Annotated in this window: 49 protein-coding genes, 4 tRNA genes and 4 pseudogenes (1 of these 57 running past the window's edge); 35 read left to right on the top strand and 22 right to left on the bottom strand. The window is 54.6% G+C overall.

Annotated features, from left to right (window positions below):
- The 6 genes from OOJ60_RS14005 to OOJ60_RS13980 all read left to right on the top strand — a co-directional run.
- The coding region (locus tag OOJ60_RS14005; RefSeq protein ID WP_233470899.1) for a type VI secretion system Vgr family protein at window positions 1–863 on the top strand (863 nt) is incomplete at its 5' end.
- Window positions 860–1,288: a DcrB-related protein gene (locus OOJ60_RS14000; protein WP_205612742.1), complete on the top strand. Its 429-nt coding sequence runs from the start codon at window positions 860–862 to the stop codon at window positions 1,286–1,288. The genes OOJ60_RS14005 and OOJ60_RS14000, both read left to right, overlap by 4 nt.
- A gap of 23 nt (window positions 1,289–1,311) precedes the next feature.
- Window positions 1,312–5,757 (top strand): RHS repeat-associated core domain-containing protein, encoded by a 4,446-nt coding sequence (locus OOJ60_RS13995; RefSeq protein ID WP_205612741.1) that lies wholly within the window; start codon window positions 1,312–1,314, stop codon window positions 5,755–5,757.
- A gap of 3 nt (window positions 5,758–5,760) precedes the next feature.
- Window positions 5,761–6,120, top strand: a complete 360-nt coding sequence (locus tag OOJ60_RS13990) for an Imm8 family immunity protein (protein ID WP_187800882.1) — start codon at window positions 5,761–5,763, stop codon at window positions 6,118–6,120.
- A 210-nt stretch (window positions 6,121–6,330) separates the two neighbouring features.
- The gene (locus OOJ60_RS13985; RefSeq protein ID WP_205612740.1) at window positions 6,331–6,723 is read left to right on the top strand and encodes an AHH domain-containing protein; all 393 of its coding nucleotides are present in this window, start codon (window positions 6,331–6,333) and stop codon (window positions 6,721–6,723) included.
- On the top strand, window positions 6,720–7,352 hold the full coding sequence (locus OOJ60_RS13980) for a hypothetical protein (RefSeq protein ID WP_205612739.1): 633 nt from the start codon (window positions 6,720–6,722) through the stop codon (window positions 7,350–7,352). Before OOJ60_RS13985 ends, OOJ60_RS13980 begins: the two co-directional genes overlap by 4 nt.
- Before the next feature lie 66 nt (window positions 7,353–7,418).
- Here the strand turns inward: OOJ60_RS13980 and OOJ60_RS13975 are convergent.
- Window positions 7,419–7,729 (bottom strand): annotated as a pseudogene (locus OOJ60_RS13975) (SymE family type I addiction module toxin).
- Window positions 7,730–7,901: 172 nt separating this feature from the next.
- On the opposite strand from OOJ60_RS13975, the pseudogene OOJ60_RS13970 reads away from it, so the two are divergent.
- Window positions 7,902–8,393 (top strand): annotated as a pseudogene (locus tag OOJ60_RS13970) (DDE-type integrase/transposase/recombinase); the annotation flags it as partial.
- On the opposite strand, the pseudogene OOJ60_RS13965 reads toward OOJ60_RS13970, so the two are convergent.
- From OOJ60_RS13965 to aspA, 8 genes and pseudogenes are all read right to left on the bottom strand, one after another.
- A pseudogene (locus tag OOJ60_RS13965) lies at window positions 8,302–8,701 on the bottom strand (tyrosine-type recombinase/integrase); the annotation flags it as partial. The pseudogenes OOJ60_RS13970 and OOJ60_RS13965 overlap by 92 nt on opposite strands.
- 156 nt (window positions 8,702–8,857) lie before the next feature.
- Window positions 8,858–8,933 (bottom strand) — tRNA-Phe (locus tag OOJ60_RS13960).
- 115 nt (window positions 8,934–9,048) lie between these two features.
- Window positions 9,049–10,086, bottom strand: a pseudogene (locus tag OOJ60_RS13955) (DUF1176 domain-containing protein); the annotation flags it as partial.
- A gap of 208 nt (window positions 10,087–10,294) precedes the next feature.
- Window positions 10,295–10,870, bottom strand: a complete 576-nt coding sequence (locus OOJ60_RS13950) for a transcriptional regulator (protein ID WP_042289679.1) — start codon at window positions 10,868–10,870, stop codon at window positions 10,295–10,297.
- Between the two features lie 36 nt (window positions 10,871–10,906).
- On the bottom strand, window positions 10,907–12,619 hold the full coding sequence (locus OOJ60_RS13945) for a protein-disulfide reductase DsbD (RefSeq protein ID WP_205612737.1): 1,713 nt from the start codon (window positions 12,617–12,619) through the stop codon (window positions 10,907–10,909).
- Complete coding sequence (gene cutA, locus OOJ60_RS13940; protein ID WP_200035724.1) at window positions 12,595–12,942, bottom strand: divalent cation tolerance protein CutA; 348 nt, start codon at window positions 12,940–12,942, stop codon at window positions 12,595–12,597. Before cutA ends, OOJ60_RS13945 begins: the two co-directional genes overlap by 25 nt.
- Before the next feature lie 118 nt (window positions 12,943–13,060).
- Complete coding sequence (gene dcuA / locus OOJ60_RS13935; protein ID WP_042289670.1) at window positions 13,061–14,362, bottom strand: anaerobic C4-dicarboxylate transporter DcuA; 1,302 nt, start codon at window positions 14,360–14,362, stop codon at window positions 13,061–13,063.
- A 114-nt stretch (window positions 14,363–14,476) separates the two neighbouring features.
- A complete protein-coding gene (aspA, locus tag OOJ60_RS13930; protein WP_042289667.1) occupies window positions 14,477–15,913 on the bottom strand; it encodes an aspartate ammonia-lyase in 1,437 nt (478 codons plus the stop codon).
- Between the two features lie 339 nt (window positions 15,914–16,252).
- Here aspA and OOJ60_RS13925 point away from each other — a divergent pair, with 339 nt between their 5' ends.
- Window positions 16,253–16,729: an FxsA family protein gene (locus tag OOJ60_RS13925; RefSeq protein WP_042289660.1), complete on the top strand. Its 477-nt coding sequence runs from the start codon at window positions 16,253–16,255 to the stop codon at window positions 16,727–16,729.
- A gap of 54 nt (window positions 16,730–16,783) precedes the next feature.
- Here the strand turns inward: OOJ60_RS13925 and yjeH are convergent, their stop codons facing one another.
- The gene (gene yjeH / locus OOJ60_RS13920; protein WP_042289657.1) at window positions 16,784–18,034 is read right to left on the bottom strand and encodes an L-methionine/branched-chain amino acid transporter; all 1,251 of its coding nucleotides are present in this window, start codon (window positions 18,032–18,034) and stop codon (window positions 16,784–16,786) included.
- Between the two features lie 272 nt (window positions 18,035–18,306).
- On the opposite strand from yjeH, the gene OOJ60_RS13915 reads away from it, so the two are divergent.
- The 3 genes from OOJ60_RS13915 to OOJ60_RS13905 all read left to right on the top strand — a co-directional run bounded on the left by OOJ60_RS13915 (window position 18,307) and on the right by OOJ60_RS13905 (window position 20,899).
- Window positions 18,307–18,600 (top strand): co-chaperone GroES, encoded by a 294-nt coding sequence (locus OOJ60_RS13915; protein ID WP_000027827.1) that lies wholly within the window; start codon window positions 18,307–18,309, stop codon window positions 18,598–18,600.
- 39 nt (window positions 18,601–18,639) lie between these two features.
- Window positions 18,640–20,286, top strand: a complete 1,647-nt coding sequence (groL, locus tag OOJ60_RS13910) for a chaperonin GroEL (protein ID WP_042289655.1) — start codon at window positions 18,640–18,642, stop codon at window positions 20,284–20,286.
- 259 nt (window positions 20,287–20,545) lie between these two features.
- Entirely contained in the window at window positions 20,546–20,899 is a 354-nt protein-coding gene (locus tag OOJ60_RS13905; protein ID WP_042289653.1) for a DUF4156 domain-containing protein, read from the top strand.
- A gap of 80 nt (window positions 20,900–20,979) precedes the next feature.
- On the opposite strand, the gene yjeJ is transcribed toward OOJ60_RS13905, so the two are convergent.
- Window positions 20,980–21,843 (bottom strand): YjeJ family protein, encoded by an 864-nt coding sequence (yjeJ, locus tag OOJ60_RS13900; RefSeq protein WP_181822143.1) that lies wholly within the window; start codon window positions 21,841–21,843, stop codon window positions 20,980–20,982.
- Window positions 21,844–22,004: 161 nt separating this feature from the next.
- Window positions 22,005–23,033, bottom strand: coding sequence for an EF-P beta-lysylation protein EpmB (gene epmB, locus OOJ60_RS13895; protein WP_042289648.1), 1,029 nt, complete (start codon window positions 23,031–23,033; stop codon window positions 22,005–22,007).
- 41 nt (window positions 23,034–23,074) lie between these two features.
- Between epmB and efp the strand changes: the two genes are divergently transcribed.
- The 3 genes from efp to ecnB all read left to right on the top strand — a co-directional run bounded on the left by efp (window position 23,075) and on the right by ecnB (window position 24,111).
- The gene (efp, locus tag OOJ60_RS13890; protein ID WP_042289645.1) at window positions 23,075–23,641 is read left to right on the top strand and encodes an elongation factor P; all 567 of its coding nucleotides are present in this window, start codon (window positions 23,075–23,077) and stop codon (window positions 23,639–23,641) included.
- Between the two features lie 81 nt (window positions 23,642–23,722).
- Complete coding sequence (locus tag OOJ60_RS13885; RefSeq protein WP_060570444.1) at window positions 23,723–23,857, top strand: entericidin A/B family lipoprotein; 135 nt, start codon at window positions 23,723–23,725, stop codon at window positions 23,855–23,857.
- A gap of 107 nt (window positions 23,858–23,964) precedes the next feature.
- Window positions 23,965–24,111: a lipoprotein toxin entericidin B gene (gene ecnB, locus OOJ60_RS13880; RefSeq protein WP_042289642.1), complete on the top strand. Its 147-nt coding sequence runs from the start codon at window positions 23,965–23,967 to the stop codon at window positions 24,109–24,111.
- Between the two features lie 33 nt (window positions 24,112–24,144).
- Here ecnB and OOJ60_RS13875 read toward each other — a convergent pair whose 3' ends face one another.
- Window positions 24,145–24,732 carry a LuxR C-terminal-related transcriptional regulator gene (locus OOJ60_RS13875; protein WP_042289640.1) on the bottom strand — a complete coding sequence of 196 codons (588 nt, stop codon included), beginning with the start codon at window positions 24,730–24,732 and terminating at the stop codon, window positions 24,145–24,147.
- 255 nt (window positions 24,733–24,987) lie between these two features.
- Here OOJ60_RS13875 and sugE point away from each other — a divergent pair, with 255 nt between their 5' ends.
- Window positions 24,988–25,305, top strand: a complete 318-nt coding sequence (gene sugE / locus OOJ60_RS13870) for a quaternary ammonium compound efflux SMR transporter SugE (RefSeq protein WP_042289637.1) — start codon at window positions 24,988–24,990, stop codon at window positions 25,303–25,305.
- Here sugE and OOJ60_RS13865 read toward each other — a convergent pair.
- The 5 genes from OOJ60_RS13865 to frdA all read right to left on the bottom strand — a co-directional run bounded on the left by OOJ60_RS13865 (window position 25,302) and on the right by frdA (window position 29,237).
- Window positions 25,302–25,835, bottom strand: coding sequence for a lipocalin family protein (locus OOJ60_RS13865; RefSeq protein WP_205612736.1), 534 nt, complete (start codon window positions 25,833–25,835; stop codon window positions 25,302–25,304). The two genes, sugE and OOJ60_RS13865, sit on opposite strands and share 4 nt — an antisense overlap.
- 107 nt (window positions 25,836–25,942) lie before the next feature.
- The gene (gene frdD, locus OOJ60_RS13860; RefSeq protein WP_042289633.1) at window positions 25,943–26,302 is read right to left on the bottom strand and encodes a fumarate reductase subunit FrdD; all 360 of its coding nucleotides are present in this window, start codon (window positions 26,300–26,302) and stop codon (window positions 25,943–25,945) included.
- Between the two features lie 10 nt (window positions 26,303–26,312).
- Window positions 26,313–26,708, bottom strand: coding sequence for a fumarate reductase subunit FrdC (gene frdC / locus OOJ60_RS13855; RefSeq protein WP_042289631.1), 396 nt, complete (start codon window positions 26,706–26,708; stop codon window positions 26,313–26,315).
- Window positions 26,709–26,718: 10 nt separating this feature from the next.
- Window positions 26,719–27,453, bottom strand: a complete 735-nt coding sequence (frdB, locus tag OOJ60_RS13850) for a fumarate reductase iron-sulfur protein (protein ID WP_042289627.1) — start codon at window positions 27,451–27,453, stop codon at window positions 26,719–26,721.
- On the bottom strand, window positions 27,453–29,237 hold the full coding sequence (gene frdA, locus OOJ60_RS13845; RefSeq protein ID WP_205612735.1) for a fumarate reductase (quinol) flavoprotein subunit: 1,785 nt from the start codon (window positions 29,235–29,237) through the stop codon (window positions 27,453–27,455). The genes frdB and frdA overlap by 1 nt, the downstream gene beginning before the upstream one ends.
- A gap of 324 nt (window positions 29,238–29,561) precedes the next feature.
- On the opposite strand from frdA, the gene epmA reads away from it, so the two are divergent.
- The gene (gene epmA / locus OOJ60_RS13840; protein WP_042289625.1) at window positions 29,562–30,539 is read left to right on the top strand and encodes an elongation factor P--(R)-beta-lysine ligase; all 978 of its coding nucleotides are present in this window, start codon (window positions 29,562–29,564) and stop codon (window positions 30,537–30,539) included.
- Window positions 30,540–30,751: 212 nt separating this feature from the next.
- On the top strand, window positions 30,752–32,254 hold the full coding sequence (gene yjeM, locus OOJ60_RS13835; protein ID WP_199956982.1) for a glutamate/gamma-aminobutyrate family transporter YjeM: 1,503 nt from the start codon (window positions 30,752–30,754) through the stop codon (window positions 32,252–32,254).
- A gap of 54 nt (window positions 32,255–32,308) precedes the next feature.
- Here the strand turns inward: yjeM and mscM are convergent, their stop codons facing one another.
- From mscM to rsgA, 3 genes are all read right to left on the bottom strand, one after another.
- Window positions 32,309–35,635: a miniconductance mechanosensitive channel MscM gene (mscM, locus tag OOJ60_RS13830; protein WP_199956983.1), complete on the bottom strand. Its 3,327-nt coding sequence runs from the start codon at window positions 35,633–35,635 to the stop codon at window positions 32,309–32,311.
- Window positions 35,636–35,702: 67 nt separating this feature from the next.
- Window positions 35,703–36,674: an archaetidylserine decarboxylase gene (gene asd / locus OOJ60_RS13825; protein WP_205612734.1), complete on the bottom strand. Its 972-nt coding sequence runs from the start codon at window positions 36,672–36,674 to the stop codon at window positions 35,703–35,705.
- A gap of 91 nt (window positions 36,675–36,765) precedes the next feature.
- On the bottom strand, window positions 36,766–37,818 hold the full coding sequence (rsgA, locus tag OOJ60_RS13820) for a small ribosomal subunit biogenesis GTPase RsgA (RefSeq protein WP_205612733.1): 1,053 nt from the start codon (window positions 37,816–37,818) through the stop codon (window positions 36,766–36,768).
- Between the two features lie 107 nt (window positions 37,819–37,925).
- Between rsgA and orn the strand changes: the two genes are divergently transcribed.
- The 4 genes from orn (at window position 37,926) to OOJ60_RS13800 (ending at window position 39,042) form a co-directional block, all read left to right on the top strand.
- Window positions 37,926–38,471, top strand: a complete 546-nt coding sequence (gene orn, locus OOJ60_RS13815) for an oligoribonuclease (RefSeq protein WP_042289614.1) — start codon at window positions 37,926–37,928, stop codon at window positions 38,469–38,471.
- A gap of 273 nt (window positions 38,472–38,744) precedes the next feature.
- A tRNA-Gly gene (locus OOJ60_RS13810) sits at window positions 38,745–38,820 on the top strand.
- 35 nt (window positions 38,821–38,855) lie between these two features.
- Window positions 38,856–38,931 (top strand) — tRNA-Gly (locus OOJ60_RS13805).
- Between the two features lie 35 nt (window positions 38,932–38,966).
- Window positions 38,967–39,042: transfer RNA gene (locus OOJ60_RS13800), tRNA-Gly, on the top strand.
- A gap of 267 nt (window positions 39,043–39,309) precedes the next feature.
- On the opposite strand, the gene queG is transcribed toward OOJ60_RS13800, so the two are convergent.
- The gene (gene queG / locus OOJ60_RS13795; RefSeq protein WP_181822136.1) at window positions 39,310–40,449 is read right to left on the bottom strand and encodes a tRNA epoxyqueuosine(34) reductase QueG; all 1,140 of its coding nucleotides are present in this window, start codon (window positions 40,447–40,449) and stop codon (window positions 39,310–39,312) included.
- Here queG and nnr point away from each other — a divergent pair.
- The 14 genes from nnr to rlmB all read left to right on the top strand — a co-directional run.
- Window positions 40,448–41,995, top strand: a complete 1,548-nt coding sequence (gene nnr, locus OOJ60_RS13790; RefSeq protein WP_205612732.1) for a bifunctional ADP-dependent NAD(P)H-hydrate dehydratase/NAD(P)H-hydrate epimerase — start codon at window positions 40,448–40,450, stop codon at window positions 41,993–41,995. The two genes, queG and nnr, sit on opposite strands and share 2 nt — an antisense overlap.
- Window positions 41,967–42,428 (top strand): tRNA (adenosine(37)-N6)-threonylcarbamoyltransferase complex ATPase subunit type 1 TsaE, encoded by a 462-nt coding sequence (tsaE, locus tag OOJ60_RS13785; protein ID WP_042289607.1) that lies wholly within the window; start codon window positions 41,967–41,969, stop codon window positions 42,426–42,428. The genes nnr and tsaE overlap by 29 nt, the downstream gene beginning before the upstream one ends.
- Before the next feature lie 16 nt (window positions 42,429–42,444).
- Window positions 42,445–43,761, top strand: coding sequence for an N-acetylmuramoyl-L-alanine amidase AmiB (amiB, locus tag OOJ60_RS13780; protein ID WP_042289605.1), 1,317 nt, complete (start codon window positions 42,445–42,447; stop codon window positions 43,759–43,761).
- 9 nt (window positions 43,762–43,770) lie between these two features.
- Window positions 43,771–45,639: a DNA mismatch repair endonuclease MutL gene (mutL, locus tag OOJ60_RS13775; protein WP_205612731.1), complete on the top strand. Its 1,869-nt coding sequence runs from the start codon at window positions 43,771–43,773 to the stop codon at window positions 45,637–45,639.
- Window positions 45,632–46,582 (top strand): tRNA (adenosine(37)-N6)-dimethylallyltransferase MiaA, encoded by a 951-nt coding sequence (gene miaA, locus OOJ60_RS13770; protein WP_060570943.1) that lies wholly within the window; start codon window positions 45,632–45,634, stop codon window positions 46,580–46,582. The genes mutL and miaA overlap by 8 nt, the downstream gene beginning before the upstream one ends.
- An 81-nt stretch (window positions 46,583–46,663) precedes the next feature.
- On the top strand, window positions 46,664–46,972 hold the full coding sequence (gene hfq / locus OOJ60_RS13765; RefSeq protein WP_042289598.1) for an RNA chaperone Hfq: 309 nt from the start codon (window positions 46,664–46,666) through the stop codon (window positions 46,970–46,972).
- A gap of 74 nt (window positions 46,973–47,046) precedes the next feature.
- Window positions 47,047–48,327 (top strand): ribosome rescue GTPase HflX, encoded by a 1,281-nt coding sequence (hflX, locus tag OOJ60_RS13760; protein WP_042289596.1) that lies wholly within the window; start codon window positions 47,047–47,049, stop codon window positions 48,325–48,327.
- A gap of 136 nt (window positions 48,328–48,463) precedes the next feature.
- Window positions 48,464–49,720: an FtsH protease activity modulator HflK gene (gene hflK / locus OOJ60_RS13755; RefSeq protein WP_042289593.1), complete on the top strand. Its 1,257-nt coding sequence runs from the start codon at window positions 48,464–48,466 to the stop codon at window positions 49,718–49,720.
- 2 nt (window positions 49,721–49,722) lie between these two features.
- Entirely contained in the window at window positions 49,723–50,727 is a 1,005-nt protein-coding gene (hflC, locus tag OOJ60_RS13750) for a protease modulator HflC (RefSeq protein WP_042289590.1), read from the top strand.
- A 71-nt stretch (window positions 50,728–50,798) separates the two neighbouring features.
- Complete coding sequence (locus OOJ60_RS13745) at window positions 50,799–50,996, top strand: DUF2065 domain-containing protein (RefSeq protein WP_042289588.1); 198 nt, start codon at window positions 50,799–50,801, stop codon at window positions 50,994–50,996.
- Between the two features lie 103 nt (window positions 50,997–51,099).
- A complete protein-coding gene (gene purA / locus OOJ60_RS13740) occupies window positions 51,100–52,398 on the top strand; it encodes an adenylosuccinate synthase (protein WP_181822132.1) in 1,299 nt (432 codons plus the stop codon).
- 202 nt (window positions 52,399–52,600) lie between these two features.
- Window positions 52,601–53,026 carry a nitric oxide-sensing transcriptional repressor NsrR gene (nsrR, locus tag OOJ60_RS13735; RefSeq protein ID WP_042289582.1) on the top strand — a complete coding sequence of 142 codons (426 nt, stop codon included), beginning with the start codon at window positions 52,601–52,603 and terminating at the stop codon, window positions 53,024–53,026.
- A gap of 38 nt (window positions 53,027–53,064) precedes the next feature.
- Window positions 53,065–55,512 (top strand): ribonuclease R, encoded by a 2,448-nt coding sequence (gene rnr / locus OOJ60_RS13730; RefSeq protein ID WP_205612730.1) that lies wholly within the window; start codon window positions 53,065–53,067, stop codon window positions 55,510–55,512.
- Between the two features lie 64 nt (window positions 55,513–55,576).
- On the top strand, window positions 55,577–55,618 hold the beginning of the coding sequence (gene rlmB, locus OOJ60_RS13725; protein WP_042289578.1) for a 23S rRNA (guanosine(2251)-2'-O)-methyltransferase RlmB. 690 nt of this gene lie beyond the right edge of the window; only the first 42 of its 732 coding nucleotides appear in the window; it begins with the start codon at window positions 55,577–55,579; its stop codon lies off the right edge, out of view.

The raw sequence follows: 55,618 nt of genomic DNA, 5'->3' as shown, positions 1-55,618 counted from the left end.
GTCCGGAGGGGGAGGAAATCTTCTGCGACGAACATGGCCGGGTGCGGGTGAAGTTTAACTGGGACCGGTATAACCCGGCGAACCAGGACAGCTCGTGCTGGATACGGGTGGCGCAGGCGTGGGCGGGGCCGGGATTCGGCAACCTGGCGATACCGCGGGTGGGGCAGGAGGTGATAGTGGACTTCCTGAACGGGGACCCGGACCAGCCGATAATCATGGGACGAACGTACCATGCGGATAACCCGCCGCCGGGGGGGCTGCCGGGGACGAAGACGCAGATGACGATACGGTCGAAGACGTACAAGGGCAGCGGCTATAACGAGCTGATGTTCGAGGACAGGACCGGTCAGGAGCTGCTGTCGATGCACGCGCAGAAGGACATGAAGACGACGGTACTCAATGATCAGAGTACGGCGATCATTCGTAACCAGAGTCTGGTAGTGGGCAATAACCGGTTGAAAGTCGTGACCGCCAACGAGGATGTCAAAATTGATGGACACCAGTTGCTCAATATTCGGCAGTTTCAGGAAGTGAATGTCAAAACCGATGTGACCTGTTTTAACGGCGGCGACAGGATAATGCAAAGCGCGGGAAACGTGGTCATCGGCTCAGGTTCCATGATCCGGCTGGAATGTGGGGAGAGCGCACTGGAGTTGCATGCCGGGGGGGTGATTAACCTTAAGGGCAAGGCGTTTAACATCGTGGCTGAGGGTAACAGTCTCATTACGACAGGCACAGCTATGCTGGGCCTGAATCCGGAAGAGCCAGCCCCGGCTATTGGCGTTGTCGGTAAAAACCATAAAAAAGACTTAACCAGCATTATACAGGGATTATTCCCCGAAGAGACGGGGGGCGGAAAATGAACACCCTTTACCGCATGAATGAAGGCCATCTGGCGCTGACCGGAGAAGACTGGCTTGACTGCACGATGCAGGTTATTCGCAATACCCGTACTCACACTTCACTGGTGATCACCCGCGCATTTATCCCCGAAGACAGAACGTTTGATGATGAACTGACATTTCAGTGGGCGCAGGTGGCGGCGCAGATCAATAACTTTCAACAGACGCCGCCTGTCGTATTAACGCTGCCTTTATTACCTGACTGTCCCGCCAGGGAAACGGCGGCTACATATCTTCGTGAACCTCACTTTTGCTGTCAGCGTCAGCTCGCCGTACTGATGCCGGAGCGGCGGCTATTGATGCTGACCTGCACCGTGTTGAATGCCTTTAGCGAAGAGGACGAACGGTTCTGGCAGCAGGTTAAAAATACGCTGGACAGGGACTGACATCAGACAGAGGACGTTATGCCATGAGCAATCCGAACGCCGCACGGCTGGGCGACGATATCATTCATACCAGTGTTCTGGCCGATATACTGGAGGGAGCTTTTGAAGCGGCTATTTGCGTTGCTGTTGGGGTCGTCGTGGTTGCCGCTGCTGCCCCTCTTGCCGCCGCGGCGGCAACTGCTGCCGGCGTGTCAGCTGCGACGGTTGCGGCAGCTTCAGCCGCCGCAGCGACCTGTACAGCCGCGGGCATTATCGGAGGGCTGACAGTTTCGTTGTCGGGGGCCGCTGAGGTTGTCGGCGATATCGCCAGGGGCGCGGCAAACTTTATCTCCCCCCCTTCGCCGCAGGGGAAAATTGCGACGGGCTCTTTAAATGTGCAGACCAATGGTCTGCCTGCCGCCAGAGCTGCAGGGCGTCTGATGACCGCCGCCGAAAACGCTACGCGGGAAAAAATGGAGGCGGAAGAGAAGAAACGGCGGGAAGAAGAGGAAGCCCGGATGTCCACCGGGATGAAAGTGCTGAACGGGGTGGTTGCACTGTTCAGCTATGGTAGCGAATTACTGGGAGAGATGGTTAACCCTGTCGTGGCCGGGCCGTCAGGCGGGGTGGTGGAAGCTGAGCATGATGGGGTGCTATGCGAAAAACACCCACCGAACCCGATACAGTTTATGGCCGAAGGGTCCTCTCAGGTCAGTATCAATGGTCTGCCCGCCGTACGTGCCGGAGATCGGACAACCTGCGGCGGCACCGTTTCCTCGCTGGTCTCTCCCAATGTCATCATCGGGGGTAAACCGGTTGTGGTTCGCCCCATTCATAGCGGCAAATCGCCCGGCGTGGAAACAGCGCTGCTCGCGCTTTCCATCCTGACGTGCCGGCCCACTAAGATACAGAAACAGCTTCCCTGCATGATCATGGGGATGGCGGCGGCAATGTTTGCCAGTAAGATTGGCGAATCTGTGCGGGCACTGTGGAATCCGGTACATGCCGCGACGGGCGCGAAGGTTCTGAGCGGGGAAGAGGACTGTGATTTTGAACTCCCGGCCCGTTTCCCTCTCATCTGGCAGCGCATCTACAACAGCCGTAACCCGCATGAAGGGCTCTTTGGTCGCGGCTGGCGCACCGCATTTGAAACCCGCGTGGTCAGGGAGGAGGAATACACCTGCTTCCATGATGAAGGGGGACGCGAACTCCGTTTTGTCTGTCCCCCGCCAGGTGAGGCAGGATTCAGTCCCGATGAAGGACTGTTATTTGCGCAGAGCGAACAGGGCATGGTGGTGATTGGTGATCTGGATGGCTCCACCTGGCGGCTCTATCTCCCGCACCCGTTAGCGCCCTCGCAGCTGCGTCTGCACCTGCTGTCGGATAATTATGGCAATGGCCTGCAGCTCCATTATGACGAACAGGATCGCCTGCAGGCGATTACCGATACACAGGAAAGTCTGCGGGTGGTGCTGCATTATCAGGATTTACACTCCCCGCAGCGTCCGACCCGGATCACCGAGCACATGCCCACCCCGGACACCCCCGGTGGCGAGCCGGTTCACCGGCTACTGATGTCCTACGACTACACCCCGCAGGGGGAACTGTGCCGTGTGACCGATGCGGATGATGTCTGCCTGCGTGAATTTGATTACACCCCGGACGCCCTGATGGCAGGGCACCGGATGCCCGGCGGGGCCCGTCACCGCTATCAATGGAAAAAGTTTAGCGACGGCTGGCGGGTGGTGGCCTGGGAGTCCAGCGAAGGCGACAGCGCCACGATTGGTTATGACCTGACACAGGGCGTGACCACCGTCACCCATGGTGGTGGCGAAACGCACCGGCATGAATGGGATCATCGCTATCTGGTGGAGAAGTACACTGATGAATCCGGGCAGGTATGGGGCTATGAGTGGAACGAGGACGAACAGCTTTCGCGTACCGTCGACCCGTCGGGTGCCAGCAGAGCATATCACTATGATAATGCGGGAAATATGATTCTGGAGACCGACCCGCTGGGCCGGGCCGTCTGTACGCGCTGGCTTGAAGACCGGGCGCTGCCCGTTCAGGTCAGCGGGCCGGACGGAAGCGTACACCAGTATTTTTATGATGCGAACTTTGGGCTGCGCGCAGAAATCAATGCACTCGGGCTGTGCTGCTATTACCGTCGTGACGAATGGGGCCAGGTCGTCGAATTCACAGATGAAAAGGGTGGCGTACAGCGCTTTCGCTGTAATGAGCGCGGGCAGCTTATCAGTGTTCAGGACTGTTCCGGGAAAACAACGCAGTACCGGTACGATGCGGCTTACCGGCTGGCCGAAGAGGTGGATGCGGCCGGGGAGAGTACCCGCTATGTTTACAGCCCGGCAGGCAGGCTGAAAAGGGTTTCCGGTGCGGAGGGGTGGACGGCCAGCCTGTCCTGGACGGCACAGGGGCTGCCGGAAAGTTACCGGGTGGGACACAGTAATCCGGTGCGCTGGCAGTATGACGCCTGCGGTCGGGTGAGTGTGGTGACTGACCCGCTGGGCCATACCGTGCGGCGTGAATATGATGCGCGCAGCCGCCTGATACGCCTGTATAACGAAAGTGGTGAGCTGTACCGGTTTGTCCACGGCATAAATGGGCGTCTGACGGAAGAACGGGGACTGGATGGTGTTACCACCCGTTACGAATACGATGTCTGTGACCGGGTGGTCAGTAAAACCTGGGCGGCCGGCACGCCGGATGCGCTGACGCACCGCTGGCAGTATAACGCAGCCGGGGAAGTGACCGATAAGCAAACCCCGGACGGGCACACGGTCTATCGATACACGACGGGAGGGATTCTGCAGGCGGCGCTGTTTTATCCGCCGGGAGCAGAGAGCCCTGCGCAGCGCGTGCTGCTGGAGTATGACCGGCTCGGCCGGCTGACGGCGGAGGAGAACGACTCAGGGCGGGTGAGCTACGGCCTGGATGAACTGGGTAACCGGACATCCGTTCAGCTACCGGATGGTCGCAGCCTGAAGACGCTGTATTACGGCAGCGGTCATGCGCTGAGTATCAGCCTGGATGAGCGGCTGATTACGGAATTTACCCGTGACAACCTGCACCGGGAAATCAGCCGAACGCAGGGCGGCCTGACGATGCGCACGCGTTATGACCGACTGGGGCGGCAGGCGCGCCGGGAAATCTACCGCAAAGAGAATGGGATGCGCCCGGCGGAGGCGTGGCACTGGCAGTACGACAGCCGCCACAACCTGCTGAGTGAAACGCAAATCAGCGACTACCGCTATCAGGGTTACCATTACGATGACGGTGACCGCGTCAGTCACCACGACACCAGTTTTCGTGGGGTGACGCATCATATGTACGATGCGGCAGGTAACCTGCTGACAGCGTCGCAGGCTGGGCTGTCGCTGAAGCATAACCGGCAGACGCAGTGCGGTAATGGTGCGTGCAGGTATGATGTTTACGGCCGGATGGTGCAGAAAACGGGCCCGGGTGGCCTGTGGCGCTACGGTTATGACAGTGAACACCGGATGAAGGAAGCGGTGCTGGACACGCCGGACGCAGCCGGGGCTGGAAATACGCGACACAGGGTGACTTTTACCTATGACCCGTTTGGGCGGCGAACAGAAAAGCGCAGCGTGGTGACGGTATCCGCACCGGATGACGACGGTGTCACCGTGACGCAGGAGGTGACGACATTTGTGTGGGAAGGGTTCCGGCTGCTGGGGGAGACGCGCAACGGACAGGCGCTGGTGTACGTGTATGAAGGGGCGGGGAGTTACACGCCGCTGGCGAGGATTTACGACACAGGTGACAAACAGCGGGTGGACTACTACCGCTGCAGCCATAACGGTATGCCGCAGGCGCTGACGGATGAGGACGGGAAACTGCACTGGCGTCAGGATGTGGAGACATGGGGAGAAACACGGTCGGAATACGCGGATGAAGAGGGCAACAGGTGGAGGAAGAAATGGGATGGCGCGCCGGAAGAGAACCTGCGGTTCGCGGGTCAGTATCTGGACAGGGAAACGGGGCTTCACTACAATACGTTCAGGTATTATGCGCCGGATATGGGGCGGTTTATTACGCCGGACCCGATAGGGCTGAAAGGCGGGTTAAACCTGTATGCGTATGCGCCGAATCCACTCAGTTGGATCGATCCGCTTGGGCTATTGGCTGGGTGCTGGAAAAAGAAACTTCGGAAGATAGACGATGCAGTAAGAACACCAGGGAATTCCGGCCTTAAAATGACCCTTAGCCGAAGAGAGGCAAATCGTTTAGGTAAAGAGTTTGTTGGTGAGGGGTACTCAGTCGTACGAGGTAAAAAAGGAGAACTATGGTACATTTCTGCTAATGGAAAACGGATGTACAGAAGCCCTACACCGAAAAGTTCTGATTATGCAAAAACGGGTAAACAGGCGAATTTCCATGAACGAAAAAATGTAAATGATAACTGGTGGGATTCTCAACGAGTATCGAATGTACACGTACATGTGGAATAAAATATGAAGTTAATTATTAAATTTGCATGTGTTTCTGATGGTGTAAACTTACGCGCATGGGAGCCAACGGATAACAAAACAATATCTGAGTTCATTTATCTCGAAATTGGTGAGAAAGGGAAAAAAAATTCAGATGGATTTACTATAAGGGTTGCAACCCCCGAGGGGCTTAAAAACCTTTCACCTATAAATAAAATTATTGCAGAACGCCCTTTGATTATCATGAGTGAGTATAATTTTCAGGAACTATGGAAATGGCTTGAAGATGTAGTTTCTTCTTGTGAAGGAGATACGTGGCTTCAAAGCATCGAACATCTTAAACGATATTTCGACTGGGAATATGATAACTATAAAACTAGTTAAATTCTCCGCATAAGCTTTAACTCGAGTAGTTATAACTTAAGCGTTTTGTTAGTGTATGAACGAAACCGGCAGTATGATCCGACGATAGGGTAGATTCGCTGTTCTGACCCGATAGGGCTGAGGGGCGGGATAAATCTTTATCAGTATGCGCCGAATCCGTTAAGCTGGATCGATCCGCTTGGTTTAACAGCTAAAGATTTAGGAATAAATATGTCGGATGCTGGCCGCCCTCTTTCTCCAGGACAGACTCCGCATCATGCAGTGAAAGAAAATGCAACTAATGTATATGCGCAAGGATCTCGTGATATTCTTGATCGAAGCGGACTTCATCCTGATGTAGCTGAAAATGGCGCAAGACTTTGGGGTACACATCCAAATCAGGTTGCACAACCAGGACATCCAGGACGGATTACTGCCAGAAATACTGGGAATTATCACGCAGGAACACATATTCATGGTAAGGATAATGACAGGCTTATATATAAAATATTAAGATCTGCCGAAAGAAAAGGTGCGAGCATTAGCAATGTTCTTTCGGAAATTACAGGAAGAATGGAAAGCGGTCAGTGGAAAAAATCATTTAAATCGTGTGGTGGGAAATGAATATTATCGAAAACGACTTTATTAAAAAAGAGATAGATGAACTGCACAATAAATTTATTTTTTATTCTAATAATGTTTTTACCACTTATGATAATTGCAAATCAAAAATATGCTCGTGGGAGTATTCGCTTGGAGCTAGTAGAGATATCATACCATTTGAGCGCCTTGTTCCATCGGTCAATAATACACAAGGTCGGGTGCTGGAAAAAATGACAAAATCTAGTCGTGAGTCCAAAAATTTAGTTGCATATGGATTTAATAATGACGGAAGAATTATTCTCTCAAAAAGAAAATTTGATAAAGATGTTGAAAAATATGGAGAGAATGTCAGAATGGTCGATGGGTGTTTTATATTGAATGCACATATATACGAATCTTATCCTGAAAAAAACAAGTTATTATCTATCTGTTATTCATATGAAAGAGATAGCTTTCACTATTATTTATCTATAAGCCCTCCTCGTGATTGGTTTGTTAGAATTGATAAAATCATAAATAATAAAATAATTAAAAGTTCTATGTTTGCAACCAATTGGTTTAAGCAAATAGATTTTGACTTTATATATGATGATGCCGATAATCTAACTAAAATAATGATAGATGATTTTACTCATTGGAAAAGCAATTAATAAAATAGCCGGAAGAATAAATTTTCTCCGGCTCATTATTTTATTTACCCATCGCCGTTTATTTCACTAAACAACAACATCCTTAATTCCTCTAATCACCTGTTTAGCCTGATAAAGCTGCTCACGCAGTTCCTGCATCTCGTCCCCGTCCGCCATCAGTACAATGCACCCCTGTGAAATCTTCACCGTCACGCCCCCCCGGTGTCAAATCCCGCCTCTTTTAACCAGTCGCCTTTGAGGGTCAGGCAGGGGTGGGATGAATAGTAGGTTTTAGTAATATTCCGGCGGTTTTCGTGGCGGACCCGGACATAGCTGACTTTGTAGCGGCGCTGTGTTTTGGAAATGGTGACTTCTGGCGTAACATCGTGTTCAGCCATGATTAACTACCTCGATTAGTTGGTTGTGGTGAGCGGCTGTTACAGGCGGCCACCTGTAGCAGTCGCGTTAAATATCAACGTATTACCTTCATTACCTGCTTCATCTTCTCCTGCGTGATCGCCATATACGAATGCGGCAGATCACTTCCTGATCGTCTGCTTTAAGCTCATCAACCTGCTTACAAAGCTTTTTCCGAACCAGAAGTATGTGGGTGACATCACGTATCTTCGCACCGGTGAAGGCTGGCTGTATCTGGCCGTGGTTATAGCCCTGTGGTCGCGGTCAGTCATTGGCTGGTCGATGTCCTCGCGGATGACGGCATAGCTTGCCTGCAATGCGTTACAGATGGCGCTGTGGCGGCGTAAACGCCCGGAAAACGTCATCGTGCATACAGACACAGGAGGTCAGTACTGTTCAGCGGCTTACCAGAGCTAACTGAGACGCCATAATCTGCGGAGCAATAGAAGCGCCAGCGGCTGTTGTTACGATAATGCCTGCGCGGACAATTGATGGCGCCGTCACAGTGCCTGCGGCGGTCCAGGTCCGGAGCAATTTGAAAGCCAGAACCTCGCTCTGCAATGTCCATTGCGCCAATATCAGGGAAGACGCCGCGTTTCAGACAGGTCAGGATCTTGTCCGCGTGGTCTTCTGACCATAACTTAAGGCAACTGGTGTGCCACGCGGTGGCGATGTACTGAAAGGTGCGCGTACCGTCAACGGCGGCTTTTTTCGCCTTGCGGGGCAGGGAAGGGCAAACACCCGATACCAGCAGTTTACGCGCGGGCTTCCGCCAGCGTGACCAGCGGATAAGCGCCGAAGGCCAGACGATTTTCTTTACCCTCAAAACGGTAGCGGAAATACCATAGCTTAGAGCCACTGGTGGATACCGTCAGGTACAGACCTTGTGCGTCGGTGAGCTTGTAGGATTTTGCGAGGGGTTTCGCGGCGCGGATCTTGTTGTCAGTTAACATGAGGGACTCTCCATTCATCGAACTGAATGACCCGCAATCTGACCCCTGATTTTCCGGATACGTAGGGATAAATCAAAACGCATCTGGAAAGATTTTTACGCTAACTCACTGAGTGACAAACAGATAGGGATTTATAAGGAAGCATAAAAGGAAAGGTGGTGCCCGGACTCGGAATCGAACCAAGGACACGGGGATTTTCAATCCCCTGCTCTACCGACTGAGCTATCCGGGCAACGGGGCGCATTAAACCGTAATCACGCCCGCCAGTCAACCAAATTTCCTTAAAAGCAGTTCAACTGCTTAACTTTGCGGCGATTCGGGTACAATTCAGCGATGTTAGCCCACCATCACAGTGCGCCGTGATCGCCTTCCCGAAACTGCCAGTCGCTTTTTATCGACGTTGCCTGGCGCAGGCCGGAGATCGCATAGCCGCCCACAATATCACCTTTCCCAGCGGGCGAGCTAAGGACAACCTCGGCATCCACACCATGGTTATAAAATCCGTGATGGCTGAAGACGGTGCCGATATAACATTTCTCGTTTAGCCACACGGGAATCAGGGCGACGGTTTCTATGGTGTAATGGCCTGCCACGCCGCTGCTGTACCATTCCGCGTCTTCTGCTGAGATGCCTTCAGGAACCGGGCAGATAGCGGTGTCAGGCTGGTCAAGCGGGAGGTCTTTAAGCAGATGGTCCTGCATGACATCCAGCGTCCTGACTAGCCCCGCCTTGTCCTTGTCGCTCAGCGCAGGGGTCAAAGGGCGGCCTTCTTCTGCTGAGTCGATGACATTGAGCGTATAGCGATAGCGGAGGGTTACTACCGGCACCTTATTGTCTGTGCTGAACGGACGCAGCAGATAAATGTTATCTTCGCCAAAGACGCCGTTGAACCAAAGCGCGTACACCTGGCCGTTGATACGTACCCACTGGCTCCACTGGTTAGCACCGCGGCCATTTTCCGAAAATAACGCGCCGGGTACCCCAAAGTCATCGTCGTTAGCGTTTTCATTCACGGTAAAGAATGCGCTCTCACCCCGTTTAAGCACGCCGGTATAGCTGAAGAGGCCCGTCCCGCCAATATAACTGTCGATAATGAGATCGCGCTTGCCATCGCCGTCCAGATCAACCAGCGTAAAATTCACCTGACCATTTTCTGCATAAGCGCGAATGTTGGAATGCAAAAATGCCCGCCATTCATCGTCACTGATTTCCGGTGAGGGTTTTGACGTCGGCTGCGATGAATCTTCCGTGTATGAAAGGGTGAATCTGGTGAGCTGGCCCGTCAGCGGGAACCGTTTGGCGATGTTGCTGAGATCGAGTTCAGGATCGGTTTTTTGTTGATCAATTAAGGCCTGATGAAGTGTTTTCAGGGCGACATTATCGCTATACCCGACCGCCCGGCAGGCGCTCGTGTTATCACAGGCGACTTCCCGGTCTTTATGAGCAAATGAAACGCCGTTTAGCGGTGCGGCGAAGAGGGACGAAGAGAGAAGGCCCGTCAGAAGGGCGCAGGACAAGAGACGCATATAATTCCTTTTATTGGGTCGGTGCTGGCGAAATTATATGCGATTCAACGATGTAACGAAATGAGAATCAGGTCAGCGCGCCGCCCTGACGGCACTGGGCGAAGCGCAGAATGTCCTCCGCCAGACGGTGCGCCGTCTCCACGTCGGCCTGACTGCGGTTAACCAGCATGCGACTCAGGCAGCCTTCCAGCACCAGTTCCATCTGTTTTGCAACCATTGCCGGGTCGTCAACTTCCAGCGTGGTGAGCAGTTCGTGGGTAAAGTCATGCGCTGCGCGTTTTTGTTGATCCGCAAGTTGATGAATGGGATGCGCGGGATCGGGGTAAAAGGTGCAGGCGGCGATAAACAGGCAGCCGGGATAACGGTTATTGCTGACACATTCGGTTAGCGCCGCGTAGCGCGCCAGTAGCTTTTGTTCAGCGGTTTGAGTGTCGTCCAGCATCAGTTGGCGGCGCCAGATGTCTACCTGCTGACTCAGATAACGCAGGGCGTCATACAGCAGGGCCTCGTCGTCGGGCCAGAAACGCAGCATCTCTTCGAGCGGATAATCAACGCGCTCGGCCACCATCTCCAGCGTGGTATTGGCAATCCCATGGATCTCTAATAACTTTAGGGCTTCTGCCAGAACATCTTCACGTTGCACGGTATATTCCTCCCACTTTGCTGTTGCAAGTGTCGCTCACGGTTGGCGATCGCGCAAATGCGCGCTAAAGGTTGCGGCGTCCATAAAGCCTGTTACTCGCGCCTGCGGGTGCTCCTGACCTTCTGCGTCAAAGAAAAGAATGGTCGGCAGCCCAAGTACCTGTAAATGCTTCAGCAGCGCCACGTCCTGGGCGTTATTGCCCGTGACGTCAGCCTGTAACAGCACCGTGTCGCCCAACGCCTGTTTCACCTGCGGCGCGCTGAAGGTGTATTTCTCGAACTCTTTACAGGCGACACACCAGTCGGCGTACAGGTCGAGCATCACCGGTTTGCCTTTGGCCTGCGCCAGCGCCTGATTAAGTTCGTCGATATTGGATACCTGTTTAAAGCTCAGATGCGACTGCGTCTGCACAAGGGACGCGCCAAACGCCCAGTCCTGTAACGGACGCACGCTGACCAGCGCGGCCGCCAGCAACATTATCTGGACGAGACGTATCCAGCCGCGCGTTGCCTGCAAACTGGTGATAAACGCCCAGCCAAAGAAGGCGACGCCCAGCAGCGACCACAGGCGTAAGCCCCACGTATCGCCAACGATCCGCTCCAGCAAAAAGACCGGTAGCGCGAGGATCACAAAGCCAAACGCGGTTTTGACCTGCTCCATCCACGGTCCGCTTTTTGGCAGCAGGCGATTGCCGAAGACGGTGACCAGCATCAGCGGTAGCCCCATCCCGAGCGCGTACAGGTAAAGCGTGCCGCCGCCAAGCCACATATTTCCGCTTTGCGCGATATACAGCAGAATGGCGCTGAGCGGCGCGGTGGTACATGGCGAGCAAATCAGCCCGGCGATAGCGCCCATTGCAAATACGCCACCCGCAGAGCCGCCCTGCTGGCGGTTGCTCATCAGCGTCAGGCGAGTTTGCAGTGACGACGGTAATTGCAGCGTAAACAAACCGAACATCGACAACGCAAGAAGGGTGAAGACTATCGCGAGACCCACCAATACGTAGGGATGCTGAAGCGCGGCCTGGAACTGCAAACCTGCCGCAGCGACCACCAGGCCCAGCGCGGTATAGGTCAGCGCCATCCCCTGCACGTAGATAAAGGTCAGCAGCAGCGCCCGTCCGGTAGAGAGACGTTGTTTACCGCCCAGCACAATCCCGGAAATGAGTGGATACATCGGCAGTACGCAGGGCGTAAAGGCGATGCCAATGCCAATCAGCAACGCCCACAGCGCCGTGAAGGGAAGCTGCGCAGGCGGCGGTTCTGGCGGTTGAGCAGATTGCGGCGGGGCTGGCGTCGCGGCAGGCTGGGGCGCTGTGCTGGCAACCACTTCGCTTAGAGGGACGGTTTTTGTTTCCGGCGGATAGCAGAAACCAGCATCAGCGCACCCCTGGTAGGTGACCGTCAGCGTCGCGCCAGCCGCAGCCTGTAGAACATTGACCGGAACAGTCAGTCGCTTGCGGTAGATTTCACTTTTACCGTAGAACTCATCTTCATGCCAGACCCCCGCCGGGAGCGTGACGTCGGCAATTTTCGCCTGAGCAGACGTGATGTTAATCTGCTTGCGGTACAGATAATAACCGTCTTTCACCTGCCAGGTGAGGTTCAGATCGTGTTGGTTTTGCTGAAAGTCAAAGGCAAAGGCCTGGTCAGCAGGAACAAAATTCGAGCGTCCCGGCGCGTCGAACAGTCCCGCGAAAGACGATGTGCTGCAAAGTAGCAGGATCAGCGTAAGGATGCGTTGAGCCATGAGAGGTAATCACTGTCTCCGTGAGTAACGGGTAAAACCAGAAGTTCGGGCGTTTGATAAGGATGATGCGACTTCAGGCAATCGAGTAAGGCTTGCTGGCGCGCCACCGACGTTTTCAGGATCATTTGCACCTCATATTCCTGCTCCAGCTTCCCTTCCCAGTAGTACAGAGAGGTCGCGCCGGGGATCAGCGTGGCGCAGGCGGCCAGCTTTTCAGCCAGCGCTTTAGCGGCCAGATCCTGGGCAGTGGCTTCATCCGGTGCGGTGCAAAGCACGACAACGGCATCGGGGATGGACTCGTCCTGACGGCTAACATCAAGCATAAACACCTCGAATGAGAGAAAGACCTGCAACGAAGGGGTCACTATACAATGGACGGCGGAAGGATGTTAGACAAAGGGAGGGGAAAAACGGGGCGTGAATACGCCCCGTGGGTCATACTTACAGCATGAAGCTGCCCAGCAGGAAGCCGAAGCAGACCGCCAGAACCACACCCAGCGTACCAGGGATGAAGAACGGGTGGTTGAAGACAAACTTACCGATACGCGTGGTGCCGGTGTCGTCCATTTGTACCGCCGCGACCAGCGTCGGATAGGTCGGCAGGATAAACAGACCAGAAACCGCCGCAAACGATGCGACCGCCGTCAGCGGAGAAACGTTCAGCGCCAGCGCCATCGGCATCAGTGCTTTTGCGGTTGCCGCCTGAGAGTAAAGCAGCGCAGAAGCAAAGAAGAAGATCACCGCCAGCAGCCACGGATGGCCCTGAATCACTTCACCCGCAGTATCTTTGATCCAGTCGATGTTGTGAGACACGAAAGTGTCACCCAGCCATGCCACGCCCAGGATACAAATACAGGCGCTCATACCGGCTTTGAAAGTACTGGAGTTGAGGATAGCGTCGGTTTCCACTTTGCACAGAATAGTGGTCAGCGTCGCGACGCTCAGCATGATGATCAGGATAGCATTAGTGGTGTTCATCAGCGGCTTCTCAACCAGACCGAGGCTTGGGCTGTTGATAATCGCGTAAACCACCACGCACACCACGCCCAGCAGGAACAGCCAGACGGAGCTTTTCGCCATTGGTTTGATGTCAATCTGCTTCTCACCGCGCAGTTCAATCAGACCTTCTTCCAGACGTTTACGGTATACCGGATCGTCAGAGAGTTTTGAGTTGAACAGCATGGTGACCAGGAAGGACATCACCAGAACCGCCAGCAGCGTGGACGGAATGACCACGGACAGCAGGTGGATGTAGCTAATGCCATGACCTTCCATCACAGAAGACATATACACCACCGCTGCGGAGATGGGCGATGCGGTAATCGCAATCTGTGCGGAAACCACTGCGGTGGACAGAGGACGACAAGGCTTGATGCCTTGTTCCTTCGCCACTTCAGCGATAACCGGCAGCGTTGCCAGAGAGATGTTCCCGGTGCCTGCGAAAATAGTCAAAAAGTAAGTGACGATCGGTGCGAGGATCGTGATGTATTTTGGATTACGGCGCAGCAGCTTTTCCGTCTGGTTAACCAGATAGTCAAGACCGCCCGCGACCTGCATTGCGGAGATGGCAGCGATAACCGCCATGATGATGGAAATGACATCGAACGGGATATTACCGGGTTTCACGCCGATAGCGGCAAGAACCAGAACACCCAGCCCACCTGCAAATCCAATACCGATGCCCCCTAGTCTGGCGCCCAAAAAGATTGCCAGCAAAACAATGATAAGTTCGACAACTATCATATTAGCCTTCCTTGTTGTTTAACAAGTTGATATTAAATTGTTGTTATTTGGTAACTTCTTATATGAAAAAGGGCACGTCATCTGACGTGCCCTCTTTGGTACTACCCTGTATGATTACTGTTCGCTTTCATCAGTATAGCGTTTTGCTTTGTAAGCAGGGTGCATCAGGTTTTGTGCGGAGAAAATATCGTCTAGCTCTGCTTCAGTCAACAGACCACGCTCCAGCACCACTTCACGGACGCTCTTACCGGTTTCGGCGCAAATCTTACCAACGATGTCGCCGTTGTGGTGGCCGATGAACGGGTTGAGGTAGGTGACGATACCGATAGAGTTGAAGACGTACCCTTCGCACACGTCTTTGTTAGCGGTGATACCGTTAACGCATTTTTCCAGCAGGTTATAGCAAGCGTTGCTCAGAATGTGGATAGATTCGAACATCGCCTGACCAATAACGGGCTCCATCACGTTCAGCTGCAACTGACCCGCTTCAGACGCCATGGTAACAGTGGTGTCGTTACCAATAACTTTGAAGCACACCTGGTTTACGACTTCTGGCACAACCGGGTTCACTTTGGCTGGCATGATGGAAGAGCCCGCTTGCAGTTCCGGCAGGTTGATCTCATTCAGGCCAGCACGTGGGCCAGAGGAGAGCAGACGCAGGTCGTTACAGATTTTGGACATCTTCACGGCAAGGCGTTTCAGCGCGCTGTGCACCATGACATAAGCGCCGCAGTCAGAGGTCGCTTCGATCAGGTCTTCAGCCGGAACGCAGGCGAAACCTGTTACTTCCGCCAGTTTCTGGACAGCCAGCGGGGAGTATTCTTTCGGGGTATTCAGACCGGTACCGATAGCCGTTGCGCCAAGGTTAACCTCCAGCAGCAGCTCGGCGGTACGCTCGATGTTTTTCACTTCTTCTTTCAACAGGACGCTGAACGCGCGGAATTCCTGACCCAGCGTCATTGGCACCGCATCCTGCAACTGGGTACGACCCATTTTCAGGATGTCCTGGAATTCGACAGCTTTACGCTCAAAGCCTTCACGCAGCTGGTTAATGGCGTCGATCAGTTTAACGATAGAGGCGTAAACCGCGATGCGGAAACCGGTTGGGTAGGCGTCGTTAGTAGACTGACATTTGTTCACGTGGTCGTTCGGGTTCAGGTACTGATATTCACCTTTCTGGTGACCCATCAGCTCCAGCCCGATATTGGCCAGCACTTCGTTGGTGTTCATGTTAACGGAAGTGCCCGCACCGCCCTGGTAGACATCTACCGGGAACTGGTCCATGCATTTGCCGTTATTCAGGACTTCATCACATGCGGCGATGATTGCATTCGCCACACTCTTAGGAATGGTTTGCAGCTCTTTGTTCGCCAGAGCCGCGGCCTTCTTCACCATTACCATTCCGCGCACAAACTCAGGGATATCGCTGATTTTGCTGTTGCTAATGTAGAAGTTTTCAATCGCTCTCAGAGTGTGAACACCATAGTAGGCTTCAGCTGGAACTTCCCTGGTACCCAACAGATCTTCTTCGATACGAATGTTGTTTAACATGTGAACCTTCTTTTTTAAAGCTGCCAATGAATGCACTAAACACACAGAACATATGTGGTTTCGATTGTTTCTTGACCGACGATTATCCCCTCCGTCAGTCTGGTATACGAGATCATATGCTGCTGCAGGAATTGTGCCGTAATCTGGATCACTTTAAGTGGTACTAATTACCCCTTAATTATTATTTTGTGAAATATGTCACCGCTTCAGGATTAACTCCAAAAATAAGTGTACAAACAGCTTGAAATTTTGCGAACTACCCCAACAACTGACTAATGCGAATCGCAACCAATTTCAGGCCGACGTGGGTGAAACGGCGGTCTGCCACAGGAGAACCCCTTGCGCTGGATACCGTTACTTGCTGTCTTTCTCTATGTTTATATTGAGATTTCTATCTTTATTCAGGTCGCCCATGTGTTGGGCGTGCTGATGACCCTGATCCTCGTCATCTTCACGTCGGTGATTGGGATGTCGCTGGTGCGTAACCAGGGATTTAAGAATTTTATGCTGATGCAGCAGAAAATGGCGGCGGGTGAGAGCCCGGCGGCGGAGATGATCAAGAGCGTGTCGCTGATCATTGCCGGTCTGCTGCTGTTGTTGCCTGGCTTTTTTACCGACTTCCTCGGCCTGCTTCTTTTATTACCCCCAGTGCAAAAGCATCTGACGATGAAGCTGCTGCCGCATTTGCGTTTTTCCCGAATGCCGGGCGGTGGATTTAGCGCCGGAACGGGCGGCGGCGAGACGTTTGACGGCGAGTTTCAGCGTAAAGATGAAGAGCGTGACCGGATCGAACATAAAGACGATCGCCGCGATTGATTGCTTTGTGACCGTGCAGGCCCGGAACGCTGTGCGTCGGCCGGGCCACTCGAACTACAACCGACTTTCCACTTTTTTCCGTTTCGGCAAACACAGCCATAATCCGGCCAGCATCACCAGCGCGTACAGGCTTTTCCAGCCCACCATCGCCAGCAACAGCAAACACAATGCCCCGCCAACCACCGCCAGCGCGCGGTAGCGACCTTTCAGCAGGCGGCATCCGGCCAGCATGCACAGCAGATAAATCATGATAAAGATGCCGTTGGCGTAGACGATCAGCGCATCAAGATTGATCTCCAGCGCGTAAATACACAGTGTGCTGACTACACAACAACCCAACACGGCATTCAATGCATTACGCGGAATGTGGCGTGGCGAGAGGCGGGCCAGATAATGATCGGGCTTATATTGCGCCTGGGACCACACCAGGCGGGCAAAGCTCTGGATATAAATATTGAGGCTGGCAAAGCAGGCCAGATATCCAATGACGCAAGCCACCCACAGCGCCTGCACGCCAAACAGCCGCACCACGATGTCAGGCAGCGATGCTGCGGCCGCCATTGTCTCGCCATAGGCGCCAAAATGCAGTACCACAACGGTGCAGCCCCAGTAGACGGAGCCCGCCAGCAGCAGGCCAATCATCAGCGCGCGGGGGAAATCGCGTTCCGGTTTTTTAAATTCAGAGGCGAGATGAGCGAACGCTTCCAGACCCACAAAACACCAGAACATCACCGACAGCGCGGAAAACAATCCTGACATCTCTATTTCGCCAGGGGCAGGGAAGGGGATTTCCGCCGGTTTCAGGTCGCCTGCCCACCAGATAGCGACAATCAGCGCGACGATAAGCCCGGCAATTACCGATTGCAGATTGGCGCTGGAGCTGGCGCCGCGCGAACCGATGTACCACACCAGCGCCAGCGTGCCCAGTTCCGCGAGCAAAAGCTGCCAGCCGTGCCAGCCAAACATCGCCTGGCCAAATCCGGCGGCGATATGCAGGGCGGCGGGGAGCCCCACGGGGATCACGGATAAAAACAGCCAACCGGTGACGCGTTCCAGATGTGGACCAAACGCCATGCCGACGAAATGAGCGACGCCGCCCGCGCTGGGGTAGTGGCGGCCCAACAGTGCAAAGACAATCGCGATGGGAAACACTAAAACGATCAAAATTGGCCAGGCCCACAGGCTATTGTTGCCTGCAACCAGCGCCGCCAGCGCCGGAACGGCGAAGACGCCGGTGCCTAATAACGATGTCGACAACAGGCCGATGCCCTGAGCCAGTCCCAGCTCTTGTTTCAGTCCACTCATGAGAAGTTATCCGGTTGCGCCTGGTGTCAGGCAACTGCGCAGATTTTCGATGGTATCACAATCAGATTTGCTTATGACGCAGGCGATTAAATAGACGAGAAATGTGAGGTAAGCCGTGTTTTTACAGGATTTTTCGCTGAAGAAAATTTTTTTTTGCGTTACCCCTTGAAGGGGTAAAACCCCATCCCCATCTCTCTGGTCACTAGCCGGGGAACCTTTACGGGCCGGCGTCACCCATAACTGATAAAGACCTTCTCAAAGGAGAGCTATCAATGAGTATTCGTCCGTTACATGATCGTGTGATCGTCAAGCGTAAAGAAGTTGAATCCAAATCAGCTGGCGGCATCGTACTTACCGGTTCTGCAGCGGGTAAATCAACACGTGGCGAGATCATCGCTGTCGGTAAGGGCCGCATCCTGGATAACGGTACCGTGCAACCGCTGGACGTGAAAGTCGGCGACATCGTGATTTTCAACGATGGTTACGGTGTGAAGTCTGAGAAGATCGACAATGAAGAAGTGTTGATCATGTCTGAAAGCGACATTCTGGCAATTGTTGAAGCGTAATTAACGCACGAAACTGTACGAATTTGAGGAAATAAGAACATGGCAGCTAAAGACGTAAAATTCGGTAACGACGCTCGTGTGAAAATGCTGCGCGGCGTAAACGTACTGGCAGACGCAGTGAAAGTGACCCTCGGACCGAAAGGCCGCAACGTTGTCCTGGACAAATCCTTCGGTGCCCCGACCATCACTAAAGATGGCGTATCCGTAGCACGTGAAATCGAACTGGAAGACAAGTTCGAAAACATGGGCGCGCAGATGGTAAAAGAAGTGGCCTCTAAAGCGAACGACGCTGCGGGCGACGGTACGACCACTGCAACCGTACTGGCTCAGTCCATCATTACTGAAGGTCTGAAAGCCGTTGCTGCGGGCATGAACCCGATGGATCTGAAACGTGGTATCGACAAAGCTGTCGCTGCGGCGGTTGAAGAACTGAAAGCGCTGTCCGTACCGTGCTCTGACTCCAAAGCGATTGCTCAGGTAGGGACCATCTCCGCGAACTCCGACGAAACCGTGGGTAAACTGATCGCGGAAGCGATGGACAAAGTCGGCAAAGAAGGCGTGATCACCGTTGAAGACGGTACCGGTCTGCAGGACGAACTGGACGTGGTTGAAGGTATGCAGTTCGACCGTGGCTACCTGTCTCCATACTTCATCAACAAGCCGGAAACTGGCGCAGTAGAACTGGAAAGCCCGTTCATCCTGCTGGCTGATAAGAAAATCTCCAACATCCGTGAAATGCTGCCGGTTCTGGAAGCCGTTGCGAAAGCAGGCAAACCGCTACTGATCATTGCGGAAGATGTGGAAGGCGAAGCGCTGGCGACCCTGGTGGTTAACACCATGCGCGGTATCGTGAAAGTGGCTGCGGTTAAAGCGCCTGGCTTCGGCGACCGTCGTAAAGCGATGCTGCAGGATATCGCAACCCTGACCGGCGGTACCGTTATCTCTGAAGAGATCGGTATGGAACTGGAAAAAGCCACCCTGGAAGACCTGGGCCAGGCAAAACGCGTTGTGATCAATAAAGACACCACCACCATCATCGATGGCGTGGGTGAAGAAGCGGCAATCCAGGGTCGTGTGACGCAGATTCGTCAGCAGATCGAAGAAGCCACTTCTGACTACGATCGTGAAAAACTGCAGGAGCGCGTAGCGAAACTGGCAGGCGGCGTGGCAGTGATCAAAGTTGGCGCGGCGACCGAAGTTGAAATGAAAGAGAAAAAAGCGCGCGTTGAAGATGCCCTGCACGCGACCCGTGCTGCGGTAGAAGAAGGCGTGGTTGCCGGTGGTGGTGTTGCGCTGATTCGCGTGGCAAGCAAAATCGCCGAGCTGAAAGGTCAGAACGAAGATCAGAACGTCGGTATTAAAGTTGCGCTGCGCGCAATGGAAGCGCCTCTGCGTCAGATCGTGCTGAACTGCGGCGAAGAACCGTCTGTTGTGGCTAACACCGTGAAGAGCGGCGACGGCAACTACGGTTACAACGCGGCAACTGAAGAATACGGCAACATGATCGACATGGGTATCCTGGATCCGACCAAAGTAACCCGTTCTGCACTGCAGTACGCGGCTTCTGTGGCTGGCCTGATGATCACCACCGAGTGCATGGTGACTGACCTGCCGAAAAGCGATGCGCCTGACTTAGGTGCTGCTGGCGGCATGGGCGGCATGGGTGGTATGGGCGGCATGATGTAATTTAATCCTCATACTTCCCGCCGCAGGTACGTTGGCAGCGTTTCTCTGCCCAGGAGCTTACTGATGTAAGCTCCTGGAGATAAAAGAACTTGCCGCCTGCCTGCGACGTGAAATATCGATTAAATACACATAACGAACATATTGCGAAAAATGAGAAACCCCCGGGCAGAAATGTCCGGGGGTTTTTCTTTTAGTCATCTTTTTAGTATAAGATTCAACTACGGACAACGAGTCCAGCTCATTGATTATGGGGAATAACATGCACGTGAAATATTTAGCAGGGATCGTCGGTGCCGCGCTACTGATGGCGGGTTGTAGCTCCAGCAACGAACTGAGCGCTGCCGGTCAAAGCGTTCGCTTCATGGAAGAAAAGCCAGGCGCGGAGTGCCAACTGATTGGTACGGCAACCGGTAAGCAAAGCAACTGGCTTTCTGGTCAGCATGGCGAGGAAGGCGGTTCTATGCGCGGCGCGGCAAACGATCTGCGTAACCAGGCTGCGGCAATGGGCGGCAATGTGCTTTACGGCGTAAGCAGCCCATCACAGGGGATGTTATCCAGTTTTGTCCCGACCGCCAGTGAAATGACGGGACAAGTTTATAAGTGCCCTAATTAATCGCACTCTCCTTGCCGGATGGCGACGTGACGCGACTTATCCGGCCTACGGCTCCTGTAGGCCTGATAAACGCAGCGCCATCAGGCATTCCGCGGGGCCTTATCCGACTGAACGCGTAAGTGGTGCAACGCGCGCAGGCACTGTTCCTGAGTGAGCTTCTGCGTTTTCCCTGCGGCCAGCGTTCTGGCGAATACCTGACACGGCTTTCCTGCCAGCTTTTTCAGTCTCGGACTAAATTCGAGCAGCCGACGTGAAATCGACTCCACCTCTTTATTACCGGAAGGCGAGCGGGTTTTTACCACAACGCCGCTGTGCTGCTCTTTTCCGGTTTCATCGGTATAACGGTAAAGCACCGCGACATAGTGGCTGAAAAGCGCGTGTTTCCAGTCCGGTTGCGCGTAGGCGTCATATTCCAGATTATCATTGCTCTTGCAGTCGGCGTCATATAACGGCAGGAAGTCGAGAAGAGAAGAAATCCGCAGCGCCAGTTCACGCATACCGGCATTACTCAACGCCCGAACTATCGCCTGGACCAGCATTTCAATCTGCAGCTCGTTAATTATCAATTCACAGCGGCTGCCGTCGTGAAGTTGGCAGACGAACAGTAAGTCCTCGCTATTTGCCTCGGATAAGGTGACAGAAACAATGCGCCGGTTGACATCGGCGTGTTTAAGTTCGTCTTCCACCATGGACGGGGTGTTATCCAACAGCTTTTTACTGACCTTATCGCGCGCTTTCTCATAGTACTGCCGCTGTTCCGCATTTAATTGCTGCTTTTCATGGAGGCGGCTTTCCAGCGCGATCAGCAGATCCCTTAACTCCAGCGCAGTCAAAAAGAACAGTGATTCTTTATTTCTTGGCTCTTTTATTTTCAGCGCCAGCGCCATAAATTCATTCGATTTGCGAATAACACCTGTATTAATGCCTTTGATACTCATAGCCATCAAGGTTCTCCCTAACCAATTATTAATTAAATCATTAGTTACGAGCTATATATATGTTTTTTAAATATATAATGCGACAGTTATCGTTAAAGTAACATAATGTAGAGCGGGAAAGCGGGTAATTTAAATGGAGGTGTCCGGAACCGGACACCTTTTGTGGCTTATTGCTGACGTAGCTGTAAGTCGAGCGGCGTTTTACTGGGCTCGCCGCCAATTTCCCGCGCCAGTTTAGGCACCAGATAACCCGACACCAGCGTTAACAGTTCGCGCATAATCTGGCGCGCTTCGTCATCGGTGACCATGAAATGCGCTGCGCCCTGCACTTTATCCAGTACGTGCAGGTAATAGGGCATCACGCCCGCGTCGAACAGGGCGTTGCTGAGAGCGGCAAGCGTCCGGGCGTTGTCATTAACGCCGCGCAGCAGGACGCTCTGGTTAAGCAGCGTGACGCCAGCCGTGCGCAATTTCGCCATAGCGTCCCGAAAACTGGCGTCGATTTCATTGGCGTGGTTGATATGGTTCACCAGCAGGATCTGGAGAGAAGAGTGCGCGAAGCGGGCCACCAATCCCTCCGTGATGCGCGCTGGAATAACAATCGGCAAGCGACTGTGTATGCGCAGACGCTTAACGTGCCGGATGGCCTCCAGTTGGGTGAGCAGCCAGTCCAGCTCGTGGTCTTTTGCCATCAGCGGATCGCCGCCGGAAAAAATGATCTCATCCAGCTCCGGATGGGCGCTGATATAGTCCAGCGCGGCCTGCCAGTTGCGTTTATTGCCCTGATTTTCCGCATAAGGAAAGTGACGGCGGAAGCAATAACGACAATTTACCGCGCAGCCGCCTTTCACTAAAAGCAGCGCCCGGTTGTGGTATTTATGCAGCAGTCCGGGCACCACGCTGTGCTGCTCATCGAGCGGATCGGTGGAAAAACCGGGCGCGGCGATAAACTCCTCTTGCGAAGTAAGTACCTGACGTAAAAGCGGATCGTCAGGGTTACCTTTCTCCATGCGCGCGATAAACGCCCGCGGCACGCGCAGGGCGAACAGACGTCTGGCGTCACGCCCGGCTAACAGGTTTTCGTCTGCCTCTATGTTTAAAAGACGCAGGAGCTCATCGGGATCGGTCACAACATCGGCAAGTTGCGATAACCAATCTTCTCTGGATGGGGTATTTAGGGTTACAATATGCGCCATTTTGTGGCTTAGCTACCAGTTAACAATTTTCAGAGGGCCTTATGGCAACGTACTATAGCAACGATTTTCGCGCTGGTCTTAAAATCATGTTGGACGGCGAACCTTATGCGGTTGAAGCCAGCGAATTCGTTAAACCAGGTAAAGGTCAGGCTTTTGCTCGCGTTAAGCTGCGCCGCCTGCTGACCGGTACTCGCGTAGAGAAAACCTTCAAATCTACTGACTCCGCAGAAGGCGCTGACGTAGTCGATATGAACCTGACTTACCTGTACACCGACGGTGAGTTCTGGCACTTCATGAACAACGAAACCTTTGAGCAACTGTCTGCTGATGCGAAAGCGATCGGCGACAACGCGAAATGGCTGCTGGACCAGGCTGAGTGCATCGTAACCCTGTGGAACGGCCAGCCGATCTCCGTCACGCCGCCGAACTTCGTTGAGCTGGAAATCGTTGATACCGACCCGGGTCTGAAAGGCGATACCGCAGGGACTGGCGGCAAGCCGGCAACGCTGTCCACTGGCGCAGTGGTTAAAGTTCCGCTGTTCGTTCAGATTGGCGAAGTGATCAAAGTGGATACGCGTTCAGGCGAATACGTTTCCCGCGTTAAATAATCCATCTCATCCTGAAGGATGGTGTGGATCAGCATAAATTTGGTGCAGCCCTTTCGCTGCACCACTGTTTCCAGGGCAGGAATGATGAAACGTCTTCTCGGTCTTGTAACACTGATTCTTCTCACCACATCGTTGCTGGCGGGCTGCAATACCGCACGGGGCTTTGGTGAGGACATGAAACATCTCGGCAACTCCATTTCGAACGCCGCCAGCTAATTTTTTCTCGTCTTCCTAAAAATTGTCTCTGTTCCGTCATTTTTCCGGATCTTGTCTATGATTAAGTAGCAATACTCAAATAACATTGGCTAGAAAAGGAAGACGTTATGGTTAAGAAAACAATTGCAGCGATCTTTTCAGTGTTAGTGCTTTCCTCCGTGTTGACTGCCTGTAATACCACGCGAGGCGTTGGTCAGGATATTTCTGACGGCGGCGATGCTATTTCCGGCGCGGCGACAAGAGCTCAGCAGTAACAGCGTAAACGGTACGGCAACCCTGTCGTGCCGTTAACTTTTCATTTCGGAAAGCGCCAGAAAAGGTGAAAAGCGATTGTCCATGTGTAGCTTCATACGGATATTGCGCTTATAGGTATAGACCGTCTTTGCGTGAATGCTGAGCGCACAGGCGATGGCGTTATTACTTGCCCCTTCCATCCACATCGTCAGTACCTTTTCTTCCTGCGGCGTCAGTAAGGGCGAAGCATTGCCAGGCGCTTCTGCGACGGAACCGCTGAGCAACGCATTGTGAATATTTTCCGCCAGTTCCGGCAGAGCAACCTGCTTCGACAACGCGGCATAAACCGGATAGCGCTGGGTTTCCGCCAGACCGCCAGACTCCAGCAAAATGAGTGGGCTGCTACCGCAGGCGAGAACAAACGGCGCAATGTACTGGACAGAACGCGCATCATTCAGAAAGCCATAAAGATCGGCGATCACCAGGTGCGGTTTCCACTGCTGGATATGCTCCTTCACCAACAGCAGGTTGTTAAGCCCGGAGACCAGAAATGAATGATTAAAGAATTCAGAACGATTAAGCCACGCCTCGATCCCGGAACGGGTAAAGTGGCAACGGTCAATCACGAGTATTTTCAACATAACGTTTTCGCATTCAGAAGTAAGGCTAGTGGCTTCCTGACTTCAGAAAGCGTCCCATCATAGAGAAGTCCGATCAGTGCTGAATGCGTAAAATGCGCTTCGAAATGCGCCTAATTCGACGCTTTAGCGGGCAAAAGAGAAAAAAGTTGAAATTTATCCCCGCTCAGGCAGAATTATTTTTCTACTCATCGCGTTGCAGGACGACCTGCAAACGCGTCTTTCATCGGGGACGGCCCCATTTCTACGGAGCCTGATATGTCCTGGATAATCTTGTTAATTGCGGGTCTGCTTGAAGTGGTTTGGGCGGTTGGCCTGAAATACACGCACGGATTCAGTCGCCTGACGCCGAGCGTCATCACCATCGCCGCGATGATTGTCAGTATGGCGCTTCTCGCCTGGGCGATGAAAACGCTGCCCGTCGGTACCGCCTATGCCGTGTGGACCGGAATCGGCGCCGTCGGGGCCGCCATTACCGGTATTGTGCTGCTGGGAGAGTCAGCCAACCCGATGCGTCTCGCCAGCCTGGCGCTGATAGTCGTTGGGATTATTGGCCTGAAGCTGAGCACCCATTAAGCGCCGGGTTGCTTCACCCAAATTAATTTACTGACATCAAAACCTTGCCGGGTCGCGACGGCCAGCATCTGCTGCTTCATTTCATCGGAAATGGTCGGGGTGCGTGAGAGTATCCACAGGTAGTCGCGATCCGGACCGCAAACCAGCGCGTGGCGATACTCTCTGTCGAGCGCGATAACGTTATATCCGCCGTAGAACGGTCCGAAGAAAGAGACTTTCAGCGCCGCGCGGCTGGGATCGCCAGTAAAATAGGCTTTTCCTTCCATCTGCTGCCATCGGCCTCTGTCCGGGTTATAGCCTTTATTGACGACGTTAAGACCGCCGTCGTCGCGCTGACTGTAGGTTGCCGTCACTTTTTCCAAACCACGTTCAAAGCGGTGATCGAAACGAGCTATCTCATACCAACTGCCGAGGTAACGTTTCGCGTCGAAGTTTGTGACCACCGTGACGCCGCGTGGTGGTGTTGGATTACTGCAGGAGACGACCAGGAAAGCCGCGGTGACAGCGGCAACGACGGGGAGCAGGCGCATAGGTCTTCCTTAAGCGGTTTTTACTTAAGTGTAGAACCTGGCGGGAAAATAGCGGCAGAAGGGAGAAAAAATTGCCCTCTTATCAGGCTGACAAGAGGGCAGAGGATTTAGATGCTGACAATCCCGATAGCGGTGACAACCGTCAGAATAGCCGCCAGACCGTAGAAGACCCACTTGCCAGCCGGCACGTGGATTTTCAGATCATGCATTGCATGGTGCATGCGGTGTAAACCACACCACAGCGGCAGGACGATCATCAGGAACAGAAACGCACGACCAATGAAGCTCTGGGCAAACGCCAGTACGCGCTCAAAGCTCAGGGCATCGCCCGGGAACAGACCCAGCGGCAGCAAAATACCCACCAGCAGAACCATTACCGGCGCGATGATCGCGCTCCACATACCGCCTGCGCCAAACAGACCCCAGAATACCGGTTCGTCAGAACGTTTTGGGTTTGGATTAATCATCCCGGACTCCTTACCAGAACAGGGCAACAAACAGTATGACTACGGTCACGACCGCAGTAACCACCCAGAGACCTTTAATGATCGGCTCTGGCCCCATTTTTTCATCTTTTACGATAATGTTGGCGGCTTTCGGCGCCAGCTCAAACCAGGTTTTGGTGTGCAGCAGCGCTGCCGCCAGGGCGATCAGGTTGAGGATCACCACCACCGGGTTTTGCAGGAAGCCTACGAAGCCTGCCCAGGATTCCACGCCATGCTTGAGCGCGAACAGACCGAAAATCAGCTCAATACTGAACCACACTGCCGGAACGGCGGTGCCTTCGCGCAGCATGTAAAAGCGATAAAACGGCAGTTTTTTCCACCAGGTGGACGTCATCGGCCGCACATAGGGTTTGCGTTTAGTCGTCATGTTGCACTCCTTAGCGTGGTTTCAGGGTGGCGATAAGAAAGTCTTTCGAGCTTTCCACTTTACCCTGCTGAATAGCCGCAGCCGGATCGACGTGTTTCGGGCAGACTTCAGAGCAATAGCCCACAAAAGTACAGCTCCATACGCCATTCTGACTGTTCAACTGCGCCATACGCTCCTTCTTACCGTGGTCGCGGCTGTCTTCGTTGTAACGATGCGCCAGCGTAATCGCCGCCGGACCGATGAACTCAGGGTTCAGGCCGAACTGCGGGCAGGCGGCATAGCACAGACCACAGTTGATGCAACCAGAGAACTGGTGATACTTCGCCATCTGTGCCGGGGTCTGGACGTTCGGTCCTTGATCCGTGGTGCGCGGATTGCCGATGATGTACGGCTTGATCGCCTCCAGACTTTCAATAAAGTGCGTCATGTCGACGACCAGATCGCGTTCGATCGGGAAGTTGCCCAGCGCTTCCACCTTGATGCCGTTGGTGTAATCACGCAGGAAGGTTTTGCACGCCAGTTTCGGTACGTTGTTCACCATCATGCCGCAGGAACCGCAGATCGCCATACGGCAGGACCAGCGGTAGCTCAGGTCCGGCGCCAGGTTATCTTTGATATAGCCCAGCGCATCCAGCAGTGAGGTGGTTTCATCATAGGGCACTTCGTAGAAAGCACTGTGCGGCGCGGTGTCGGTTTCAGGGTTGTAGCGCACCACCTCAACTTTCAGGTTTTTCATCTCAGCCATTACGCCTTCTCCTTCTTATCGGCTGCTTCCGCTTCCGCACCGTAAACGCGTTTCGCAGGCGGCAGCGTGGTGATTTTCACGTCGCTATAATCAAGGCGAGTCGTGCCATCAGCATCGCGGAAGGCGAGAGTATGTTTGAGGAAGTTGACGTCGTCACGCTCGGTGCAGCCTTCATCCAGACGCTGGTGCGCGCCGCGTGATTCCTTACGTGCCAGCGCGGAGTGCGCCATACATTCTGCCACGTTCAGACCGTGACCCAGTTCGATCGTGTAAAGCAGGTCGGTGTTGAACACGCTGGAGTTGTCGGTAATGCGCACGCGTTTGAAGCGTTCCTGCAACTCGGCCAGCTTGTCCACGGTTTTCTGCATCAGTTCCGGCGTACGGTAGATGCCGCAACCTTCTTCCATAGACAGACCCATTTCGTCGCGGATCTTCGCCCAGTTTTCATTGCCTTCCTGGTTAACCAGGTCTTTCAGGCGTTTTTCAACGTCCGCAACCTGTGCGTTCAGCGCGGCGTCATTAGCGGTGCCTGCGGTCGACGCGCGCTCCATCGCCTGCTCGCCCGCCAGACGACCAAAGACCACCAGCTCGGCCAGCGAGTTAGAGCCCAGGCGGTTAGCGCCGTGCAGACCAACGGAAGAACATTCGCCGACGGCAAACAGACCTTTAATGCGGGTTTCGCAGTTCTGATCGGTTTCGATACCGCCCATGGTGTAGTGCGCGGTTGGACGAACCGGAATCGGCTCTTTCACTGGATCGACGCCCACGTAGGCTTTCGCCAGTTCGCAGATAAACGGCAGACGTTCGAGCAGTTTCTTCTCGCCCAGATGACGCAGGTCGAGGTGAACCACATCGCCGCGCGGGGTTGAAATGGTGTTGCCTTTACGCCATTCGTGCCAGAAGGCCTGAGAAACTTTGTCGCGCGGGCCCAGTTCCATGTATTTGTTTTTCGGCTCGCCCAGCGGGGTTTCCGGACCCATACCGTAGTCCTGCAGATAGCGGTAGCCGTTTTTGTTGACCAGGATACCGCCTTCACCACGGCAACCTTCGGTCATCAGAATACCGGAACCTGGCAGACCGGTCGGGTGATACTGAACGAATTCCATATCACGCAGCGGAACGCCGTGGCTCAGCGCCATGCCCATGCCGTCGCCGGTCACGATGCCGCCGTTGGTGTTGTAACGATACACACGGCCTGCGCCGCCGGTCGCCATCACCACCGCGTTCGCGCGGATCTGCACTAATGTGCCTTCCATCATGTTCATCGCGACCAGGCCGCGAGCGTGTCCCTCATCAACCAGGATATCCAGAACAAAATGTTCGTCAAAACGTTGGATTTGTGGGAACTGCAGGGAGGTCTGGAACAGGGTGTGCAGCATATGGAAGCCGGTTTTATCCGCGGCAAACCAGGTACGCTCGATTTTCATCCCGCCAAAGCGACGGACGTTGACGCTACCGTCCGGACGACGGCTCCATGGGCAGCCCCATTGCTCCAGTTGGGTCATTTCGGTCGGACAGTGATGGACAAAGTAGTCCACGACATCCTGTTCACACAGCCAGTCTCCGCCCGCTACGGTATCATGAAAATGATAGTCGAAGCTGTCATGATCCTGGGCGACTGCGGCTGAGCCCCCTTCGGCAGCAACGGTGTGGCTGCGCATGGGGTACACTTTTGAGATCAGTGCGATTTTTGCGTTAGGATTTGCCTGCGCGGCAGCAATTGCAGCACGTAATCCCGCGCCACCGGCGCCTATAATGGCAAGATCGGCTTGAAAGGTTTGCACGACATTCCTCCAGATTGTTGTAATTTCACGACCTCGCATTTTCAGATAAAGACCCTGAATCATACGGGACGTGAATGCGTTTCCACTGCTCCTTTATAGGTACAACAGTATAGTCATTGCGATGTGCACGAAATTTGACGTGTTCGATTTTTTTAGCGCGTCAGAGGGGGGAATTATCATTGAATTTGATTAATTTAATTACTAAACCATCGTTGTACGCTTTTTTAACCCGGTAGCCCCGCTTTATTATTCCTGCGCAAAATTTGTTTCATTGGCGCGTTACGAGTAGACTTCGTGCCCTTGTCTTAAACTGGAGAAAGAACCATGAGCGAAACGGCAACCTGGCAGCCGAGCGCGTCCATACCTAACCTGTTAAAACGCGCGGCAATTATGACGGAAATTCGTCGTTTTTTCGCCGATCGCGGCGTGCTGGAGGTAGAGACGCCCTGCATGAGCCAGGCGACGGTCACAGACATTCATCTGTTCCCGTTCGAGACGCGTTTCGTCGGCCCCGGTCACTCCCAGGGGATGAACCTCTATTTAATGACCAGTCCGGAATACCACATGAAACGTCTGCTGGTGGCAGGCTGTGGTCCGGTCTTCCAGCTTTGTCGTAGCTTCCGTAATGAAGAGATGGGGCGCCATCACAACCCGGAATTCACCATGCTGGAGTGGTACCGTCCCCATTACGACATGTACCGGCTGATGAACGAAGTGGACGATCTGCTGCAACAGGTGCTGGAATGCCCGGCGGCGGAGAGCCTTTCTTATCAGCAGGCATTCCTGCGTCATCTGGAGATCGACCCGCTCTCCGCGGATAAGACGCAACTGCGAGAAGTCGCAGCGAAGCTGGACCTGAGCAATATTGCCGATACCGAAGAGGATCGCGATACGCTGTTGCAACTGTTGTTCACAATGGGCGTCGAGCCGCACATCGGTAAGGAAAAGCCGACGTTTGTGTACCATTTTCCGGCAAGCCAGGCATCGCTGGCGCAAATCAGCACGGAAGATCACCGCGTGGCGGAACGCTTTGAGGTCTACTACAAAGGTATTGAACTGGCGAATGGTTTCCACGAACTGACGGACGCGCGCGAACAGCAGCAGCGTTTTGAACAGGATAACCGTAAGCGTGCCGCCCGTGGCTTACCACAGCAGCCGATCGACAATAACCTGCTCGACGCGCTCAAAGTTGGGATGCCGGACTGTTCCGGCGTCGCGTTGGGCGTGGATCGCCTGGTGATGCTGGCGCTGGGGGCAGAAAGCCTTGCAGAAGTGATTGCCTTTACCGTCGACCGCGCATAGTGTTCTTGTTTTCCCTACAAAATGGTGTCATACGCGCCATTTTGTAGCACAAATTTTCAATTTCCCTCTAAAAGCCACATTTTAATACTGGTCATTTGTTACCATTCAGGTATCAATCCTGTGTTGATTTCACTTGCCGCTCTCCGCAATAGAGAGCGGTGCGATTCAGTGAGCGCGGTTTACTCAACGCGCTCAGAGTGAGGGATGGTTTCATGAGCCAGACAATAAAAAAGATGAGCCTGACAGGTCTCATCCTGATGATTTTTACTTCCGTTTTTGGATTTGCAAATAGCCCTTCCGCTTTTTACTTAATGGGTTATAGCGCAATCCCATGGTATATATTTTCTGCATTATTATTCTTTATTCCATTTGCATTAATGATGGCTGAAATGGGTTCCGCTTACCGAAAAGAGGAGGGCGGAATCTATTCCTGGATGAATAACAGCGTTGGACCGCGCTATGCTTTTATTGGCACGTTCATGTGGTTTTCATCTTACGTCATCTGGATGGTGAGTACTGCGGCGAAGGTGTGGGTGCCATTTTCCACCTTTGTGTTCGGCGCGGATATGACCCAACACTGGCGCATCGGCGGGCTTGAACCCACGCAGGTCGTAGGGCTGCTTGCCGTGGCGTGGATGATTATGGTCACCGGCGTGGCCGCGCGGGGGATTAATAAAATTGCTCGCGTTACGGCGGTTGGCGGCATTGCGGTGATGTGCCTGAATGCGGTCCTGCTGCTGGTGAGCATCGCCATTCTGTTATTAAACGGCGGACATTTCGCCGAGGAGATTAATTTCACCGCCTCGCCGAACACGGGCTATCAGTCTGGCCTGGCAATGCTGTCATTTGTGGTGTTCGCGATATTTGCCTATGGCGGTATTGAAGCGGTCGGCGGGCTGGTGGATAAAACCGAAAAACCGGAAAAGAACTTTGCGAAAGGCATCGTATTTGCGGCGATGGTTATTTCCGTCGGCTATTCGCTGGCGATATTTTTATGGGGTGTTAGCACCAACTGGCAGCAGGTACTCAGTAATAGCGCCGTGAACCTCGGAAATATTACCTATATCCTGATGAAAAGCCTTGGGATGACGCTGGGCAATGCGTTACATCTGTCGCCGGAAGCAGCGATAACCCTGGGCGTCTGGTTTGCGCGCATTACCGGTCTGTCGATGTTCCTCGCCTACACCGGCGCGTTCTTCACGCTGAGTTATTCACCGTTGAAAGCGATCATACAGGGAACGCCGAAAGCGTTATGGCCTGCGCCAATGACAAGACTCAACGCCGTCGGGATGCCGGCAACGGCGATGTGGATGCAGTGTCTGCTGGTGTGCCTGTTTATTCTGTTGGTCTCGTTTGGCGGCGACACCGCCTCGGCGTTTTATAACAAGCTGACGCTAATGGCGAATGTCTCAATGACCCTGCCGTACCTGTTCCTCGCGCTGGCGTTCCCGTTCTTTAAGGCGCGAACTGAGCTGGAAAGACCGTTTGTGATTTTCAAAACCAGAGCATCGACGCTGGCCGCGACGGGTGTGGTGGTGCTGGTGGTGACGTTTGCCAACGTTTTCACGATCGTCCAGCCAGTGATCGAGGCCGGAGACTGGAACAGCGCGCTGTGGATGACCGGCGGCCCGGTATTCTTTTCACTGCTGGCAATAACGATTTATCAGAACTATAGCCGCCGGATGGCAAATCAGCCGCAGTGGGCGTTGGAATAAACAGAACGGCTGTAGACCTGATGGCGGCTTCGCCTTATCAGGCCTACACCTGCTTTACAAACTTCCTGCCGGGCGGCTACCGCGTCCGGCTGAGGTTAACGTTCTGGCCGTTTTCTTGCCGTTAAGACTTTCCAGACGCATCTGGAACGGTGGGAACGGCAAATCTATACCGTGCTCCTGGAAGCCCGCCAGAATCAACTGGTGGATTTCATGGCGTAGCGGCATTCTGTGGCCCATTTCCGCAGCATAGATGCGCAATTCAAAGATCTGAATCCCCTGTTGCAGGTCAACCAGAAAGACTTCCGGCGGCGGGTTATCAATCACCAGCGAACAACGCTCCGCCGCCGTGTAGAGGATCTGGGTGACCTCTTCGCTGTTAGCGTCAGAGGGCGCCGGAACGGTGAGCACCACGCGGGTTACCGAGTCGGACAGCGACCAGTTGATAAACTGCTCAGTAATAAACGCTTTGTTCGGCACGATAATCTCTTTACGATCCCAGTCGCTGATGGTGGTCGCGCGGGTGTTAATCTTCGTCACGCTGCCGGTCAGATCGCGGATCGTCACCGTATCGCCAATACGAATCGGCTTTTCAAACAGGATAATCAGACCCGAGATAAAGTTTGCGAAGATCTCCTGCAAACCAAAGCCAAGACCCACACCGAGCGCCGCGACCAGCCATTGCAGTTTTGACCATTCGATACCAATCATCGAGAAGCCGACCAGCCCGCCGATCAGCATCAGCAGGTATTTGGTTATGGTGGTAATGGCGTAGCCGGTGCCTGGCGTCAGATCGAGATGCTGTAACAGCGCCAGCTCCAGCAGTGCGGGAAGATTACGCACCAGTTGCGTGGTGATGATAAACACCAGAATCGCAATCAGCACCGCGCCCAGCGTGATTGGCTCGAGGCTTTCGACGCCCTGCACCGTGGAGGTAACATCCCAGAGTGAGATATTTTCCAGGAAGCCGAACGCGGAATGGATCTCCGACCACAATACAATCACCGACAGCAGGGCGATCAGCATCAGGATAGAACGCACAAGACGTAATGACTGGGTACTGATGGCATCGAGATCGACTTCGCTTTCATCGATGTCAACGGTGCCTTCAAGGCTGGTGGAATGGGCCGGTTCTTCTTCGCCACGGGCACGCTGCGCCAGCATTTCCGCCCGACGGTGCTTCGCGCGGTCAAAGGCCAGCCTCCGCCGCTGGATCAGCATCCAGCGGCGAATGACGTGATAAATCACCAGCAGCAGGAACCAGATAGCGACGGAGGTTTCCAGCCGCGCCAGCAGCGCCTGTGCGGTGGCGAGATAGCCCACCGCCGCCGCCAGAATCGCCAGCAGCGGCGCGCCGATCATCATGTTCCACAGCATACTGTTGACCATATTGTCGCCGTTGCCTTCTTTATCGAGATAAAGCGGGATCCCGGCCTTTTTCAGACTCAACGTCACCAGCGCCAGCGCGCCGCAAATCAATATAAAGCACAGGCGCCCCAACGAGCCGGAAAATTCCCGGTCATTCAGGTTATCAAACATGATCAGCGCCATAATCAGCGGCACAATCAGACCGATACTCATCAGGTAATACCGCATCGCCCGCGTGACGCGCTGGCGTGGCCAGCCAAAGTGGGCGATAAACAGACCATTCGGGCGGGCAAAGGTCGCGCAGATCATCACGACCCACAGCAGCGGCACCGTCGCCGTGACGCCGTCGCCTATCGCGACCGCCAGCGGATACGGCCAGGCTTCGCGCAGACCGTAGCCTAGCGTCATCCACAGCACCGGCAACGGCGAGGCCACCAGGATCGACCAGAACACGGTGCGCAGCGTCAGCCAGAAGTGGTCCTGGGTCACTTTGCCGACTTTGGCGGCGGAACGTTCGAGAAAACGGGTAAAGTGGCGACGCGAATAAATGCTAAAGCCCACCAGAATCAGCGCGCCGAACAGCGGTAACAGCGTTTCCCGGCTGGTTAACATCATCAGGCTGGCTTTGCCCAGTTGGCTGACGGTGTCGAGCGATATCAGACGGCGCAGATCCTGGACAATATCGATTGGCCAGGAGAACGACAGTGGGCGCACGTCGGAGGTCCAGAAAAGATAGCGGTGGGTCGCCTCGTTGACCTCTTTCAGGGCGTCTTCAAGCTGGCTATTGGACACCTTCAGCTTAGTCAGTTCGAGTATCAGCGTGTCGCCGCCCTGGAGCAGCGAATTCAGCAGCTCGCGCTGGGTTCGCAGTTGGGCTTCCAGAATGCGATTTTGTTCGGCGGTAAGCGGCTGTCCGTCTGCCTGATGCAGTTGGCGAAGCTGGGGCTGTTTATTGAGCTGATCTTCGTAGCGCAGACGCTGAACGCGCAGCTGCGCCATTTCGGTATCCAACTGCTGCGGCTTTGGCATCTCCGGCAGCCGCGCCACCTGCGCGCGCAGGGCTTCGCCCAGCAGGTTGGAAGAGCCGAGCCACTGCGACTGTTCCCGTAACGTCGTCAACGCCTGGCGAACCTGTTGGGTCTGACTTGCGGCCTGACGCTGCTGAGAGGCGACCAGATCCATCCGCTGCGCCTGCTGGTTCAGCGCCGCAGACAGCTCACGGTTCACCTTAAATTGCGCAACGATATCCGGCGGCAGATCCGCGCTGTTTTCCGCCAGCAGTTCGGTGCTCTCCAGCGCGCGTTCTGCTTCACGCTGGCGCTGGCTGTTAAGTTGATTTCGTAATGCCTGCAGATAAGCATCAAGCTGCTGGCTCTGCTTTTGCGCCAGTTCCGCGCGCAACCGCGCCAGCTCCTGACGATTATTGGCGGAAAGCTGCGCCAGCTCCAGTTCGTCGACCAGCGCCTTCAGCCGCGCTGAGTCGGCCTGCATACTGTAATTTTGCGCCTGGCTGACGGGCGTATTACCCGTTGCTGTGCCAATGCGGCGTTCGATCTCGTTAAGCTGGCGGCGGGCATCGGTTTGCTGCTGCGGAAGCTGGCTCAATGAGTCAGCGATTTCGCGCGCGCGTTCCTGTTCCTGCTGGGCCTGGCGGCTTTTCTCCAGCAACTGGCTGCTGACCTGGAGGATCTCCTGGTTTAGCGCATCGGTGGACAAGCCAGGCGGAACGGTGCGGGGTTCATCGCGCAGGTTGGTGAGTTGTGCCCGCAGCGAGGCGGACATTTTGGGAAAATTATCAATGACTTGTTGATACTGCTGAGCGCGCTCGAGAGAGCCTTTACGCTCCTCAAGCGCATTCAACGCCGCCTGCAGCGCCTCAACGGCTTCCGGTTGGGCGGGTTTTGCCGCTTTCGCCTGCTCCAGTTCCTGGGCAATGTGTTTGGCGTCGGGGGCTGTCGCGGCGTATGCCCCCAGGCTGAGGCACCAGGCCATCAGAAATGTGATTATCAGGCGCACAGCAGCGTTTCCTCTCCACGCCATCATTCAGGTTGCGTCAATGCTCCTGAATGATGGGGTGTCAGTTTCAGGTTTCGTCTTTTTTGTCGTCTACCAGCGGGCTGGCATCATGTTCGGCTTTGATTTCTTCTTCCGGCAGTGGGGCAGGCTCAGCATCAACGGGCGCCACGAACGTCTCGGTTGAGATCGCCAGCGGCTGACCAATTTTAGTCACTGACAGGCTTTCCAGCGACTCAACCAGATTCACTTTACCTGGCGCAAACAGGTTGATGACGGTGGAGCCGAGCTTGAAGCGGCCCATCTCCTGGCCTTTCAGCAATGCCACGGAACCTTCGCTCTCTCCGGCAGGCCAGGTCCAGCGTTTAATCACGCCTTCACGCGGCGGAGTGATCGTTCCGGCCCAGACGGTTTCGATGCTGCCGACGATCGTAGCCCCCACCAGAATTTGCGCCATTGGACCAAATTCGGTGTCGAACAGGCAGATAACGCGTTCATTTCGGGCGAACAGATTCGGCACGTTTTGCGCGGTCAGGTGATTTACCGAGAACAGATCGCCCGGCACGTAGATCATCTCGCGCAGGATCCCGTTACAGGGCATGTGCACACGGTGGTAATCGCGCGGCGACAGGTAGGTGGTGACAAACGAACCGTTGCGGAACAGATCCGCCATCAGATAGTTGCCCGCCAGTAAGGCTTCCAGGCTGTAGTTATGGCCTTTGGCCTGCAGGATTTTATCTTCTTCAATCTTGCCTAACTGGCTGATCACCCCGTCTGCTGGCATGACCAGCACGTTCGGGTCAGTATTCAGCGGACGCACCTCGTCCCGCAGCGGACGCACGAAGAAATCATTAAAGGTGCGATAGCTTGCGGTATCCGGCTTCTGCGCCTCTTTCATATCGACCTTGTAGACCTTCACGAACAGATCGATAGCCAGCTTCGTCAGCCATCCCGCTCGTTTGCTCGCGCCCCAGCCCGCCAGGCGAGTGAGCCATAGTTTCGGCAGAATGTGTTGTAGCGAAAGTTTAAATGAGTTTAGCAAGGTAGCCTCCAGGCTATTGTTTTACCTGAACCGGCATTCACGCCAGTATCCTGAAAAAAGGGGACGATTCTAACGACGCTTAGGGTATCTGTCAGTCGTCCGTATCAGAAAAGTTTTTACGCGTTTTTACCTGCGTCATGCTTTCAAGAATGCGGTGATAGTTCTCGAAACGGGTTTCCGCAATCTTACCGTCCTCTACTGCTTCACGGATGGCGCAACCGGGGTCGCTATCATGCTTACAGTCGCGGTATTTGCATAATCCCAGGAAGTCGTGAAATTCGACAAAACCGTTGAAAATTTGTTCCGGCTCCAGGTGCCACAAACCAAATTCCCGTACGCCAGGGGAGTCAATGACATCGCCGCCGTGTGGGAAGTGATACAGGCGCGCCGCCGTGGTGGTGTGCTGCCCAAGCCCCGAGTTGTCGGAAACATCGTTTGTGAGGATCTCTTCCTGCAGGCCCAGCAGCGCATTCAGCAGACTGGATTTACCGACGCCGGACTGCCCGGCAAATATACTGACTCGCCCGGTCAACGCATCCTCCAACGGCTTCAGGCCATCCTGAGTATGACTGGAAACCATCAGTACGCGATAACCGATGTTGCGATAGATATCCATCTGCTCGTTCACAAACACCATGCCGTCGTCATCCAGCAAATCGATCTTATTGAGCACGATAATCGGTTCAACCTGAAGCGTCTCGCACGCCACGAGATAACGGTCGATAATATTCAGCGACAGCTCCGGTAATATGGCAGAAACAATGACGATTTGGTCAATGTTGGCGGCAATCGGTTTGACGCCATCGTAAAAATCCGGGCGCGTGAGCACCGAGGTGCGTTCATGTACCGCTTCCACGATACCTTTCACATTGACGCCTTCGGCGGCGGCTTTGCCCGGACGCCAGACCACGCGGTCGCCAGTGACCAGCGAGCGGATTGTACGGCGAATATTGCAGCGGTGAATTTCACCGTCGGCGGATTCGACGTCGGCATGCATGCCGAAGCGGCTAATGACAATACCTTCAGCGGTCTCGCCGAACAGGTTGTCATCGTAGTCTGGCTTCTCCTTAGACGTTTTGAGACGACGCTGGTGATTAGCGTTCACACGGCGCTGCTGGCCTTTGGAGAGTTTATTTTTACTCAATCGTACTGACTCCTGGTCGCCCATGATGGGCAAAACATTTATGATACACGCAATTCTAAATGAATATAGTCACACGAAAACGTGACCACTGAAGGGTGGAAAATAGCATGAGTGCCAATGAAAACAACCTGATTTGGATTGATCTTGAGATGACCGGTCTGGATCCCGAGCGCGATCGCATAATTGAAATCGCCACGCTGGTCACCGACGCAAATCTTACGATTCTGGCCGAAGGGCCGACCATCGCGGTGCATCAGTCTGATGAACAACTGGCGCTGATGGACGACTGGAACGTGCGCACACATACCGCCAGCGGGCTGGTGGAGCGGGTGAAGGCGAGCACGATGGGCGATCGCGAAGCGGAACTGGCGACCCTTGAATTTCTGAAAGAGTGGGTTCCACAGGGCAAATCGCCAATCTGCGGGAACAGTATCGGACAAGACCGCCGGTTTTTGTTTAAGTATATGCCGGAGCTGGAAGCGTATTTCCACTACCGTTATCTCGACGTGAGCACGCTTAAAGAGCTGGCGCGTCGCTGGAAGCCGGAAATTCTTGAGGGTTTTACCAAGCAGGGCACGCATCAGGCGATGGACGATATCCGCGAGTCGGTGGCGGAACTGGCTTACTATCGCGAGCATTTTATTCAGCTTTAACCGCCTGCTGTGCCGGGTGTGGCGACGCCGTGCCCGGCCTGATCGCTGGTCGTCTCACTTGCACAGGGGGATGATTGCCGCTAAATTATACGCTTTGCTGATAAAATCAGCATTCAAACGAATTTCATAAAAAATTGCGTTTGAAGGGGTTGCAGGAGAAAGGATTTCTCGTATAATGCGCCTCCCGTAACGACGCAGAAATGCGAATTACGACAGCAACAAACGGCAGTAAATTAATCGCAGGATTTCGATTTTTCGGAAGACGAAGATTAAGCGGGAATAGCTCAGTTGGTAGAGCACGACCTTGCCAAGGTCGGGGTCGCGAGTTCGAGTCTCGTTTCCCGCTCCAAAATTTGAAAGTGCCTTAACGCACAGACCACCCAAGCGGGAATAGCTCAGTTGGTAGAGCACGACCTTGCCAAGGTCGGGGTCGCGAGTTCGAGTCTCGTTTCCCGCTCCAAAATTTGAAAGTGCCTCAACGCACAGACCACCCAAGCGGGAATAGCTCAGTTGGTAGAGCACGACCTTGCCAAGGTCGGGGTCGCGAGTTCGAGTCTCGTTTCCCGCTCCAAATTCTTATCTCTACACATATCCACAGTGAACGGCTGCTCGTGGTGCGTCTCTTTTCGTTCCTGATATATTCTTGTAAACAGAGTTATCCACAGACTGCGTATTTGTCTTCTGCGTTTAAAACGCTTCGCAGAGTGAATGATATTTTTATATCCCGCTGAAATATAAGAAATAAATAACATTTCAAATTGTTAAGCGGATCGCTTGACGATTTTTTCGTGCTTGAATAGCAATGTGTTTTTAATTTTATGCACAGGCTGTGGACGACTTATGCGTCCCGCGGAAGCCCTTTTTCAATGGCTCTGACCAGACGTTTCTGCTGCGGGAGTTGTACCTCGACTGCACTGGCATTTCGCTTTGCGATCTGCTGCGCGATCGCCCACTGGATGTGTTCATCGAGAAGTGGGTGCTCACCCCGGCGGTTTTCCAGCGCACAGAGCACGTCTTCACGCCAGGGCGCGTTGCCAAGGGCGACCGCGATATTCCGTAACCAGCGCAGGTGACCAATGCGCCGGATAGCTGAACCTTCGGTGATTTTCAAAAAGCGAGCTTCGTCCCAACTGAAGAGTTCAATTAGCGCCGGCGCGTGCAGTTGTTGGCGTGGGCTGAAATCCGCTTCGTCCGTTAAGTGTGAATATCGGTTCCACGGACAGATGAGCTGACAGTCGTCGCAGCCGTAAATCCGGTTGCCCATTAAGGGACGCAAGTCTTCGGGAATGGCGCCTTCGAGTTCAATTGTAAGGTAAGAAATACAGCGGCGGGCATCTACCGTATAAGGGGCGACAATCGCGCCAGTTGGGCAGGTCGTCATGCAGGCGACGCACTTTCCGCATCCGTCTTCAACGGCGTGGTCCACGGGCAGCGGGAGATCGATTAACAATTCACCCAGAAAGAAAAACGACCCCGCTTCCCGGTTGAGGATAAGTGAGTGCTTACCTGTCCACCCCAGACCCGCTTTTTCCGCCAACGGTCGCTCCAGAATGGGCGCAGAGTCAACAAAAGGTCTAAAATTCAGCGAGACACAATGCTGCTGAATCCTCTCACCCAGTTTTTTTAGTCGGTTACGCAATAGCTTATGGTAGTCGCGCCCCAGCGCGTAGCGGCTAACGTAACCCAGGTCAGGATTTTTCAGCGTGCTGGCAAACGCAGCCCTGGCGGGAAGATAGTTCATACGCACGCTAATAACGCGCAGCGTACCAGGCAACAGCTCATGAGGGCGCGCGCGCATCATGCCGTGGCGCGCCATCCAGTCCATCTCGCCGTGGTACTGTTTGTCCAGCCATGCCTGCAGTTTGGGTTCGGCTTCGCTGAGGTCAGTATCGGTAATACCTACCTGCTGAAAGCCCAGTTCCAGCCCCCACTGCTTAATTTTTTGCGCTAACTGATTGAGATCGAGGGGCTCTGACATGACGGACCATACCATAAAGAAAAACCCCGTAAGTATACCACACTCCCTCTGGCCCGCCGACGACATCAGAGGACTGGAGCAAGAGGCTGCTGATACGCTTGGGTTGACGTTGTTTGAACTGATGTTGCGTGCCGGAGAAGCGGCGTTTGACGTCGCGCGTGAAAGCTGGCCTTATGCCCGCCACTGGTTGGTGCTGTGCGGACACGGGAATAACGGCGGCGACGGGTATGTGGTGGCGAGGCTGGCGAAAGCGGCGGGCATTAATGTCACGTTGCTGGCTCAGGAGAGCGAAAAGCCGCTGCCGGAAGAGGCCGAACAGGCGCGGGAAGCCTGGCTGAACGCGGGGGGAATTATTCATGCGCCGGAGATTATCTGGCCGGAAAAAGTGGACCTCATTGTTGATGCTTTGCTCGGCACCGGGTTAACCCAGGCGCCCCGTGAACCGATCGCCACACTCATTGCACAGGCCAACGCCCATCCCGCGCCGGTTCTGGCGGTTGATATCCCGTCCGGGCTGCTCGCGCAAACGGGCGCAACGCCGGGCGCGGTAATCGATGCCGATCGCACCGTCACCTTTATCGCGCTGAAGCCGGGCTTGTTGACCGGAAAGGCCCGCGATGTGGTGGGCGAACTGCATTTTAACGCGCTGGGTCTGGAAGAGTGGTTAGCAGGTCAGGCGTCGCCGATCCGGCGCGTTGACGCTTCGCTGCTCGCGCAATGGCTGGCGCCGCGTCGTCCTACCTCTCATAAGGGCGATCATGGTCGCCTGGCGATCGTTGGCGGCGATCATGGCACCGCGGGCGCCATTCGCATGGCCGGAGAAGCGGCGTTGCGTACCGGCGCCGGACTGGTGCGGGTGCTGACCCGCAGGGAGAATATCGCGCCGTTGTTGACGGCTCGCCCGGAATTAATGGTTTATGAGCTGACGCCGCAGACGCTGGATGAGAGCCTCGAATGGGCGGATGTCGTGGCGATTGGCCCTGGGCTCGGCCAGGCGGAATGGGGCAAAAAAGCGCTGCAGAAGGTCGAGAATTTTCGCAAACCAATGCTCTGGGATGCCGATGCGCTGAACCTGCTGGCAATCAACCCCGATAAACGTCACAATCGCGTCATCACGCCGCATCCGGGAGAAGCCGCGCGGTTACTGGGTTGCTCTGTCGCAGAAATTGAAAGCGATCGCTTACTTTCTGCGCAGCGTCTGGTAAAACGTTATGGAGGCGTTGCGGTGTTGAAAGGCGCGGGAACGGTGGTTGCCGCGGAGCCGAATGCGTTGGGAATAATTGATGCCGGAAATGCAGGAATGGCCAGCGGCGGTATGGGGGATGTGCTCTCCGGGATCATTGCCGCATTGCTTGGACAGAAGCTTACCCCGTATGATGCAGCCTGTGCGGGCTGTGTTGCCCACGGCGCGGCGGCAGATGTTCTGGCAGCACGTTTTGGCATGCGCGGCATGCTGGCAACCGATCTTTTTTCCACGCTACAGCGTATTGTTAACCCAGATGTGATTGACGTTTATCATGATGAATCGAGTAATTCCGCTACCTGACGAACAGGCCACGTTAGACCTGGGGCTGCGGGTCGCCCACGCCTGCGACGGCGCGACCGTTATCTATTTGTTCGGGGATTTAGGCGCGGGTAAAACCACCTTTAGCCGCGGGTTCCTGCAGGCGTTAGGCCATGCCGGTAATGTAAAAAGCCCAACGTATACGCTGGTCGAACCCTATGCGCTCGATAACCTGATGGTTTATCACTTCGATCTGTATCGCCTCGCCGATCCGGAAGAACTGGAATTTATGGGGATCCGGGATTATTTTGCCAACGACGCCATTTGTCTGGTGGAGTGGCCGCAGCAGGGGAAAGGTGTATTGCCGGACCCGGATATTGAAATCCATTTAGAGTATAAGGCGCAAGGCCGTGAGGCGCGAATCAGCGCCGTTTCCTCCTCCGGGGAAGCGCTGATTGCGCGTTTAGCCGGTTAACCTTAAAGGTGGCGGGATGATGTATCGCATCAGAAAGTGGCTGGCGGCAACGCTGGTGTTACTGTGCGCGCAGGCTGGCGCGGCCAGTTTGTCCGATATTCAGGTTTCAAACGGTGAACAGCAGGCGCGGATTACGCTGAGCTTTATCGGCGATCCGGATTACGCCTTTTCGCAGCAGGGTAAACGTACCGTTGCGCTGGATATTAAGCAAACCGGCGTGATTCAAGGGCTGCCGCTGCAGTTTAGCGGCAATAACCTGGTGAAAACGATACGTTCCGGCACGCCGCAGGATCCGCAGTCGCTGCGGCTGGTGGTCGATCTCACGGAAAACGGCAAGACTGAAGCGGTAAAACGGCAGAATGGCGGCAATTACACCGTCGTCTTTACGATCAACGCCGATGCGCCGCCGCCTCCGCCAGTGGTCGCAAAGCGGGTTGAACCGCCCGTGGTGACGCCACGCCCGAGCGAACCGGCGCGAAACCCGTTTAAATCCAGCAATGAGCGTACTACGGCCGTCACCAGCAGTCATACCATCACGCGCCCCGCCGCGCGTACGACGACCAGTAACGGCGACAAGGTGGTCATTGCCATCGACGCCGGGCACGGTGGGCAGGATCCAGGGGCGATTGGCCCCGGCGGCACGCGGGAAAAAAACGTGACCATCGCGGTGGCCCGCAAGCTGCGCACGCTACTGAATAACGATCCTATGTTTAAAGGCGTTCTCACCCGCGACGGCGACTATTTCATCTCGGTAATGGGCCGCTCCGATGTGGCGCGTAAGCAGAACGCCAATTTCCTGGTGTCGATTCACGCCGATGCCGCGCCAAACCGTAACGCCACCGGCGCGTCGGTGTGGGTGCTGTCTAACCGTCGCGCCAATAGCGAAATGGCGAACTGGCTGGAAGAGCATGAAAAACAATCCGAGCTGCTCGGCGGCGCGGGCGACGTACTGGCGAACAGTCAGTCCGACCCTTACTTAAGCCAGGCGGTTCTGGATTTGCAGTTCGGCCATTCCCAGCGCGTAGGGTATGATGTGGCAACAAATATGTTAGGCCAGCTCGAACGTATCGGGTCATTGCATAAGCGGCGTCCGGAGCATGCCAGCCTGGGGGTGCTACGATCGCCTGATATTCCGTCGGTGCTGGTTGAAACCGGATTTATCAGTAACCACAGCGAAGAACGGCTGCTCGCCAGCGATGCGTACCAACAGCAACTGGCCGAAGCGATTTACAAAGGACTGCGGAGCTACTTCCAGGCGCATCCCCTGCAGTCAGGTCCACAAGGGACACAAACCGCGAGCGCCGTTACGCCTGGCGAGTCGTTGATTAACTAAGGAATTGTCATGCCGATTCAGGTGCTACCGCCACAACTGGCGAACCAGATTGCCGCAGGCGAGGTGGTGGAAAGACCTGCGTCGGTGGTCAAAGAACTGGTGGAAAACAGCCTTGATGCGGGCGCAACGCGTATCGATATTGATATCGAACGCGGCGGCGCGAAGCTTATCCGTATTCGCGACAACGGCTGCGGCATCAGGAAAGACGAGCTGGCGCTGGCGCTGGCCCGTCACGCCACCAGTAAAATCGCCTCGCTCGACGATCTGGAAGCGATTATCAGCCTCGGTTTTCGTGGCGAAGCGCTGGCCAGCATCAGCTCAGTCTCCCGCCTGACGCTGACCTCCCGCACCGCCGATCAGCAGGAAGCCTGGCAAGCCTATGCTGAAGGGCGTGATATGGATGTGACGGTTAAACCCGCCGCGCATCCCGTAGGCACCACGCTGGAAGTGCTGGACCTGTTCTATAACACGCCCGCCCGTCGCAAGTTTATGCGAACCGAAAAAACCGAGTTTAATCATATTGATGAGATCATTCGCCGTATTGCGCTGGCGCGTTTTGACGTGACCATCAATTTGTCGCACAACGGTAAAATGGTGCGCCAGTATCGCGCGGTGGCGAAAGACGGGCCGCAAGAGCGCCGTCTTGGCGCGATTTGCGGCGCGCCATTCCTTGAACAGGCGTTGACTATCGAGTGGCAGCATGGCGATCTCACCCTGCGCGGCTGGGTTGCCGATCCCCATCACACCACCACGGCGCTGGCAGAAATTCAGTACTGTTACGTGAATGGTCGTATGATGCGTGACCGGCTGATAAATCACGCTATTCGTCAGGCTTGTGAAGATAAGCTTGGCGCCGATCAGCAGCCGGCTTTCGTGCTTTATCTGGAAATAGACCCGCACCAGGTCGATGTGAACGTGCATCCAGCCAAGCATGAAGTCCGTTTTCATCAGTCGCGCCTGGTACATGATTTTATCTACCAGGGCGTGCTGAGCGTGCTGCAACAGCAGCTTGAGTCGCCGCTGCCGCTGGAGGGGGATGACGCTCCTGCGCCAAGACACGTGCCGGAAAACCGCGTGGCGGCAGGGCGTAACCATTTTGCCGAGCCTGCGCAGGCGCGCGAAACGACAGCGCCGCGTTATTCTTCTCCTGTTTCGCCTGCGAGCGGCGGCGCGCGTCCGACGCAGGCCGGTTGGCCCCATGCTCAGCCGGGCTACCAGAAGCAACAAGGAGAGGTCTATCGCCAGCTCCTAAAGACGCCTGAACCGGTTCCCGCAGGCAAAACGCGCGCGCCGGAAACGGCGGTTTCCGCGTTATCCGGACACAGCCAGAGCTTTGGACGCGTGTTGACAATCGTTGGTCACGACTGCGCGTTGCTTGAGCGTGATGGGCAAATTCACCTGCTGGCGCTGCCGGTGGCGGAGCGTTGGCTACGTCAGGCGCAGCTGACGCCGGGCGAGGGAGAGGTTTGCGCGCAGCCGCTGCTCATCCCGCTGCGCCTGAAAGTGACCGCTGAAGAAAAAGCGGCGCTGACAAACGCGCAAAACGCGCTGGCGAAACTGGGGATCGAATTTCAGTCAGATGCCCAGCATGTGACCGTTCGGGCGGTGCCTTTACCCTTACGCCAACAAAATTTACAAATCTTGATTCCTGAACTGATAGGCTACCTGACGCAGCAGTCAGCGCTCGAACCTGACAATATGGCGCAGTGGATTGCACGCAATTTAATGAGCGAACACGCGCAGTGGACCATGGCGCAGGCCATTACGCTGCTGGCTGACGTGGAGCGGCTTTGTCCGCAGCTTGTGAAGGCGCCGCCGGGTGGTCTGTTACAACCTGTTGATTTACATACGGCGATGAATGCCCTGAAACATGAGTGATACCCCTAAGGCGAGCCTGCCAAAGGCAATTTTTTTGATGGGGCCGACGGCCTCGGGCAAAACGGCGTTAGCGATTGAACTGCGTAAAGTTTTGCCAATAGAGTTGATTAGCGTTGACTCCGCCCTTATCTACAAGGGGATGGATATCGGTACGGCGAAGCCGGACGCGAAAGAGTTACAGGCGGCGCCGCACCGATTGTTAGACATTCTCGATCCGTTGCAGGCATATTCAGCCGCAGATTTCCGCCGCGATGCGCTGGCGGAGATGGCAGATATCACCGCAGCCGGACGAATTCCGCTGCTGGTGGGCGGAACAATGCTGTATTTCAAGGCGTTGCTGGAAGGGCTTTCGCCGCTGCCGTCGGCGGACCCGGAGGTCAGGGCCAGAATAGAGCAGCAGGCGGTAGAGCAGGGATGGGATGCGTTGCATCAGCAGCTTCAGGCGATTGACCCTGTCGCCGCTGCGCGTATTCATCCGAATGATCCGCAAAGGCTTTCCCGGGCACTGGAAGTTTTTTTCATTTCGGGTAAAACTTTAACGGAACTGACGCAAACGTCAGGTGATGCTTTACCGTACCAGGTGTATCAGTTCGCCATCGCCCCGGCGAGTCGTGAATTGCTGCATCAACGCATCGAGCAGCGTTTTCATCAGATGTTGGCTTCAGGTTTTGAAGCAGAAGTCCGGGCGCTATTTGCCCGTGGAGATTTGCATACGGATTTGCCTTCCATTCGTTGTGTGGGATATCGCCAGATGTGGTCGTACCTTGAAGGCGAAATTTCATACGATGAAATGGTTTATAGAGGTGTTTGCGCCACGAGACAGTTGGCGAAGCGTCAAATGACCTGGTTGCGCGGCTGGGATGGGGTGCGCTGGCTTGACAGCGAAAAACCTGAACAGGCGCTCAACGAAGTATTACAGGTTGTTGGTGCTATCGCGAACTGAATGTGTACAATTGAGACGTATCGTGCGCAATTTTTCAGAACCAAAAGGTTCAAAGTACAAAGCATATAAGGAAAAGAGAGAATGGCTAAGGGGCAATCTTTACAAGATCCGTTCCTGAACGCACTGCGTCGGGAACGTGTTCCAGTTTCTATTTATTTGGTGAATGGTATTAAACTGCAAGGTCAAATCGAGTCTTTTGATCAATTCGTGATCCTGTTGAAAAACACGGTCAGCCAGATGGTTTATAAGCACGCGATTTCTACTGTTGTCCCGTCTCGTCCGGTTTCTCATCACAGCAACAATACCGGTGGCGGTACCAGCAGCAACTATCATCACGGTAGCAACGCGCAGGGTTCTTCTGCGCCGCAGGACAGCGAAGAAACTGAATAACGTTTCTGGCTGTTTTACACACGGGGAGCCAGGTTATCTGCGTTCCCCGCTGATTTATATCGAGGGGATGACGCTTGTTTGACCGTTATGACGCCGGTGAGCAGGCGGTACTGGTACACATCTATTTTTCGCAAGACAAAGATATGGAAGACCTCCAGGAGTTTGAATCTCTGGTGTCTTCCGCCGGTGTCGAAGCAATGCAGGTGATTACCGGTAGCCGTAAAGCACCGCACCCGAAGTACTTTGTAGGTGAAGGTAAGGCTGTTGAGATTGCGGAAGCCGTAAAAGCGACTGGCGCTGCCGTCGTGCTATTTGACCATGCATTAAGCCCGGCCCAGGAGCGTAACCTGGAACGTTTGTGCGAGTGTCGTGTTATCGACCGTACCGGTCTTATCTTGGATATTTTCGCTCAACGTGCGCGTACCCATGAGGGGAAACTGCAGGTTGAGCTGGCGCAGCTGCGCCATCTGGCTACGCGCCTTGTCCGTGGCTGGACCCACCTTGAAAGACAGAAAGGCGGGATTGGTTTGCGCGGTCCGGGTGAAACCCAGCTCGAAACCGACCGCCGTTTATTGCGTAATCGTATTTTGCAGATCCAGTCGCGCCTGGAAAAAGTTGAAAAGCAACGTGAGCAGGGGCGACAGTCGCGTATTAAAGCGGATGTCCCGACCGTCTCGCTGGTGGGATATACCAACGCCGGAAAATCTACCCTTTTCAACCAAATTACAGAAGCCCGGGTCTATGCGGCAGACCAACTGTTCGCAACCCTGGACCCCACGTTGCGCCGTATTGACGTCGCGGACGTAGGTGAAACCGTGCTGGCGGATACCGTAGGGTTTATCCGCCATCTTCCGCATGACCTGGTGGCGGCGTTCAAAGCCACCCTCCAGGAAACGCGTCAGGCCACGCTGTTGCTGCACGTTGTAGATGCTGCTGATGTGCGTGTGCAGGAGAACATCGACGCAGTGGATACGGTTCTCGAGGAGATCGATGCTCACGAGATCCCAACCCTGATGGTGATGAATAAAATCGATATGCTGGACGACTTCGAGCCGCGTATCGACAGGGACGAAGAGAACAAACCGATTCGTGTCTGGCTTTCCGCGCAGACAGGGATCGGAATACCACAGCTTTTTCAGGCTTTGACGGAACGGCTTTCCGGCGAGGTAGCGCAACATACGCTGCGTTTGCCGCCGCAGGAAGGGCGTCTGAGAAGTCGTTTTTATCAGCTTCAGGCAATAGAAAAAGAGTGGATGGAGGATGACGGCAGCATGAGCTTGCAGGTTCGCCTGCCGATCGTGGACTGGCGTCGCCTCTGTAAACAAGAACCTTCCCTGGCCGACTACGTTGTCTGACCGGGAGGAAAGGGCCTGAGGATTTTTGCCCAATACTCTGAGCATTTCGGGTTATACGACAAGCCACCTGGTGCGACGTTGTCATCACCTGGAACACAGTGGGTATATCACCGCATAACAAATATGGAGCACAAACATGGCGTGGAATCAGCCCGGTAATAACGGACAAGACCGCGACCCGTGGGGAAGCAGCAAACCAGGCGGCAACTCTGAGGGAAATGGAAACAAAGGTGGTCGCGAGCAGGGGCCACCTGATCTTGATGATATCTTCCGTAAGCTGAGCAAAAAGCTCGGTGGACTGGGTGGCGGTAAAGGTACCGGCTCCGGCGGCGGAAGTTCATCGCAAGGCCCGCGCCCGCATCTGGGCGGACGTGTCGTCACCATCGCGGCGGCAGCTATCGTCATTATCTGGGCGGCAAGCGGTTTCTACACCATTAAAGAAGCTGAACGCGGCGTGGTTACGCGCTTCGGTAAATTCAGTCATCTGGTTGAGCCGGGTCTGAACTGGAAACCGACGTTTATCGATGAGGTGACGCCGGTGAACGTGGAAGCGGTTCGCGAACTGGCGGCGTCCGGAGTGATGCTGACCTCTGACGAAAACGTCGTGCGCGTCGAGATGAACGTTCAGTACCGCATCACCGATCCGCAAAAGTACCTATTTAGCGTGACCAGCGCCGACGACAGTCTGCGTCAGGCGACCGACAGCGCCCTGCGCGGCGTTATCGGTAAATACACCATGGACCGTATTCTGACCGAAGGGCGTACCGTTATTCGTAGCGACACCCAGCGTGAACTGGAAGAGACGATCCGTCCGTACAACATGGGGATTACCCTGCTGGACGTCAACTTCCAGGCTGCTCGTCCGCCGGAAGAGGTGAAAGCCGCGTTTGATGACGCCATTGCCGCACGTGAAAACGAACAGCAATACATCCGTGAAGCGGAAGCGTACACCAACGAAGTTCAGCCGCGTGCGAACGGTCAGGCACAGCGTATTCTTGAAGAAGCGCGCGCTTACAAAACGCAAACCATTCTGGAAGCCCAGGGTGAAGTGGCGCGCTTCGCGAAAATCCTGCCGGAATATAAAGCCGCCCCAGAGATCACTCGCGAGCGTCTGTATATCGAGACGATGGAAAAAGTGTTGAGCCATACCCGTAAAGTGCTGGTCAACGACAAGGGCGGTAACCTGATGGTACTGCCGTTGGATCAGATGCTGAAAGGCGGCAACGCGCCGGCAACAAAACGCGACAGCGGTTCCGACCTGCTGCGCTTGCCGACTACGTCATCTTCCAGCAGTAGCGGAGCAAGCAACACCTCGTCCACCAGTCAGGGCGATATTATGGACCAACGCCGCGCTAACGCGCAGCGTAACGACTACCAGCGTCAGGGGGAATAACGATGCGTAAGTCAGTTATTGCGATTGTCATCATCGTGCTGGTAGTGCTCTATACCTCAGTCTTTGTAGTGAAAGAAGGCGAGCGTGGCATTAAGTTCCAGTTCAGCAGCGTCGTGCGCGATGACGATAAGAAACCGTTGATCTATGAACCGGGGCTGCACTTCAAGGTGCCGTTTATTCAGTCAGTGAAAATGCTGGATGCGCGTATCCAGACGATGGATAACCAGGCCGATCGTTTCGTCACGAAAGAGAAGAAAGACCTGATCGTCGACTCATACATCAAATGGCGTATCAGCGACTTCAGCCGTTACTTCCTGGCAACGGGCGGCGGCGATGTGTCGCAGGCGGAAGTGCTGTTGAAACGTAAGTTCTCTGACCGTCTGCGTTCTGAGATTGGTCGTCTGGATGTGAAAGACATCGTGACCGATTCCCGTGGTCGTCTGACTCTGGAAGTCCGTGACGCGCTGAACTCCGGTTCTGCGGGAACGGAAGACGAAGTGGCGACGCCAGCGGCGGATAACGCCATTGCTGAAGCCGCAGAGCGCGTTCAGGCTGAAACCAACGGCAATGTGCCGGTGATCAACCCGAACAGTATGGCTGCGTTAGGTATCGAAGTGGTGGACGTGCGTATCAAGCAGATCAACCTGCCGACCGAAGTGTCCGAAGCGATCTACAACCGTATGCGCGCTGAGCGTGAAGCGGTCGCCCGTCGTCATCGTTCACAGGGTCAGGAAGAAGCGGAAAAATTGCGCGCGGCTGCCGACTACGAAGTGACCAAAACGCTGGCGGAAGCTGAGCGTCAGGGGCGTATCCTGCGCGGTGAAGGCGACGCCGAAGCGGCGAAACTGTTTGCCGACGCGTTCAGCCAGGATCCTGACTTCTATGCCTTTATTCGTAGCCTGCGCGCTTACGAGAAGAGCTTCGAAGGAAATCAGGACGTCATGGTCATGAGCCCGGACAGCGATTTCTTCCGCTACATGAAGACACCGAATACCGCAACGCGATAAACTCAACGCGTTTGAGTTTTCAAACCACCGCTCTCTCCGGAAGCGGTGGTTTTCTTTTATAAGGAGCAGAAATGAACGAAACAATCTGGCTGGCGCTTGCCCTGGTGTTGGTGCTGGAAGGTTTAGGCCCGATGCTCTATCCGCGCGCGTGGAAGAAGATGATTTCCGCAATGACGCAACTGCCGGAAAATACGTTACGTCGTTTTGGCGGTGGACTTGTGGTTGCGGGCGTTGTGGTCTACTACATGTTGAGGAAAACGATTGGCTGATCAAAAAAGCGGCGAATTTAGCTGATTTTTGCATGCAAAAAGTGCTGTATATCTGAAAAAGCGATGGTAGAATCCATTTTTAAGCAAACGGTGATTTTGAAAAATGGGTAACAACGTCGTCGTACTGGGCACCCAATGGGGTGACGAAGGTAAAGGAAAGATCGTCGATCTTCTGACTGAACGGGCTAAATATGTTGTGCGCTACCAGGGTGGACACAACGCAGGCCATACTCTCGTAATCAACGGTGAAAAAACCGTCCTCCATCTTATTCCATCAGGCATTCTTCGTGAGAACGTAACCAGCATCATCGGTAACGGTGTTGTTCTGTCTCCTGCTGCGCTGATGAAAGAGATGAAAGGTCTGGAAGACCGTGGCATCCCTGTCCGTGAGCGTCTGCTCCTGTCTGAAGCGTGTCCGCTGATCCTCGATTACCACGTAGCGCTGGATATTGCGCGTGAGAAAGCGCGTGGCGCGAAAGCGATCGGGACGACCGGTCGTGGTATCGGACCGGCTTATGAAGACAAAGTGGCTCGTCGCGGTCTGCGCGTCGGCGACCTGTTCGACAAAGCTACCTTCGCTGAAAAACTGAAAGAAGTGATGGAATATCACAACTTCCAGCTGGTGAACTTCTACAAAGTCGAAGCCGTTGACTACCAGAAAGTGCTGGATGATGTGATGGCGATTGCCGACATCCTGACCTCTATGGTTGTCGATGTTTCCGATCTGCTGGACCAGGCGCGCAAGCGTGGCGATTTCGTCATGTTCGAAGGCGCGCAGGGTACGCTGCTGGATATCGACCACGGTACTTATCCGTACGTAACGTCCTCTAACACCACCGCGGGTGGCGTGGCGACCGGCTCTGGCCTGGGCCCACGTTATGTGGATTACGTTCTGGGTATCATCAAAGCTTACTCCACGCGCGTGGGGGCGGGTCCGTTCCCGACTGAGCTGTTTGATGAAACCGGCGAGTTCCTCTGCAAGCAGGGTAACGAATATGGCGCCACCACCGGACGTCGCCGTCGTACCGGCTGGCTGGACTCCGTCGCCGTGCGCCGTGCGGTGCAGATCAACTCACTGTCCGGCTTCTGCCTGACCAAACTGGACGTACTGGATGGTTTGAAAGAAGTGAAAATCTGCGTTGCTTACCGTATGCCGGATGGCCGTGAAGTAACGACGACGCCGCTGGCGGCCGACGACTGGGAAGGTATCGAGCCGATCTACGAAACCATGCCGGGTTGGTCTGAATCCACCTTTGGCGTGAAAGAACGTAGCGGTCTGCCGCAGGCGGCGCTCAATTACATTAAGCGTATTGAAGAACTGACCGGTGTGCCGATTGATATCATCTCTACCGGCCCGGACCGTACTGAGACCATGATTCTGCGTGACCCGTACGACGCATAATTAAGGTATAATGCCCGGTAGCGCTTTGCTGACCGGGCCTTGTAAGCCGGATAAGGCATTTTCGCCGCCATCCGGCTATGTACAATGCAATATCCTCGCTTTTTTCCTTCCCAAACTGAAATAAATTAGCGACCTGGCGAGTGGCTGGTTTATCATCAATAAATGAGTTGTATCCCGTTTTCCCCTTTTCCTTGAGGTTGATGTGCAGTTAACGAGTTTCACCGATTACGGATTACGTGCGCTAATCTATATGGCGTCGCTACCGGAAGGACGCATGACCAGTATTTCTGAGGTGACAGAAGTCTACGGCGTGTCCCGTAATCATATGGTCAAAATAATCAATCAACTTAGCCGGGCGGGCTTCATTACTGCTATCCGGGGAAAAAACGGCGGGATACGTCTGGGCAAAGCCGCGAATACTATCCGTATCGGCGACGTCGTGCGTGAACTCGAACCGTTGTCGCTGGTGAACTGTAGCAGCGAGTTTTGCCATATCACCCCTGCCTGTCGACTCAAACAGGCGCTTTCTAAGGCCGTGCAATGTTTTCTGACGGAACTGGACAACTACACGCTTGCCGATTTGGTTGAAGAAAATCAACCGCTTTATAAATTATTGCTGGTGGAGTGACGAAAATCTCCACCGGAGCTGACAATGGAGGAACCTCAATGTCACAAGATCCTTTCCAGGAACGCGAAGCTGAAAAGTACGCGAACCCTATCCCGAGCCGGGAATTTATCCTCGAACACTTAACAAAACGTGAAAAACCGGCCAACCGTGACGAGCTGGCCGCAGAACTGAATATTGAAGGCGAAGAGCAGCAGGAATCCCTGCGTCGTCGCCTTCGCGCAATGGAGCGTGACGGCCAGTTGGTCTTCACCCGCCGCCAGTGCTATGCGCTGCCGGAACGTCTTGACCTGTTGAAAGGTACCGTTATCGGCCACCGTGATGGTTACGGCTTTCTGCGCGTCGAAGGGCGTAAAGACGATCTGTACCTCTCCAGCGAGCAGATGAAAACCTGCATTCATGGCGATCAGGTGCTGGCGCAGCCGCTGGGCGCGGATCGTAAAGGCCGCCGTGAAGCGCGTATCGTGCGCGTGCTGGTGCCGAAAACCAGCCAAATTGTGGGCCGCTACTTTACCGAAGCGGGCGTGGGTTTTGTCGTCCCTGACGATAGCCGCCTGAGTTTTGACATCCTTATTCCGCCGGAAGAGATCATGGGCGCGCGCATGGGCTTTGTGGTGGTGGTTGAACTCACTCAGCGTCCGACGCGTCGCACCAAAGCGGTGGGTAAAATCGTCGAAGTGCTGGGCGACAACATGGGCACCGGCATGGCGGTTGATATGGCGCTGCGCACCCATGAAATCCCCTATATCTGGCCACAGGCAGTCGAAAAGCAGGTTGCCGGGCTGAAAGAAGAGGTTCCGGAAGCGGCGAAAGCAGGGCGCGTTGACCTGCGTTCTCTGCCGCTGGTGACCATTGATGGCGAAGATGCCCGCGATTTTGATGATGCGGTTTATTGCGAGAAGAAGCGCGGCGGCGGCTGGCGTTTGTGGGTGGCGATTGCCGACGTGAGCTATTACGTGCGTCCGCCAACGCCGCTCGACCAGGAAGCGCGCAACCGCGGCACCTCCGTTTACTTCCCGTCGCAGGTTGTGCCAATGCTGCCGGAAGTGCTTTCCAATGGCCTGTGTTCTTTGAACCCGCAGGTGGACCGCCTGTGCATGGTCTGCGAAATGACCATCTCGAATAAAGGCCGTCTGACCGGTTACAAATTCTACGAAGCGGTGATGAGCTCTCATGCGCGTCTGACCTACACCAAGGTCTGGCATATGCTGCAAGGCGATCAGGACCTACGCGAGCAGTACGCACCGTTGGTGAAGCATATCGAAGAACTGCACAATCTGTACAAGGTGCTGGAGAAAGCGCGTGAAGAACGTGGCGGTATCTCGTTTGAAAGCGAAGAAGCGAAGTTTATTTTTAACGCTGAACGTCGTATTGAACGAATCGAGCAAACCCAGCGTAACGACGCCCATAAGCTGATTGAAGAGTGCATGATTCTGGCGAACATCTCTGCGGCGCGGTTCGTTGAGAAAGCCAAAGAGCCTGCGCTGTTCCGCATCCACGACAAGCCAACCACAGAGGCGATCACCTCTTTCCGTTCCGTGTTGGCGGAGTTGGGACTCGAACTGCCGGGCGGAAACAAACCTGAACCGCGCGACTATGCGGAACTGCTGGAATCCGTTGCCGATCGTCCGGACGCGGAAATGCTGCAAACCATGCTGCTGCGTTCAATGAAACAGGCGATCTACGATCCGGAAAACCGTGGTCACTTTGGTCTGGCGCTGCAATCTTATGCCCACTTTACCTCGCCGATCCGCCGTTATCCGGATCTCTCGCTGCACCGCGCCATCAAATATCTGTTGGCGAAAGAGCAGGGGCATAAAGGTAACACCACCGAAACCGGCGGCTACCATTATTCGATGGAAGAGATGCTCCAGTTGGGCCAGCATTGTTCGATGGCTGAACGCCGCGCCGACGAAGCGACGCGCGACGTGGCCGACTGGCTGAAGTGCGACTTTATGCTCGATCAGGTGGGTAACGTCTTTAAAGGCGTGATTGCCAGCGTCACCGGCTTTGGCTTCTTTGTGCGTCTGGATGAACTGTTTATTGATGGTCTGGTACACGTCTCCTCGCTTGAAAACGACTACTATCGTTACGATCAGGTCGGGCAGCGTCTGACCGGCGAATCCAGCGGCCAGACTTACCGTCTGGGCGATCGCGTGGAAGTGCGCGTCGAAGCGGTCAATATGGATGAGCGTAAGATCGACTTTAGCCTGATCTCCAGCGAACGCGCGCCGCGCAACGTTGGCAAGACAGCGCGTGAGAAAGCGAAGAAAGGCGATGCCGGGAAAAAAACCAGCCGTCGTCGGCAGGTCGGCAAAAAAGTGAACTTTGAGCCAGACAGCGCATTCCGCGGTGAGAAGAAGACGAAGGCCAGGCCGTCAACGGCGAAAAAAGGCGATAAAAAAGCGAAAAAGCCTTCGGCAAAAACGCTGAAAATCGCCGCCGCCACTAAAGCTAAACGCGCGGCGAAGAAAAACGCCGCCGAATAATTGCGAAAAACTGCCGCCGGGCCGTTAACCTGACCCGGCGAAAACAACCTTAATGAGTACTTTCATGAGTGAAATGATTTACGGCATCCATGCGGTGCAGGCCCTG

The organism is Citrobacter sp. R4, from assembly GCF_026719175.1.
GTDB classification, from domain to species: domain Bacteria; phylum Pseudomonadota; class Gammaproteobacteria; order Enterobacterales; family Enterobacteriaceae; genus Citrobacter_A; species Citrobacter_A sedlakii.
The sequence above is the reverse complement of the archived record's forward strand: the minus strand, read 5'-3'. Positions and strand labels throughout refer to the sequence as shown.

Excerpts from the sequence above, each read along its gene's own strand:
- OOJ60_RS14000 (WP_205612742.1), top strand. The coding sequence starts at position 860 with ATGAACACCCTTTACCGCATGAATGAAGGCCATCTGGCGCTGACCGGA.
- OOJ60_RS13995 (WP_205612741.1), top strand. The coding sequence starts at position 1,312 with ATGAGCAATCCGAACGCCGCACGGCTGGGCGACGATATCATTCATACC.
- OOJ60_RS13990 (WP_187800882.1), top strand. The coding sequence starts at position 5,761 with ATGAAGTTAATTATTAAATTTGCATGTGTTTCTGATGGTGTAAACTTA.
- OOJ60_RS13985 (WP_205612740.1), top strand. The coding sequence starts at position 6,331 with ATGTCGGATGCTGGCCGCCCTCTTTCTCCAGGACAGACTCCGCATCAT.
- OOJ60_RS13980 (WP_205612739.1), top strand. The coding sequence starts at position 6,720 with ATGAATATTATCGAAAACGACTTTATTAAAAAAGAGATAGATGAACTG.
- OOJ60_RS13945 (WP_205612737.1), bottom strand. The coding sequence starts at position 12,619 with ATGGCTCAACGCATCCTTACGCTGATCCTGCTACTTTGCAGCACATCG.
- cutA (WP_200035724.1), bottom strand. The coding sequence starts at position 12,942 with ATGCTTGATGTTAGCCGTCAGGACGAGTCCATCCCCGATGCCGTTGTC.
- dcuA (WP_042289670.1), bottom strand. The coding sequence starts at position 14,362 with ATGATAGTTGTCGAACTTATCATTGTTTTGCTGGCAATCTTTTTGGGC.
- aspA (WP_042289667.1), bottom strand. The coding sequence starts at position 15,913 with ATGTTAAACAACATTCGTATCGAAGAAGATCTGTTGGGTACCAGGGAA.
- yjeH (WP_042289657.1), bottom strand. The coding sequence starts at position 18,034 with ATGAGTGGACTGAAACAAGAGCTGGGACTGGCTCAGGGCATCGGCCTG.
- OOJ60_RS13915 (WP_000027827.1), top strand. The coding sequence starts at position 18,307 with ATGAGTATTCGTCCGTTACATGATCGTGTGATCGTCAAGCGTAAAGAA.
- groL (WP_042289655.1), top strand. The coding sequence starts at position 18,640 with ATGGCAGCTAAAGACGTAAAATTCGGTAACGACGCTCGTGTGAAAATG.
- OOJ60_RS13905 (WP_042289653.1), top strand. The coding sequence starts at position 20,546 with ATGCACGTGAAATATTTAGCAGGGATCGTCGGTGCCGCGCTACTGATG.
- yjeJ (WP_181822143.1), bottom strand. The coding sequence starts at position 21,843 with ATGGCTATGAGTATCAAAGGCATTAATACAGGTGTTATTCGCAAATCG.
- epmB (WP_042289648.1), bottom strand. The coding sequence starts at position 23,033 with ATGGCGCATATTGTAACCCTAAATACCCCATCCAGAGAAGATTGGTTA.
- efp (WP_042289645.1), top strand. The coding sequence starts at position 23,075 with ATGGCAACGTACTATAGCAACGATTTTCGCGCTGGTCTTAAAATCATG.
- OOJ60_RS13885 (WP_060570444.1), top strand. The coding sequence starts at position 23,723 with ATGATGAAACGTCTTCTCGGTCTTGTAACACTGATTCTTCTCACCACA.
- ecnB (WP_042289642.1), top strand. The coding sequence starts at position 23,965 with ATGGTTAAGAAAACAATTGCAGCGATCTTTTCAGTGTTAGTGCTTTCC.
- OOJ60_RS13875 (WP_042289640.1), bottom strand. The coding sequence starts at position 24,732 with ATGTTGAAAATACTCGTGATTGACCGTTGCCACTTTACCCGTTCCGGG.
- sugE (WP_042289637.1), top strand. The coding sequence starts at position 24,988 with ATGTCCTGGATAATCTTGTTAATTGCGGGTCTGCTTGAAGTGGTTTGG.
- OOJ60_RS13865 (WP_205612736.1), bottom strand. The coding sequence starts at position 25,835 with ATGCGCCTGCTCCCCGTCGTTGCCGCTGTCACCGCGGCTTTCCTGGTC.
- frdD (WP_042289633.1), bottom strand. The coding sequence starts at position 26,302 with ATGATTAATCCAAACCCAAAACGTTCTGACGAACCGGTATTCTGGGGT.
- frdC (WP_042289631.1), bottom strand. The coding sequence starts at position 26,708 with ATGACGACTAAACGCAAACCCTATGTGCGGCCGATGACGTCCACCTGG.
- frdB (WP_042289627.1), bottom strand. The coding sequence starts at position 27,453 with ATGGCTGAGATGAAAAACCTGAAAGTTGAGGTGGTGCGCTACAACCCT.
- epmA (WP_042289625.1), top strand. The coding sequence starts at position 29,562 with ATGAGCGAAACGGCAACCTGGCAGCCGAGCGCGTCCATACCTAACCTG.
- yjeM (WP_199956982.1), top strand. The coding sequence starts at position 30,752 with ATGAGCCAGACAATAAAAAAGATGAGCCTGACAGGTCTCATCCTGATG.
- orn (WP_042289614.1), top strand. The coding sequence starts at position 37,926 with ATGAGTGCCAATGAAAACAACCTGATTTGGATTGATCTTGAGATGACC.
- nnr (WP_205612732.1), top strand. The coding sequence starts at position 40,448 with ATGACGGACCATACCATAAAGAAAAACCCCGTAAGTATACCACACTCC.
- queG (WP_181822136.1), bottom strand. The coding sequence starts at position 40,449 with ATGTCAGAGCCCCTCGATCTCAATCAGTTAGCGCAAAAAATTAAGCAG.
- tsaE (WP_042289607.1), top strand. The coding sequence starts at position 41,967 with ATGATGAATCGAGTAATTCCGCTACCTGACGAACAGGCCACGTTAGAC.
- amiB (WP_042289605.1), top strand. The coding sequence starts at position 42,445 with ATGATGTATCGCATCAGAAAGTGGCTGGCGGCAACGCTGGTGTTACTG.
- mutL (WP_205612731.1), top strand. The coding sequence starts at position 43,771 with ATGCCGATTCAGGTGCTACCGCCACAACTGGCGAACCAGATTGCCGCA.
- miaA (WP_060570943.1), top strand. The coding sequence starts at position 45,632 with ATGAGTGATACCCCTAAGGCGAGCCTGCCAAAGGCAATTTTTTTGATG.
- hfq (WP_042289598.1), top strand. The coding sequence starts at position 46,664 with ATGGCTAAGGGGCAATCTTTACAAGATCCGTTCCTGAACGCACTGCGT.
- hflK (WP_042289593.1), top strand. The coding sequence starts at position 48,464 with ATGGCGTGGAATCAGCCCGGTAATAACGGACAAGACCGCGACCCGTGG.
- hflC (WP_042289590.1), top strand. The coding sequence starts at position 49,723 with ATGCGTAAGTCAGTTATTGCGATTGTCATCATCGTGCTGGTAGTGCTC.
- OOJ60_RS13745 (WP_042289588.1), top strand. The coding sequence starts at position 50,799 with ATGAACGAAACAATCTGGCTGGCGCTTGCCCTGGTGTTGGTGCTGGAA.
- purA (WP_181822132.1), top strand. The coding sequence starts at position 51,100 with ATGGGTAACAACGTCGTCGTACTGGGCACCCAATGGGGTGACGAAGGT.
- rnr (WP_205612730.1), top strand. The coding sequence starts at position 53,065 with ATGTCACAAGATCCTTTCCAGGAACGCGAAGCTGAAAAGTACGCGAAC.